Origin of the sequence: Pontiella desulfatans, assembly GCF_900890425.1 — a bacterium.
Lineage (GTDB): Bacteria > Verrucomicrobiota > Kiritimatiellia > Kiritimatiellales > Pontiellaceae > Pontiella > Pontiella desulfatans.
Genome location: NZ_CAAHFG010000003.1, coordinates 1,037,656 through 1,095,326, shown reverse-complemented (window position 1 = coordinate 1,095,326; position 57,671 = coordinate 1,037,656). Strand labels below are relative to the sequence as shown.

44 protein-coding genes and 1 pseudogene (2 of these 45 only partly in view) are annotated in these 57,671 nt (G+C 55.0%); 6 read left to right on the top strand and 39 right to left on the bottom strand.

Features of this window, described 5'->3' with window-relative positions:
* The 15 genes from E9954_RS25005 to E9954_RS24940 all read right to left on the bottom strand — a co-directional run.
* Positions 1 to 1,240 carry the 5' portion of a hypothetical protein gene (locus E9954_RS25005; RefSeq protein WP_136081993.1) on the bottom strand. 179 nt of this gene lie to the left of the window's left edge, so the window shows 1,240 of its 1,419 coding nt (coding positions 1-1,240); it begins with the start codon at positions 1,238 to 1,240; its stop codon lies beyond the left edge, outside the window.
* Positions 1,218 to 2,018 carry a hypothetical protein gene (locus E9954_RS25000; RefSeq protein WP_136081992.1) on the bottom strand — a complete coding sequence of 267 codons (801 nt, stop codon included), beginning with the start codon at positions 2,016 to 2,018 and terminating at the stop codon, positions 1,218 to 1,220. Before E9954_RS25000 ends, E9954_RS25005 begins: the two co-directional genes overlap by 23 nt.
* The gene (locus E9954_RS24995) at positions 2,018 to 2,932 is read right to left on the bottom strand and encodes a hypothetical protein (RefSeq protein WP_136081991.1); all 915 of its coding nucleotides are present in this window, start codon (positions 2,930 to 2,932) and stop codon (positions 2,018 to 2,020) included. Before E9954_RS24995 ends, E9954_RS25000 begins: the two co-directional genes overlap by 1 nt.
* Before the next feature lie 12 nt (positions 2,933 to 2,944).
* On the bottom strand, positions 2,945 to 3,808 hold the full coding sequence (locus tag E9954_RS24990) for a DUF350 domain-containing protein (protein WP_136081990.1): 864 nt from the start codon (positions 3,806 to 3,808) through the stop codon (positions 2,945 to 2,947).
* 151 nt (positions 3,809 to 3,959) lie between these two features.
* Positions 3,960 to 4,643: a PspA/IM30 family protein gene (locus tag E9954_RS24985; RefSeq protein WP_168442588.1), complete on the bottom strand. Its 684-nt coding sequence runs from the start codon at positions 4,641 to 4,643 to the stop codon at positions 3,960 to 3,962.
* 26 nt (positions 4,644 to 4,669) lie between these two features.
* Positions 4,670 to 5,119, bottom strand: a complete 450-nt coding sequence (locus E9954_RS32760; RefSeq protein WP_168442587.1) for a hypothetical protein — start codon at positions 5,117 to 5,119, stop codon at positions 4,670 to 4,672.
* 36 nt (positions 5,120 to 5,155) lie between these two features.
* Entirely contained in the window at positions 5,156 to 5,866 is a 711-nt protein-coding gene (locus E9954_RS24980) for a hypothetical protein (RefSeq protein WP_136081988.1), read from the bottom strand.
* Positions 5,867 to 6,037: 171 nt separating this feature from the next.
* Positions 6,038 to 7,021 (bottom strand): Fic family protein, encoded by a 984-nt coding sequence (locus E9954_RS24975; protein WP_136081987.1) that lies wholly within the window; start codon positions 7,019 to 7,021, stop codon positions 6,038 to 6,040.
* A gap of 52 nt (positions 7,022 to 7,073) precedes the next feature.
* The gene (gene rsmA, locus E9954_RS24970; protein WP_136081986.1) at positions 7,074 to 7,910 is read right to left on the bottom strand and encodes a 16S rRNA (adenine(1518)-N(6)/adenine(1519)-N(6))-dimethyltransferase RsmA; all 837 of its coding nucleotides are present in this window, start codon (positions 7,908 to 7,910) and stop codon (positions 7,074 to 7,076) included.
* Between the two features lie 64 nt (positions 7,911 to 7,974).
* Positions 7,975 to 8,931: a 4-hydroxythreonine-4-phosphate dehydrogenase PdxA gene (gene pdxA / locus E9954_RS24965; protein WP_136081985.1), complete on the bottom strand. Its 957-nt coding sequence runs from the start codon at positions 8,929 to 8,931 to the stop codon at positions 7,975 to 7,977.
* 6 nt (positions 8,932 to 8,937) lie between these two features.
* On the bottom strand, positions 8,938 to 10,134 hold the full coding sequence (locus tag E9954_RS24960; RefSeq protein ID WP_136081984.1) for a DUF362 domain-containing protein: 1,197 nt from the start codon (positions 10,132 to 10,134) through the stop codon (positions 8,938 to 8,940).
* A 124-nt stretch (positions 10,135 to 10,258) separates the two neighbouring features.
* Positions 10,259 to 11,233, bottom strand: coding sequence for a DUF4340 domain-containing protein (locus E9954_RS24955; protein ID WP_136081983.1), 975 nt, complete (start codon positions 11,231 to 11,233; stop codon positions 10,259 to 10,261).
* Positions 11,234 to 11,361: 128 nt separating this feature from the next.
* Entirely contained in the window at positions 11,362 to 13,197 is a 1,836-nt protein-coding gene (locus E9954_RS24950; RefSeq protein ID WP_136081982.1) for a GldG family protein, read from the bottom strand.
* Positions 13,198 to 13,292: 95 nt separating this feature from the next.
* Positions 13,293 to 14,039, bottom strand: a complete 747-nt coding sequence (locus tag E9954_RS24945) for an ABC transporter permease (protein ID WP_136081981.1) — start codon at positions 14,037 to 14,039, stop codon at positions 13,293 to 13,295.
* The gene (locus E9954_RS24940; protein ID WP_136081980.1) at positions 14,039 to 14,977 is read right to left on the bottom strand and encodes an ABC transporter ATP-binding protein; all 939 of its coding nucleotides are present in this window, start codon (positions 14,975 to 14,977) and stop codon (positions 14,039 to 14,041) included. Before E9954_RS24940 ends, E9954_RS24945 begins: the two co-directional genes overlap by 1 nt.
* Before the next feature lie 238 nt (positions 14,978 to 15,215).
* Here E9954_RS24940 and E9954_RS24935 point away from each other — a divergent pair, with 238 nt between their 5' ends.
* Both E9954_RS24935 and E9954_RS24930 read left to right on the top strand, forming a co-directional pair.
* Complete coding sequence (locus tag E9954_RS24935) at positions 15,216 to 15,890, top strand: winged helix-turn-helix domain-containing protein (protein ID WP_136081979.1); 675 nt, start codon at positions 15,216 to 15,218, stop codon at positions 15,888 to 15,890.
* The gene (locus tag E9954_RS24930; protein ID WP_136081978.1) at positions 15,871 to 17,286 is read left to right on the top strand and encodes a sensor histidine kinase; all 1,416 of its coding nucleotides are present in this window, start codon (positions 15,871 to 15,873) and stop codon (positions 17,284 to 17,286) included. Before E9954_RS24935 ends, E9954_RS24930 begins: the two co-directional genes overlap by 20 nt.
* Here E9954_RS24930 and E9954_RS33720 read toward each other — a convergent pair.
* The 5 genes and pseudogenes from E9954_RS33720 to E9954_RS24910 form a co-directional block, all read right to left on the bottom strand.
* A pseudogene (locus E9954_RS33720) lies at positions 17,283 to 17,474 on the bottom strand (DnaJ C-terminal domain-containing protein); the annotation flags it as partial. The gene E9954_RS24930 and the pseudogene E9954_RS33720 overlap by 4 nt on opposite strands.
* Before the next feature lie 27 nt (positions 17,475 to 17,501).
* Entirely contained in the window at positions 17,502 to 17,780 is a 279-nt protein-coding gene (locus tag E9954_RS24925; protein ID WP_136081977.1) for a YggT family protein, read from the bottom strand.
* A 63-nt stretch (positions 17,781 to 17,843) separates the two neighbouring features.
* Positions 17,844 to 18,302 carry an Hsp20/alpha crystallin family protein gene (locus tag E9954_RS24920; protein WP_136081976.1) on the bottom strand — a complete coding sequence of 153 codons (459 nt, stop codon included), beginning with the start codon at positions 18,300 to 18,302 and terminating at the stop codon, positions 17,844 to 17,846.
* Positions 18,303 to 18,321: 19 nt separating this feature from the next.
* A complete protein-coding gene (locus E9954_RS24915) occupies positions 18,322 to 18,723 on the bottom strand; it encodes an Hsp20/alpha crystallin family protein (RefSeq protein ID WP_136081975.1) in 402 nt (133 codons plus the stop codon).
* A 13-nt stretch (positions 18,724 to 18,736) separates the two neighbouring features.
* Complete coding sequence (locus tag E9954_RS24910) at positions 18,737 to 19,171, bottom strand: Hsp20/alpha crystallin family protein (protein WP_136081974.1); 435 nt, start codon at positions 19,169 to 19,171, stop codon at positions 18,737 to 18,739.
* A 296-nt stretch (positions 19,172 to 19,467) separates the two neighbouring features.
* On the opposite strand from E9954_RS24910, the gene E9954_RS24905 reads away from it, so the two are divergent.
* Entirely contained in the window at positions 19,468 to 19,671 is a 204-nt protein-coding gene (locus tag E9954_RS24905; protein ID WP_136081973.1) for a type II toxin-antitoxin system HipA family toxin, read from the top strand.
* Positions 19,672 to 19,762: 91 nt separating this feature from the next.
* Here E9954_RS24905 and E9954_RS24900 read toward each other — a convergent pair whose 3' ends face one another.
* Entirely contained in the window at positions 19,763 to 20,878 is a 1,116-nt protein-coding gene (locus E9954_RS24900; protein ID WP_136081972.1) for a Fic family protein, read from the bottom strand.
* A 569-nt stretch (positions 20,879 to 21,447) separates the two neighbouring features.
* On the opposite strand from E9954_RS24900, the gene E9954_RS24895 reads away from it, so the two are divergent.
* Positions 21,448 to 22,758 carry a tyrosine-type recombinase/integrase gene (locus E9954_RS24895; protein WP_136081971.1) on the top strand — a complete coding sequence of 437 codons (1,311 nt, stop codon included), beginning with the start codon at positions 21,448 to 21,450 and terminating at the stop codon, positions 22,756 to 22,758.
* A 1,881-nt stretch (positions 22,759 to 24,639) separates the two neighbouring features.
* Here E9954_RS24895 and E9954_RS24890 read toward each other — a convergent pair.
* From E9954_RS24890 to E9954_RS24805, 18 genes are all read right to left on the bottom strand, one after another.
* Positions 24,640 to 24,951 (bottom strand): RNA polymerase sigma factor, encoded by a 312-nt coding sequence (locus tag E9954_RS24890; protein WP_136081970.1) that lies wholly within the window; start codon positions 24,949 to 24,951, stop codon positions 24,640 to 24,642.
* A gap of 355 nt (positions 24,952 to 25,306) precedes the next feature.
* Entirely contained in the window at positions 25,307 to 27,520 is a 2,214-nt protein-coding gene (locus tag E9954_RS24885; protein ID WP_136081969.1) for a primase-helicase family protein, read from the bottom strand.
* Positions 27,521 to 28,003: 483 nt separating this feature from the next.
* Entirely contained in the window at positions 28,004 to 29,596 is a 1,593-nt protein-coding gene (locus E9954_RS24880; RefSeq protein ID WP_136081968.1) for a sulfatase family protein, read from the bottom strand.
* 8 nt (positions 29,597 to 29,604) lie between these two features.
* Entirely contained in the window at positions 29,605 to 31,017 is a 1,413-nt protein-coding gene (locus E9954_RS24875) for a sulfatase family protein (protein WP_136081967.1), read from the bottom strand.
* 11 nt (positions 31,018 to 31,028) lie between these two features.
* The gene (locus tag E9954_RS24870) at positions 31,029 to 33,209 is read right to left on the bottom strand and encodes a beta-glucosidase family protein (RefSeq protein ID WP_136081966.1); all 2,181 of its coding nucleotides are present in this window, start codon (positions 33,207 to 33,209) and stop codon (positions 31,029 to 31,031) included.
* A gap of 20 nt (positions 33,210 to 33,229) precedes the next feature.
* Entirely contained in the window at positions 33,230 to 34,669 is a 1,440-nt protein-coding gene (locus E9954_RS24865; protein ID WP_136081965.1) for a sulfatase-like hydrolase/transferase, read from the bottom strand.
* Positions 34,670 to 34,771: 102 nt separating this feature from the next.
* On the bottom strand, positions 34,772 to 35,605 hold the full coding sequence (locus E9954_RS24860; protein WP_222847309.1) for a glycoside hydrolase family 16 protein: 834 nt from the start codon (positions 35,603 to 35,605) through the stop codon (positions 34,772 to 34,774).
* Positions 35,606 to 37,204, bottom strand: a complete 1,599-nt coding sequence (locus E9954_RS24855) for a sulfatase (RefSeq protein WP_136081964.1) — start codon at positions 37,202 to 37,204, stop codon at positions 35,606 to 35,608. It lies immediately after the preceding gene.
* A 364-nt stretch (positions 37,205 to 37,568) separates the two neighbouring features.
* Positions 37,569 to 38,966, bottom strand: coding sequence for a sulfatase (locus tag E9954_RS24850; protein ID WP_136081963.1), 1,398 nt, complete (start codon positions 38,964 to 38,966; stop codon positions 37,569 to 37,571).
* 28 nt (positions 38,967 to 38,994) lie between these two features.
* Positions 38,995 to 40,383, bottom strand: a complete 1,389-nt coding sequence (locus E9954_RS24845) for a sulfatase (protein ID WP_136081962.1) — start codon at positions 40,381 to 40,383, stop codon at positions 38,995 to 38,997.
* 17 nt (positions 40,384 to 40,400) lie between these two features.
* On the bottom strand, positions 40,401 to 43,646 hold the full coding sequence (locus E9954_RS24840; protein WP_136081961.1) for a glycoside hydrolase family 2 TIM barrel-domain containing protein: 3,246 nt from the start codon (positions 43,644 to 43,646) through the stop codon (positions 40,401 to 40,403).
* A gap of 23 nt (positions 43,647 to 43,669) precedes the next feature.
* Entirely contained in the window at positions 43,670 to 45,526 is a 1,857-nt protein-coding gene (locus E9954_RS24835) for a sulfatase-like hydrolase/transferase (protein ID WP_136081960.1), read from the bottom strand.
* A gap of 7 nt (positions 45,527 to 45,533) precedes the next feature.
* Positions 45,534 to 48,836: a right-handed parallel beta-helix repeat-containing protein gene (locus tag E9954_RS24830; RefSeq protein ID WP_136081959.1), complete on the bottom strand. Its 3,303-nt coding sequence runs from the start codon at positions 48,834 to 48,836 to the stop codon at positions 45,534 to 45,536.
* A 26-nt stretch (positions 48,837 to 48,862) separates the two neighbouring features.
* Positions 48,863 to 50,179, bottom strand: coding sequence for a sulfatase (locus tag E9954_RS24825; protein WP_136081958.1), 1,317 nt, complete (start codon positions 50,177 to 50,179; stop codon positions 48,863 to 48,865).
* A gap of 113 nt (positions 50,180 to 50,292) precedes the next feature.
* On the bottom strand, positions 50,293 to 50,982 hold the full coding sequence (locus E9954_RS24820; protein ID WP_168442586.1) for a PEP-CTERM sorting domain-containing protein: 690 nt from the start codon (positions 50,980 to 50,982) through the stop codon (positions 50,293 to 50,295).
* 65 nt (positions 50,983 to 51,047) lie between these two features.
* Complete coding sequence (locus tag E9954_RS24815) at positions 51,048 to 53,237, bottom strand: Ig-like domain-containing protein (RefSeq protein ID WP_136081956.1); 2,190 nt, start codon at positions 53,235 to 53,237, stop codon at positions 51,048 to 51,050.
* Positions 53,238 to 53,561: 324 nt separating this feature from the next.
* Positions 53,562 to 54,344 (bottom strand): response regulator, encoded by a 783-nt coding sequence (locus tag E9954_RS24810; RefSeq protein ID WP_136081955.1) that lies wholly within the window; start codon positions 54,342 to 54,344, stop codon positions 53,562 to 53,564.
* Positions 54,331 to 56,529: a sensor histidine kinase gene (locus tag E9954_RS24805; RefSeq protein ID WP_168442585.1), complete on the bottom strand. Its 2,199-nt coding sequence runs from the start codon at positions 56,527 to 56,529 to the stop codon at positions 54,331 to 54,333. Before E9954_RS24805 ends, E9954_RS24810 begins: the two co-directional genes overlap by 14 nt.
* 319 nt (positions 56,530 to 56,848) lie before the next feature.
* Here E9954_RS24805 and E9954_RS32755 point away from each other — a divergent pair, with 319 nt between their 5' ends.
* Positions 56,849 to 56,995 carry a hypothetical protein gene (locus E9954_RS32755; protein WP_168442574.1) on the top strand — a complete coding sequence of 49 codons (147 nt, stop codon included), beginning with the start codon at positions 56,849 to 56,851 and terminating at the stop codon, positions 56,993 to 56,995.
* A gap of 585 nt (positions 56,996 to 57,580) precedes the next feature.
* Positions 57,581 to 57,671, top strand: partial view of a type IV toxin-antitoxin system AbiEi family antitoxin domain-containing protein gene (locus tag E9954_RS24800; RefSeq protein ID WP_136081953.1) — the 5' portion only. The gene runs 503 nt beyond the window's last position; the window shows 91 of its 594 coding nt (coding positions 1-91); its start codon is at positions 57,581 to 57,583; its stop codon lies off the right edge, out of view.

Genomic DNA, 57,671 nt, shown 5'->3' with positions numbered 1-57,671 from the left:
CCTCATCGGGCACGCTTTGCAAGTTGCCCTCGCGAATGAAGCGCGGGCACGGCAGCCGGAGTGCATCGGCGAGCGCCGTGTAGTGGCCTTGGTAGCGCGCGGTGCGGATTCCGCCATAGTCGAAGAAGGCCCCGACATAGGCCTTCGGTGAAATATGCAAGCCCAGTGCCTGGTCGAAAATATATTGGAAATGCAGGTCGGGCACATGGAACTCGCAGAGGGTCAACAACGCGTCGCCCGCCCAGTTGGAGACGCGGCGCAGGTTCATGTGCTCCACGTGGTAGACCATGCGCGCCCGGTAGCCGGCGGCCAGATAGCGGTGCATGTCGGCCCCCGCCAGGAACAGCAATGGCAGGTTCCCGTTCGAGACATCCGCCAGATATTCCCTGCCACCGATCTTGAAACCCAGCAGCAGATGCTGGATCCAAACGGGCTGCGGAGCATCGCCTTCCGATGCAATGTAGCGCTTCAGTTGCAGCTCGTAATCGTCCGGGATCGTGTATTGCGAACCGGCGGCATAGAAGGTTGGAACCCCAAGCACATCGCAGATGAATTTTAGGGCACCGGTTTTTTCGGCACAGATGCCGCCCCCGCCCTGCTGCATCCGCCCCCACATTTCCCAGCCCGAACAAAACGGAACCCCCTCGACCATTTTCGAAATATTTTCGAATGGATGCGAATGCACCACCTCGGCCACTCGAAAGAGAAAGCGGAGCTGGTTGGCTTCGTCGAGCAAGCCGGCAAAGCCTTCGTAGAGTTCCGACAAGGAGCCCATTCGCCTCCCCCCGCGATCCTCGATCCGGTGGGTTTCGAAATCAAACAGCGCATCGACGCACCGAACCACTTCCGCCGCGGCCCCTTTGAATGCACGCCGGTTGCATTCGGCCAACGAAACCGACCGGGGGTTGCCCGGCGAAGCCGTTTCGTCGCGCTCCAGCAGCAGTTCGGTCTCGGCATCCCGCAGATCAATTATGCCGAAGTCGTCGAGCAGGACGCCATCCTGCACAAATTGTACCGGGCGGTGGAATGCGGAAGAAGGATGCGCAACCAATCGCCGCAGGGTTTCGTGCCGCAAACGGCCCGGAGGCTCCGCCATGAACCCCCGCTCGCGGGCGACGGATGGAGCGAGGGCTAGATAGTCGCGCAACGACTGCACCTGCCAACACGCCATGCCATCGGGCAGGCACAGCTCGTAGGAGGAACGGTTGCCATGCAAGTCAACTAATCGAAGCGTCTTCAAGCGACTTGAGCCCCTCCAAGATTTCTGTGGTGAAGTTGGTCTTGAAGGCGAGGGCCTGGCAGACGGGCCCGAAGGCTTCGGCAAGTTCCACCCCGCCCTCGGCCATCAGCATGGCCAACACGCACCGTTCGGGATCGAGCCCATCGAACTCCATCATTTGCAGGCGGACGTCGAAGCCATCGGGCACACCGAGCGCGCAGGGGGCCACCGATACCGAAGCGAACTTTTCATAGGTGGCCGCCAAGGCTTCCGCCTCGCCTTGAAGCGCCTCGCGGCTCCCGTTGTTTTGATGCCGGCCAACAAAGGCTTCAACCGCCGTGGAATCGGCCGATGCGGTTTCGGCCTCGAACACCAGATCGAGGACGAGATAGTCCCACGCGCGGTTGCGGAAGGTGCAGCTCGCCAGCACCTCGCGGGCGGAAGATTCCAGATCCAACTCACCCTCCCCATGGTTCACGAACACCTTGAGGTTGAATTGGCCTTTCCGGGCCGCCTCGTAGAATTGAACCAGCTCCTGCTGAAGGAACGGGAGGTCGGGATAGTGGTCGATATCCAGCTCGGCCTCGCGATCCGGATTCAGGGCAAACTGCTCCAGCAGTTCGCGCACCGACCGGTCGGAGTCGGCCAACGATTCGACCGGGAAAAAGAAGGCTTCATCCAACGGGGCATCGCCAACGGAGATACGGATGTCCCAGGCCTCGCCTTCATAGTCGGCCAGGTTGCCGGGACGAAGCACCTGCTCCGCCCCCGGCATCTCCTTTGCGTAGCGCGGCGCCATTAGAAGCCGCTCGAACCGCGGAACCCGCCATAGCCCTTCGACGAACTGCTTTTATTGCTCGTACCGGAGAAGCTGCCGCTCTTTGTGCCCGATGTACGGGTTTGCGACTTGGCGCTGGTGCCGGTCTTGCGGGCCGATGCAGCCATCTTTTGCTTATAGCCCGAGGTGCTGGGCATCTTGCTCACATAGCTCTTGCGTTGCGACGACATCGTGCTGGATGTGTTGCGGAACGAGGAGCTCTTGCTGCGGGCATAGCTGGTATTGCGCGAAACCTGGTCGCGGTAGGCCCCCGAATTGCGATAGCCGCCCCGATAGGCATACATGGAATCGTAGCGCGCCATCGGGGTGTAGTAGCCGCCCCACCCCGGCGACAGCAGCCACCACCAGAAAAACGGCGAGCTGGCGAACGAAGAGTGGTGGTGCACCTCGCGCACGCGCTCCGCGGCATCGGCCGGCGGTTCGTAGAGCCAGGTTTCCTTGTAGTAGTCGTTCGCGCCATGCCCCTTGAGCGTGGCTTCGCGTCCCATGACGCTGAGCGTGAAGAGCAGATCGTCGGACGCGGTGGTGCTTTTGCTTCCATCCAGATCCTCGCGGGCGAGGAGCTGGAAGCCATTGCCCACCTCTTTCGCTTCGAAGACGACCATCTGTTCGCCTTCGTAGATTTCGTTGACGCGCTGTTCGAAGACGGCCATCTCGTGCGTCGCACGGAACGAGTCGCGCACTTCGTTCAAGTTGATGATGCCTTCGGCGGCGCGAACATCCACCGAATCCACCGCCGGCGGAACCGGAACGGGCTGGGGAGAATAGCGGATGTACTCTTCCTGGGTGGAACGGTTTCGGGAACACGTCCCCAGCATGCTCACCCCCACTACGGTGACAAATGCCCCGGCAATTACTTTTTCAGTCGTTTCCATGCTCCACCTCCCTTACAGGCAAAAACCCAAAACCGCGGCCGTGGCCAAGGCCAACCCCGCTTCAATAAATCCGGCGCCCAGGTTCCGGTCTTCAACGATCTCGTCGTGCAGCCGCGCCTTCGGCAGGAACACACGGTCGGCAACCATGCGAACCACCGACAGCAGGATGCTGCCTGCCACGGCGTAGTAGAGGAAATGCCAAAGCCGGTCGATGCGCATCTCGATGCCCTCGCCGCCCATCGACACCCCCTTCATCAGGATGATGCTGTAGGCCAGGATGTTGCCGGCATAGGCCACGCCCGCCGCAACGTTCTTATTTTCGCCGATCTCCTTCAAATCATCATGCTTCGTCAGGATTTGGTAGAGGTGGGCGAAGAGCACCAACGCAATCTGGCCGGCAATGAAGGGCAGGATTGCCGTCGTCAGGCTGAAGCTCCCCGAAATGCCTCCGCCCACAATCAACCCGGAACCGAGATAGGTCGCCGCAACGATGGCCGCGACGCCCATGTTGCGTTCCTCCACCACCTCATGCTGGTTCTGGAAGCGATGCAAGACCAGCTTATCGTTCACGATGCCGGCGAAGAACAGCAGCACCATCCCGATCACCACATAGATCGCCACCCAACCAATGTCGGCGGCAAACCCGGCAACCGACACTTCGCCCGACTCCCCGGCAAAGGTTCCGCAGACAACCGCCGCAACCCCCAGCAGAAAACCGCCCAGCACCAGGCCAACCGCCGGATTGTCCTTTTCGGTCAGCTGCACTTCGAGCGAATATGGCGTCAGCAGATCGAACAGCTTTTTCGCAACGAACAAAAACACCAAAGCGACAGCCAACCAGACCGCCGCATACAGGCTCCACGATAGATAGATCATTTCCTGCCCCCTTGCTTGGAGAAATGAAGATTTAAGAATTCAGCCGAAGCGCAGTGCAAATAATCTGCACATGCAAATAACGAGCTTGCGAGTGGTTCATGAAGAATGGCGACAGACCAACCATTCTTCATTCTTAAATCTTCATTCTTAATTATCCCTTTTTGTTGGCTGCCATGAGCTTGGCGACTTCATCGTCCAGCGCGCTTGCAGGAGTATCGTATTTGGATGCCAGGTCGGCGGCACTGCCTTGGTTTTCCATGCCGACCATTTCTTCCCAGGCCTCCGCTTCGCTCTCCTTTTCCTGCACGGATTTTTCCAGGTCGTCCAGCGCACCCAGCGGACTGTTTCCGGCGTTGAATTCGGACGAAGCCTTTGCCAGTTCCGTCCGGATCTTGGCGCCTTCGACGCGGGCCGACATGCGGGTCATGTTGCTCTTGGCCTGCGCCACCTTGGCACGCGCCTTGCCCAGCTGGTCGCGCAGCATCGACGTGAGCTGCTCGCTCTTGGCCACCTCGGCGGTCAACGAAGCCACGCGCTCGTCCGCGCGGGTTTTCATTTCCAGCGCCGAGCGGACGTCCGCCTCGTTGCCGGCCTGCGCCGCCTTCTGGGCAATGCGGGTGAACTTTTCGACCTCCTCGGCCGCTTCGTCGCGCTGCTTGATCAGCCGCTTGTTTTCCGCGACCAACGAAGCGATCTTGGTGGTGAATTCCGCCACCTGCTTTTCGCTGTCGGCGATGGCAATCTTTCCATCCCGCACCGGATCGGCCATCGACTTGGCCAAATCATCCTTCGCGCCGCGCACTACATTCGAAATTGCCTTGAATAAACTTGCCATGATTCTACTCCTTCTATTCCAAACGGTTATTTTGTGATTCCAAGCTTCAGCACCGGGGCGGCGGCGGTCAGCGCGCTCCACAGCCCGTCCATCGCCACGCAGAGTTCCCCTTCGGAGAGATCGCCGACGGGAATGCTGGAGGTCAGCACCACGGGCCATTGCTCGGGCTCGGCCAGGGCCGGATCGTCCGTATCGCTGATGACCGCGAAGGCGAACGGCCGGATCGCCGTATTGGCATCCAACGCCGCCAGCATGAACTGGGCGGAGAGGTCTTCTTCGATATCGCCCAGCGTGGCCAACTGGCAGGTCAGCACAAACTCGGCGCCATTGTCGTTCTTGGTAACGACCGCCGCGAACGGATGCTCCGAACCGCCGACATCCACCATGACCGCTTCGCCGGAAACCAACCGGGCATCATAGCCCTGCGATTCCAACACCCCTGCCACCTGTTCCAATGTTTCGATCTTATCTACCATTCCGAACCTCGCTTTCGTTGTTAATTTCCTGCTGCATCAGCAGCTCCTCAAAACCTCAATATCGTTGAACACCGTGATCCCGCCCACATAGAGACTGACCAACCCGCCCGCCGGATCATCCTCGCCGCCCTTTTCCATCACCAGCAGCTCCGGGTTCTCGAACGACTCGTCGGCTTCGTATTCGCTAAAGGCCATGAAGACATCGCTCAGCCCGGCATCGGCGGGAACGCGCGAATAGCGGCCATAGACGGTGCCCTGCGGCTTTTGGCGATAATGGACTTCGTATTCGTCGCCATCCGCGTCCTCCAGCGTCTGGAAAATGTCCGAGGCAAAAACCGGCGCATGCGGCGCACCGCCCACCTCGCCCTTTTCAAACATCCAGACCAGCCCGTCGGCCACCAGGCGGCTGCGTAGCGTTGGCGGAAAATCCTCCACCTCGAAATAGACGATCGGAACAATGTCCGCACCAACGATCTTGACCATCAGCCACAGGTTTTCGGTCTTGTGGCCCTCGATATAGTAGAACCACCACTCGGCATTTTTTCCCAGGTCGCGAACAACTTCGGCCACCGTGACTTCATAGTCGAGCCCCGAAACCCCGACGCCAATGCGCATCGCCTCTTCGATGGCCGCTTCGTCGGTTAACGAAACCGCACTGCCCACCGGGATCGAGCGCCAGAAATCCGGATCGTCCTTCGCGAACACCGGCACCGGTTCTTCCTTGCCCTTTTTCTTTCCGAAAATCATATGCGCAGCTTCCCTGTTGTTAATACGGACGCCACCCTAGACGTTCCGCGACACGTGAAACCATTATAAAACGAAATCCGGATTGTAACCCAGAAGAAATAGCGACTAACCCGGAACGCCCAGCGCTCGACTGGGTTGGGTTTCCGGGGAATGGCGCCTGCCATGCCCCGATCAACCATTGATTGGCCTAAACCGATATACCGCGGTGCGTTTGTCGCCTTCCCGCTCCAGCGCACCGGAGGAAACACCGGCGGACAAATCGCGGCTCGCCGTGGCCGGCGAAACGGTCTTGAACAGACGCATGTAATCCTTTCTTGAAAAAAAGTCTTCCCCGAAGGTCTGCTGTGCAATGGAAATCCGATCCGCAAAGGTGTTCCGCCCAGGTGCACTGCTTTCCCATAGGCTTTCCAGCGAACGCCGGATCTGCTCGAGCATGAACAACACAAAGCCGTCCACATTTCCGCACTCCTGCGCCCGCCGAATCTGCCTGTAGTATTCTTCGCGCCGGTCAAACACCATCGACTCCACATCAAGGAATTCAAAGACAGGATGCTCCTCCATCAATAACCGCGTCTGCCACAGACGGGCCATCCGGCCATTTCCATCCGAGAACGGATGGATGCCCACAAATTCGAAATGGAAACGGATCGATGAAATCAGCATTAGCTCCGCGCCGTTTTCGAGGTCGTCAAAGAGAGCCTGCACGGAAGGCTCCACGGTTTTCCACGACGGCAGGCGAAGGGTTTCCGTTTCGGTTACATAAACCTCGACCGGCCCCTGCCGGAACCTTCCGGGCACCAGCAACAGCCCGTTCCCCATCAGCATCCGTTGCGCATCCAAAAGAGAAGCAATCGAAACCGGATCGAAGGACGGCAACGCATCGTAGGTCTCAAGAGCATTGCGGATCTCCAACTGCTCCTTTTTTGATAGAGCGACCGGCTGGCCATCGGCGATCGCCTCAACCTGCTCAACGGAACAGCTGTTCCCCTCTATCCCGGTGGATCCCCGAATGGATTTTGCGCGGTTCTTTTGGCGTAGCTTCGGAACCGGGCGGGAAAGCTGCATCCCCTCCACTTTCCCGATCAACTGCTCCACTTCGGCCAATTTCTTGATACTTTCCGGAGAAAGCACCAGCTCTGTCGGACTCCACGTCATGGCGGTGATAGTATCAAACGATACTATCGCGTCAACATAGAATCATATGACGCTATCGGGATAGCACCCGGGCCAATTGCGCCCAGCGCTCGATCTCAATCTTTTCGGGGCGTTCGGCGTGCTCGATTCCCGCGTCGGCAAGAATGGGATCGACCGGCTCAACGCCGAGTTTTTTGAGAATGGTGCCGATCTGCTTGCGGCGCTGGGAAAAACAGCCCTTCACCAGCTTCTTGAACAGCGGATATAGCTCCTCTTCAATGAGCGGTTCAGAACGCCGCTCCATCTTCACCACGGCCGACCACACCTTTGGTGGAGGCAGAAAACAGGTCGGGCTGATTTTTTTGACCAGCTTGTTTTCATAGTAGACACCGGTCAGGATCCCGAGCACGCCATAATGCCCATCGCCGGGCGGGGCGCACAGCCGATCCGCCACCTCCTTCTGGATGGTGAGCGACATCAGTTCCGGGCGGTGCGCGCACTCGGCAATATCCACCATCAAGCGGCTCGCCACGGAATACGGCAGATTGGCCGCCACCTTGGTGATGCCCTTTTCGAACAGCGCATCCATATCGACGTCCAGCGCATCGGACTCAACGAGGGTGAAGCTGGAGAAGCGCGACTTCAGGTATTTCACCATCGTCGGATCCTTCTCGATGCAGGTCACCGACTTGGCCTGGGGAATAATCCGTTCCGTCAGCGCGCCGAGGCCTGGTCCGATTTCGAGCACGGATTCGTCCGGCTGGATCTGGGCGGTGGCGGCGATGATGTCGAGGATGTTGGCATCGATCAGATAGTTTTGCCCCAGCCCCTTGTTCGGGCGGTGCCCCAGTTGCGCCAGCAGTCCGCGCACTTCCTTCGGGCTCGTCAATTTCGGTTCTTCAGACATCATTGCTTCCGTTATTTCTGCAACGAATAACGGCTGAGAGGATTCGTTGCTTCACATTCATTCGTTGCTACTTGTTTTTCCAAGGGTTGGGCTTGCCGGCCATTTCGATGGCGAGGGCGATTGCGTTTTGCATGCTTTTCGGCGAGGCCTCGTTTTTCCCGGCAATGCCGAAGGCGGTGCCGTGGTCGGGCGAGGTGCGGATGATCGGCAGGCCGAGCGTTACGTTGATCCCCTCGTCGAAACCAATCATTTTCAGCGGAGCCAAGCCTTGGTCGTGGTACATCGCCACCACCGCATCATAGTCCCCTCTCAAGGCTTCATAAAAAATCGTATCGGCCGGAACCGCATCGGAAACATGGAACCCCTTTTTACGCGCTTCCTGGATGGCCGGGTTGATCAGCGTCTTTTCCTCGCAACCCAGCACCCCGCCATCGCCGGCATGGGGGTTGAGGCCACACACGCCGATTTTTCCATTTTCGATCCCAAACAACTTTAGGGCTTGGCCGGTCAATTCGATGTGTTCACGAACCAGCTCCTTCGTCAGCGCTTTCGGCACGTCGGAAATCGGCAGGTGGCGCGTCACGAGCATCACGCGCAGCCCACCGCCCATCAGCATCATGCCGAAGGTTGAAGTGCCGGTCAGGGAAGCCAGCAATTCGGTATGCCCCGGCACGTGAATTCCAGCTTCATGAAAGCCCTCCTTGCAGATCGGCGCCGTAACCATGGCATCCAAATCCCCGCTCAGGCAGCCCTCGACCACCCGCCGGATCGCTAGCTCCGCCGCCTGAGAAGCATCAACGGCCACCGAGCCCACATTCCACGCCACGTCAATTCCGACATCGCGCAAATGGACATGTTCAGGCAACTCCAGCTTCAACTCACGCGCCTGCATCTTGATTGCGGTGACCGGGCCATAGAGCATAAACTCCACATCGCGCGGCCAATCATGCAAACCAACCGCCTTAAGCGTGACCTCGGGGCCAATGCCATTGATATCGCCAATACTGATTCCGATCCGTTTCATATAACCTTATGGGTTGGAGGATTCGTCCTCAGCATGTTGCTGAAGCGTTTTAAAGATTTGGCTGCCGACGGGCGGGCATCCGGGAACAAAGATGCCGCCCTCTTTTTGCCGAATGGTGCATTGGCCAATGCACAAGGTTCCATCGGGCAGCTCGTCGTGCCCCTTCCCGATCGCCACCCGCAACGGTTCGTCTTCCGGGATATAGTCAGCCAGCGACTCGCCGAAACGTTGGAGAAACAGCAGCAACGTGGACTGGCAAGCACTGCAGGAATTTTTATCGAGCACCTCGATGTTCGGAAATTCGAACGACAGGTTTTTCGGCGCGGCCTTGAATTCGGACGCATAGTCCTGCCAGCTGTCCGGTGATACCCGGATCCGATCCAGATCGATGATGCCAAACCCATTCGCGGCACCGATCCGCAAATGGGGAATTTCCTCCGCCTTGCGCCCCATCAACCGGCAGGCCACGGCATCGGCCGCAAAACCATCGCCCCCGGCCAACACCACATTCAGTTCCTTGGGCGTCCCGGCACCCGGCCCCAGGCCTTCCAGACCGATGGAACCATCAATGAGCGCAAAGTGAGGCCGGAGCACCCCAGCCATATCACCAATGGCAATATCCAGCGATTTGTCGGTTGTGCCTTCCAGCTGAGGGAGCATGTGGAGATCGACCTTGCTACGCCGCCAAAGGCAGCCCTTCATGTTCTTGATCGAGAGTGTTGCGCCGGTGTGCATATGGATCTTCATCACCGGGATGGAGACCACGAAATCAAAATCAAAGACATCGGCGCAGATTTTAAGTGAGTCGATCACCTTGCCCTCCGGAACGGGCGTGATGACCGGCTTGCGCTCATCCATATCGATCAACGGGCAATCCTTCTCCCTCGCCACGTCGGCGATGCCGGAAAGCTCGAACGCCTCCATGGTCTTGACACCGGTGATCGGGCTTTCCCCAATGGACACGATTGCTCCGGCAGCACGGAAGGCATCGATCGCGGCGGCGACCACCTTGGGATTGGTATTGACCCCGGAGCCGACCTCCGACATCCGCCCGACATTGGGCTTCAACAACACGGTCTTTCCATTTACCGCCGTAAGGTCGAACGCGTCGAGCACCGTCAGCGTGTTGGCGTAGGCATCGGCTCCATGCACCACATGGACTTCAGGGCGTTCGGGATTCGGATTGAGGGGGTTGTCGGTCATGGGGCAAAAAGGTATCCCGCTTTGCCCCGCCGGACAAACAAAAAGGCCTTGGAGTGCGGGGGCAACCGAAAGTCGACACCGCTCCTACAGCGGCGGGGCACTTCGTTTCCCGCCGCACCAAAAACTAGTTCGCCTCCTCCTCTTCCGGCTCCTTGGCTTTGACGAGCTTGTCGCGGGTGAGGAGGAAATCGTTGGCCTCGTAGGTGCTCACTACGTATGTCCAGCCGTTGACCTTTTCGGGCACATCGCCGGAGAGACGGAGGTAGCGGCCGTTGTCGGCTTCGCCGCCCAACGTGACCGTATAGGACTTGTTGGTCGTCGAGGCGGTATAGGCGACGGCGTTGGTGAATCCGAGATCGGCGTCCGTCATTGCCGGATCGGCGACGGTCGTGCAGTTGAGGTATTGCAGCGCCATGCGCAGCTTGTTGGCCTCGGAGGATTGGAATTCCTCGGTCTCCTCGTCGAGGTCGGCGAGCGTCCACGTGTTGCTCACCGAATTCAGCTCCATATCGCCCGCCTTGACGGAAACGATGTCGGACGAGGAAACGTTGATCAGCTCGGTATCGATCCAGTCGTCGGATTCCTCTGTGAATGGACGGAAGTCGTAGTCGACCAGATAAATATCGTCCGCCCCGCCCTTCTGGACAAAGTGCTGGTTCGCCCAGCCTGCCGTATTGGAGGCCTCCCGACGCGCGCCGACTGCCAGCTTGACCGCGTCGTTGCCGCCGGTCTTCAGCACAATCGACTTGGCCTTATCCAGCCCGAACTCTGCGGCATCCACATTCGCCGAGCGAACCGGGCTGCCCATCGTCACTTCCGAGGCCGCACGCAGGGCATCGGCCAGCTTCTTGAAGTCGGCGGGATAGTTGAACAACGAGCCAACCACCCACTTCCCGTCCTGCTTCACCAACTCCACCGAGTCCGATCCCTCCGCGATGGCAACGCCGTCAACGGTGTTGAGATCCAGACCCTGCAATAGGGTTGCCGCGGTTTTATCCATGTCCGCCCGGTGCTTGTTTCCGCCCTTGTTCTGCATGAGGGCAATCCCCGCCAGCACCGCCAGCGCAATCACCATTCCGATTAGTTTCTTTGAAGTCATGATCAAACTCTCCTAATTAAGATTTCAGAATGAAGAATGAAGAATGGTTGGTCTGCGACAGCTTCTGTTGGAAAGGCCAACGCCGCCTGAGTTCCATCATTCTACATTCTGAAATCTACATTCTTCATTTACCTCGTTTTCTTGAGCCAGAGTCCGCGTGCAATGCCAAAGATGGCGACGAGGATCGGGATGCCGACAATGTTCATGGCCTTCAGGCGCACACCCAGCATTTCGATATCGCGCCGCAGGTTCTTGCGCACCTCCTTAAGCGACTGCTGGGTCTGGAAAACCTGTTCGCGGAACTTCTTGAGCTCGGCCTCCTGCTCCGGGCTGAGGAACATTTGCTGGCCGTCGTCGCGCGTCTGCTGGAGCTGCGACAGCTTGGCCTGCGTGGCTTGCAGCTCGGCATTCAGCCGCTGCTCCTCGGCCTGCCATTTGAAGGCGGCCTCCTTTTCCATTTGGATCACCCGGTCGAACGGCCGGTCGAACGAATTACGGCTGCGCAGGCCGATGAGCGCCTCGCTGCCGCACAGCTGTTCAACCATGTTGACGGCGAACGTCAGGTTGTCGTTGCGCGGTTGCACAATGGTCTGCCCCATGAAGTTCATGCTGTCGGTCGCAATGCGGTCGGCCAGCATATCGACATCCGAAACGAGAATCACAACACCGGGCTTTTCGGCCTGCTTGAGACCGCCGTCCCGATCCGGGAACGCCGTCTTGAACGAGCCGGTTACCCGCAACGCCAGCGGCACGCGCTTTTTGGCCGACGGAATATCAACGCGTCCCGAGCGGGCGGCCATGGTGCCGGCGGTGAAGCCGTCGTCTGCGGTAAAGACGAGTTCGGCCACGTCAACCCCATTGCTGGCGGACACCGCGAACGCCCCGGCGAACGGCATCATCATTTCGTTGAGGGAACCGGTGGCAATATCGTCGCGGTTGATGTGCGCAGTGCGCAACGACAGCCAGGTGGCGTTGCGCTGGGCACGTCCGCCGCCGGCATTGAGCAGGCTCGCCGCCGACTCGTCGGCCGCCAGTTGACCGGGCGTCATTTCGATGCCCCAGGCGGAGGTCAAGCGGTTGAGATCGGATGCCCCTTGCGGGGGCGGCATACCCATCTGCATCTGCTGCGGATTGGCGCTCTCCTGGGCGGTGATGCTCATCGGGTCGGTGAAGGCCAGCAGACGGCCGCCACGCAGCACGAACTGGTCGATGGCATAGAGCGCGTCGTCGGAGATGTCCGCCGGGTGGATGACTATTAGCGTATCGATGTCCGAAGCAATGTTGGTGGCCGTCATATCGATTCCCTCCACCTCGTACTGCCGCTCGATTTCGGAAACAACCGCCCACTTTCGCGAACCGCCGGCCTGCTGCATCATGTAGGGATTCGACGGCATGGAACCGTTCACCGGAAGCGCACTCATGATTCCGACCTTGGCGGACTTTTCCGTAGACACTTCGGAAACCATGCGGGTCAGCAAATATTCCAACCGCGGCTCGGCGCTCTGCGCGAGCATCGGGATGGCCGCCTCGCGGTTGCCGGAAACGGCGACGATGCCGAAATAGAGCCCGCCCCCCATACCGAACATATCGAGCGCCTGCGATTGCAGGCCGTAGCGTTGCGCCCACTCTTCCTCGTCGGAGTCGGGCTTCGGGTCGTATTCCTCGAGCACGAGGTAGCCGCCGGAGCGCGACTCGTATTCCTTGAGCAGGTCGCGCACGCGCGCCGCAAAATTTTTCATCGGCACCGGCAGGCGGTCGTTGCTCTTGGAAAAGTAAAACTTCAGCGTCACATCGCGCTCCAGCTCGCCCAGCAGCAGCTTGGTTCCCTCGGAGAGCGTGTAGAGCTTGTCCTCCGTCACGTCGGCGCGCATCCGTATCGGGCGCAGCACCGCGTTGAAGGCGATCAATATGCCCAGCAAAAGCAGCACGCCCGCCAGGCCGGTCATTTTTTTCATCTGGTTCATGTCTAAAATCCTTTCTGGAATTATTTGCCACAAGAGAGCGCAGAGACCGCAAAAGAAGGGTCTTTGTTTTCTTTGCGTTCCTTCGTGGCCACCCCCTACCTGCCGACTTTGTTTTTCAGAACAACCTGCGTGGCGAAGAGCATGAAGACCATCACCGATGCAAAGTAGACGAGGTCGCGCAGGTCGATGACCCCGCGTTGCAAGGCTTCGTAGTGCGGCATGAAGCTGAACGAGGCGACGCCGTCGACCAGCCACATGGGTGCCCAACGCGCCAGGAGATCAGTCACCGGCGGGTAGCCTGCCAGGATCAGGAACAGGCCAATCACCACGGCCAGGATGAAGCTGATCACCTGGTTGCGCGTTAGGGCGGAAGTGAACATGCCGGCGGCGACATAGGCACCGGCCAACAGGCCGCTGCCGATGTAGCCGGAAACAATGGAACCCATGTCGGGCGAGCCGAGGTAGGCGGCGGTCATCGGAACCGGCAAGGTGAGTGTCAGCGCCAACAGCATGAAGAGCCACGCGGCGGCAAACTTGCCGAGCAGCGCCTGCAGCGGCGTGACGGATACCGTGAAGAGCAGCTCGATGGTGCCCGACCGCCGCTCCTCCGCCCAGAGGCGCATGGCCACGGCGGGCACGAGGATCATGTAGAGCCACGGATGCCACGTGAAGAAGCCGTTCAGGCTCGCCTGCCCCGCCTCGAAGAATTGCGCAAGCGAGAAGGTGAAGAACCCGGCCAGCATCAGGAAAATGATGATGAAGACATAGGCCACCGGCGAGTCGAAATAGGCGCGCCATTCACGCTTGGCGATGGCGAGAACATGGGAGGTTGATTCGTTCATCAGGCCACCTCCTTTTTCTTGGAATCTTCGGTGCTGGTGATCTGGCGGAAGACATCGTCCAACCGGCCTTCATCGACCTTGATATCGGAAACCTTCCATTGGTTTTGCTGGGCGGTTCCGAGCACGTCGGCGGCAATGGACTTGCCGGCCTTGGGGAACGCGACAATCTTGCCATCCTCCAGCGCATGGACTTCCTTGACGCCCGGCAGCTTGCCGAGCTTGTCGGCAATGCCCTCGCCTTCGGCGGTGAGGGTGACGGCGTTGTATTTGGGACTGCGCGCCTTGAGCGCGGCGGGGGTATCGTCGGCCACGACCTTTCCGGCGCTGATGATAATGGCGCGGGTGCAAATGGCTTCGACCTCCTCGAGCACGTGGGTCGAAAGCATCACGACGCGCTCGGAAGCCATCTCCTTGATCATGTCGCGCACCACCTGTTTCTGGTTGGGGTCGAGCCCCTCGGTCGGCTCATCGAGCAGCAGGATGTCGGGATCGTGCAGCAGCGTCTGCGCAAGGCAGGTGCGCTGCCGGTAGCCCTTCGACAGGGTGTCGATCGTTTGGTTGCGCACCGGATGCAGGAAGCAGCGTTCGATGGCGCGCTCGACCCGGCTGTTGCGCTCGGTTCCGCTGAATCCGCGCACCTCGGCGAGGAAGCGTAGGAAACCGGATACGGTCATGTCCTCGTAGAGCGGCGTGGTTTCGGGCATGTAGCCGATGCTTTTCTGGGCGGCGACGGGATCGCTGGCCACATTGATGCCCTTGACGAACACATTGCCTTCGGTGGGCGGAAGGAATCCAGCCACCATGCGGATCGTGGTGGTCTTCCCGGCGCCGTTCGGCCCCAGGAAACCCAGCACGGTTCCCTTCTCGACTTCGAACGACACGCCATCGACTGCGCGCCGTTTCCCGAAGTCCTTGACCAAATCAACAGCTTTGATCATATGCTCTTCTCCTTGTTGGTTAATACATTTTGGCTAGGCGGCATCGTGCTGCCGTCCGGGAGCCCGCACAGGAACTGAACGACCCATGGTTCCACGATCCATTTAAGCGACTTGCCTGGTTTCTCCATTTGCTGCGGACATGCAACCCCGTGAACATTGCGGCAACCTTTCGGAAACATTACAACGCGGTAATGTTTTCCCGGTTGACAAGGCTCGGCCATCCCGATTAGCTCAAGCCATGCGAATGTTGATTATCGAAGACGATCCGAAGATTTCGTCCTTTCTGGAAAAGGGATTCCGGGAGGTGGGCTATGCCGCCGATGTGGCGGAGGATGGCGAGGCGGGACTTTCGATGACCCGGCAGGATGTATACGACGCCATCGTGGCCGACCTGATGCTGCCAAAGCTCGATGGGCTCGGCATGATCGAGCGCATGCGTGCGGAAGGCACCGACACCCCGGTCATCATTCTCAGCGCCAAGCGCTCGGTGGACGACCGCATCCGCGGCCTGCAGGCCGGGGGCGACGACTATATGGTGAAACCCTTTTCCTTTTCCGAGCTGCTGGTACGCATCCAAACCCTGTTGCGCCGGGCGCAGCGAACTCCGCAGGCCACGATCCTGCGGGTCGGCGATCTCCGGCTCAACCTGACCGACCGCACGGCCGAGCGCGACGGGGAACCGATTGAACTCCAGCCGCGCGAGTTCGCCCTGCTCGAATACCTCATGCGCAACCCCGGGCGGGTCGTCACCAAAACCGCCATCCTGGAACATGTCTACGACTATAGCTTCGACCCGCAGACCAATGTGGTGGATGTGCTGGTCTGCCGCCTGCGCAACCGGATCGACAAGCAGTTCGATCAAAAGATGATCCAGACCGTACGGGGGGTTGGCTATGTCCTCAAGGCCGACTAAACCGCGCCGTTCGCCCCTCGCCTTCCGGCTCGCACTGCTCTACACCGTCTTTCTCGCCGTATCGTTCACCGTGCTTTTCACCGTGATCTACCAACGGGTCGACCGCATTATGCAACAACGTGATCGCGATGTGATCCAGGCGCAGGTTGAAAAATTCAGCACGCTCTACCGGCACGGCGGAGAACCGGCGCTGGCTAACTATTTCAGCCAACCGGTCACCCAGACTGAACCGGTATTTGTCCGCATCGTCGACCGCTACAACCAGGTTCGCTTCATCACCGTCTCGCACCCCCTTTGGAACCTGCTCGACCAGAAGATGCGGAAGGCCGGCGACATCCACGGCAAATCGCGCTGGGACATGCTCGCCCAGGAAGAAGCCGAGGGCAGTTGGATGGTCGGGACGCAGCCGCTCAGCGGAGGATTCTATTTGCAGGTCGGCCATAGCAATGCGACCGGCCGGGTCGTCATGGCGCACCTGCGGCGCACCGGACTTCGCATTCTGCTTCCCGCCCTGCTGGTCAGTCTGCTGGGCGGTTGGCTGATTTCGCGCAGCGCGCTCTCCCCCTTGCGCGCATTGGTGGATACCGCCGAGCATATCGTGGACACCGGCGACCAGAAGCGGCGCGTCCCGGAACAAAGGCAACGCGGCGAATTGGCGGTTTTGGGAGCCCTCTTCAACAAGGTGCTCGACCAGAATGAAAAACTGGTGGAAGGCTCGCGCGAAGCCCTCGACCATGTCGCCCACGATCTGCGCACCCCGATGACCCACCTGCGCAACTCGGCCGAACACGCCCTGCAGGCCGAACCCGACCTGCGGGTGCAACGCGAGGCGCTGGCCGACTGCATGGAGGAATCCGAACGCATCCTGCAGCTGCTCAACGCCCTGATGGATCTGGCCGAAGCCCGGTCGGGCGGCATGGCGCTCGCGCCGGAATCCTGCGCCCTGCGCGAGCTGGCGGACGAAGTGACCGAACTCTACGCCATCGTGGCGGAGGAACGGAACATTGCATTGCGCAACGAGGTGCCGACCTACCTGACCGTCGAAGCCGACCGGATGCGGTTGCGCCAATGCCTGGCCAACCTCGTCGACAACGCCCTGAAATACAGCGGCCCCAACACCACGGTGACCCTTGGCGGAAGCTCGTCCGAACAGGACGTGGTGCTTCGGGTTTCAGACCAGGGGTGCGGCATCGGCGAAGAGGATATGGAAAAGATCTGGAACCGGCTCTACCGCGCCGAACCCAGCCGCGGCACGCCGGGGCTCGGGCTGGGACTGAGCATGGTGCGCGCCATCGCCGAGGCGCACGGCGGCACCGTGCAGGTGGAAAGCAATCCCGGCGAAGGAGCCACCTTCAGCCTGCTTCTGCCGCGCAAGGTGGCTTTGAAGAAAAACTAATTCCGCTTTTCATTGGCGAGATCGGCAAGCTTTTTGTAGAGCTTCTTTTCCTCGGCGGATGGATTGCGGGGCACGACGATCTTCACCACCGCGTAGACATCGCCCCGTCCGCCGCCGGGCTTGCTGAGTCCCTTTCCGCAAAGCCGGAACTTGCGGCCGGGCTGCGTGCCGGGAGGAATATTAAGCGAGGCACGGCCATCGTTCCAACCTTGTTTCTAGAATGGCGGCACCAACAGCGACAGGATGGCGGACTTGAGCAAGCCCAACCCGATATAGAGCACAAGTGGGCTCAAGTCCACGGCCGTGCATCCGAACTGCGGGGAGGGGATCCACCGCCGGATCGGTGCAAGGAGCGGTTCGTACCAGCGGGAAAGCCACGACCGCAGGCCATCGGCCGCGGGATGCGCGAACCACGTGCAGAGCACATAGGCCAGCAACCCCAGATTGTAGAGGCCGAATCCATAGTGAACCAATCTTGCCAACAGCATTGTCATTGTCCTTCATCTCCAATGGTTTGATCCGAGGGCGGGGCGTGCGAGCCCCGCCCGTCCCATGTGTTAATCGGTACTGATGGGAATACGCTTGCTCGCGGTCTTGGCCTGTTCCGTCTTCGGCAACGTCAGTGTGAGCACGCCGCGCTTGAACTTGGCCTTGACCTTGTTGCGGTCGATCGCCACCCGTAGCGGAAAGGAGCGGAAGAAACTGCCGTGGCTCATTTCAGAGACCCGGTAGTTCCGCTTTTTTTCCTCGTGCTGTTCCTGGCGTTCACCGCGGATGGTCAGGACTTCTTCATCGATCGTGACTTCAATATCCTTCTCTTCCATCCCCGGAAGCTCGGCCTTGACGCGGATTTCATCATCGGTTTCCGAGACTTCGTAGCCGGTATCCCCCGCGAACCGACGGGCACGGCCTCCAAATCCGTGGTAGTAGACATCGAACAGGTCATTGATCTCCCGGTGGAGCAAGTCGAACGGATGTTCGTCGCGCTTTTTCCAAGGAACCAACTTGTCTTTCATATCAACACACCTCCTTGCATTATCCTCCGGTTGAGATTTCTATCTTGCGCGGCTTGGCCTGTTCGGCCTTGGGCAGCTCGATATCGAGCACCCCGTTGTGCAACCGGGCGCGGATTTTGTCGCGGTCGATCAGTTGCGGCACGTTGAACTTGCGGCGGAAGACGCCGGTTTGGTATTCCCCCGTCAGCAGGTCCACCCCATCGGGCTTGGCGGCAGCCTGGGTTCCGGTGATTTCCAGCTCGGTGTTGTCGAGCCGGATATCGACCTGATCCTGCGCTACGCCGGGCATGTCGCAGCGGACAAGGATGGCATCATCCTTTTCGTAGATGTCCGTTGCGGGGACAAACACCTTGGCGTCTCGCGTGGGTTCAAGTTCGTTGCGATCCATCTTTTCGAGGGCTTTTTCCTTGTTGTCTTTCATGATGCATACCTCCTTAGGATGTTTTGATTTCAATGCGCTTGGGTTTGGTGGCCTCGTGCCGAGGCATCACCACCGTCAGCACCCCGTTTTCATAGTTGGCGGTCACCTTGTCGTTCTCGACCGCGAAGGGGAGGCGCACGGTGCGCACGAACTTACCGGTGTCGCGCTCGCTACGGTGGCAGACCGCATCCTCCGCCGGCTTGTCGCCCTTGCGCTCGCCCTTGATCGTGAGCTGGTTGTTGACCACGCTCAGGTCGAGGTCTTTCGTTTCCAGTCCAGGCAGCTCGGCCGTGACGACGGCGCTGTCGGCATTGCCCCACACGTTGAGTGCCGGGAAGCGGGACATGGCAGTCCCGCCATCGTATCCGTCGAACAGACGGTTCATTTCCCGTTGAAGGCCGCGAAGCTCTTCGAACGGGCTCCATGATCTTGAATCGTTCCAGTACATGATCTGTATTCCTTTCGTTTCCACTCCCGCGCCCATCGCGGAAGTGCGCCCAATGGCTTCAACCGCCCATTATCAAAAAATGTGCCAACGGAGGATTGGTTGTTTTTCCAAATGAAATCGCCATTTCTTGAAAAAACGAACGAGATAGCGCGTGAAAAAATGTCACACCTGAACGGATACACTGTGTCATTTATTTGCGCTCGCTCTGCCGTCAAGCCACAAAAAAAGGTTGTTCACGGAAGTGCGGCTCAGAGATCCCGTCGCGTTGCCAGATGAGGTAGGTCGTAGATATTCAGATGGAGGAGGTATTCTTCGTCGCGGCAGCCGTCGTCCTGTCACGTCAGTCAAAGGAACTTGAAACCATTCTCGGCACCCTGCCTAATAAATTCCTTCTTGCCGGGGAGGTGGAAGCCCGCCTCTCCTTGGCCGGAGCCCAGAATAAACTGGCAAAATCGATAACCTCCGGCTCAGGGAACTACCTCCGGCGCTTTTTCCTTTAACATGCCAACATTACTTGACCACTCATGATTCCAGCCGGGTTGACATGCTTGCCAACAGGTGTGATGCCGAACTTGGGCGTCATACCCATAGTTAAGATTGGAAACTCTGCATGTTCAGATGATATCGGGTGTGTTTGAGTTCGCCGGTGCGGGATAGCGCGCCCTTCTCCACCAAATCCTTAAGATCACGTGTCGCGGTCGATGCGGAGGTCTTGGCAATGCTGATGTAGTTTTCGGCACTTAAGCCGCCTTTAAACCCTTCCAACCCCTCGGCAAACATACGAACGAGAACCTTATGCTGACGGGCGTTCAATTGATCACCCAAGCGATCAAAGAAACGAGCCTTCTCGATGAGAAAATCAACGCACCGGATCGTGTAAGCCTGCGCCTCCAAAATGGTCTCAGCGAAATAATGAAGCCACTCAGTAACTTCCAGCTTCCGATTCGCACGCTCCAACGCCGCATAGTAATCTTTTCGTTTGGCTTCGATAGTTCGTGCCAATGCGATCAACGTTGGCTGCCCTAGGTTCTGCGAAAGGGCTTTCTCGGATATGGCGCGGCCAACCCGGCCATTGCCGTCTTCAAACGGATGAATGCTCACAAAATAGAGATGAGCGATACCCGACCGAATCAAGGCAGACAACGGCTGCTCACCGTTTGGTGCAGTTTGGTTGAACCACTGTATGAAACCATTCATCTCCGGCTGCATCCGATCCGATGGCGGAGCCTCAAAATGCACCTTACGTTTACCAACGTGACCGGACACCACCTGCATTGGATCGCCGGATGTCCGATAACAGCCTGCATCAACAATATCACGTCGGCCGCTCATAAGCAGGGAATGCCATTTAAACAGAACTTTGTTAGACAGCGCCTTCTTCCAGGTTTCGTAAAGATTGACCGTCATTTCCGCGACGCCCTGCTCCGCCGGAGGAATCCGGCCATGCTCCGTCGGCAGCCCAAACTGATGCCGAATCGAGGATTGCAGACTCTCCCTATTCAGGTATTCCCCTTCTATCTCCGACGTCTTCAGTGCTTCCTCGCTCATCAGCTCAATTTTGAGTGCAGTTTTCTCACTCTCATCAAGGTGTTTGTAAGAGCCCAACAAAATACCCGATGAAGTCAGAAACCTGGACTCCATCGCCGCAAACGCAGATTTATCATATTCAAAATTTGGCCAGTCCGGCAGTTCCCAATTCCATTTCATGAGCTATAGCCCCTTTTAATATAGCTCATATATAATCATTATATGGGCTATATAAAAGCTATATATAGCCCAAAAAGTTCGCTTTTCCATCTAGAAAGCCTACCAGTCGAAAAAACAGGGGTCGAACTCGCAGAGAAACGGAGAGCGAGCGGAGAAATGTTGCTAAAAAGGCAGCAACAGACATTAGGTACTGGGGTTTTGAAAAGGAGGAGAACGTGGCGAATACCGCATTTACTGGGGAAAACTCGCGTAAAAATGAAAAAGGCGAACTCGCATTGAGTTCGCCGTTAGAAAAAATGGTCGGCCCGGTTGGATAGCGATGCGAACCTTCTAAAAATGACTCTCCATTCGGATCGGTACGATCAGGATGGCAATTCAAACGGATGACGGGGTGAATCCGACCAAGACATCTACTGTAAAGCACTTACCTAAAGTATGTTGCGAATAGGAAACATTTCTTTATCTACCTGCACCGGACCAGACTTCGGGGGAAACTTCGGGTCTGCCGGTTTGAAACGCCCTCTTTGTATGAGGGCATTGCAAATCGAAACATTAAGCAGGAGATCGTCATGGGTGTAGAAGTCACCAGAAAGAAAAACGGTTCATTGAGTTCGAAGTGGTGGTATGGCCGCTTCACCGTCGAAGGGAAATCAAAGTGCGTAAACCTTGGGGTCAAAGTGGCGGGAACCGTTCCGTCTTCATTGAAGCAACCGGGAGATACGGCGTTTGAACGCTCGCGGATGCGTGCACAGCTCAAACTGGATGAGCTGAGGAAAGAAGCCGTCAGCCAAAAGGCGGCGGAACATCACCTAAAGGAATTGTATGAAATAAAATCCGGCGGAGGTATCCAACAGATCGAGTTAACCGAGATGGAGGAGCGCTGGGAACTATTACCCGCAAAACGGAAACGTTCAGCACAGCAGACCGCTGTTCAAAAAGCCAACATCCGAAGGTTCAGGGAATATATCCAGGAAAACCACCCGCAAGTGAAATACCTTTCACAGGTTACCCGCAAAATGGCCCTCGCATGGGTAAAGCATCTCAAGGAGATTCCCTACTCAGGCGCCAGCCATAACATCAAACTTTCGGTTGTCAGGAGCCTGTTCGAGCAGGTTGCGACCGAAGCGGGAATACTCTCCAACCCATTCGCCGGCATTCCCTACCAGCCACTGAACACGGTCCATCGCAAACCGTTCTCTGAAGCAGAATTGGCCGCCATCCTGAAGCATGCCAACAAAGTCATACGCCCTGTAATCATAACGGGCATGTGCACTGCCATGCGCCGGGGTGATTGCTGCCTATTGAAATGGGAAGCCGTGGATCTCGCGAACGGTTTTATCAATGTCAAAACATCAAAGACCGGAGAGTATGCCGAAATCCCCCTGTTCCAGTTGTTGCGAAAGGAACTGGAACGGCGCCCCAAAAATGGAGAATACGTCTTTCCCGAAGCAGCGGCTATCTACATACAAGATGCCGACAAAATAACCGCAGTATTCAAACAGGCGTTGAAAGATGCGGAAATCACGGATACGCATGTTATGCGACAGAACACGAAGCGCATGGCCAGCGTCAAGGATTTCCACTCGTTACGAACAACGTGGATTACCATGGCTCTGACAGCCGGAGTTCCGATGGAGCTCGTACGACGTGTAACCGGCCACTCCACCGTCAACATCGTGTTGAAGCACTACTTCCACCCCGGTCGCGAGGATTTCCGCGAAGCCCTGGAAACCGCCCTGCCCGAAATGATGACCGGCAGGACAACGAAGAAGAAATCCCACACAACACGATTACAGGAACTGATCGCTCAGGCCGGTTCAATGAAAAAGAAGGAACTGGTCAGAAAGATTGAAAAGATTCTCGACGAAATGGCTGCTTAACCGCCGCATGTTGCAGACGGTTTCATTCGACTGTTAATAACAGGGATTAACAGGGGCAAAGGGGTGTAGAATCCCTGCAAAGTGCAGGGAAATGCAGGGGCGCGGAGCGCACGCGCAGCGCTGGAAGGGGGGTCCCTCCGGGGGGAAACCATCCGGTTTGGCTTCGCCGCCGGCTCGCTTCGCTCTGCTCGGCCTCGCGCCGCTCGGGCGAAATTTTCCAGGCATTGGAAACTTTTTTTTTGGAAGGGGGTCCGGGGGAAACCTTTTGTGCCACTCCCGCTGGTCGTTGCTTCGCCTTCGGGAAGCCTCACTGCGCAAGCTTGTGTCCAATGGTTGGAAACCTCCGGGGCAAAAGTTCCAATGATTGGAAGTTTTGAAACGGATTGAAACGTCGCTTGGGGCCCCACTCCGTTCTTCGCGTCTTAGCGCGAGATCATCCCTCTCCCTGGGAAAAGTTCCAATGGTTGGAAAACCAAAGTTTCCAATGTCTGGAAGTCCCACTTGCCCCGCAGGGTAGCCGCAGGGCGGCCGTTCCGGAGCGCGATAATTAAAAAACCCGAGCGCGAGGTGCCCCGGTTCCCGGGCGGGGGCCTTGGGCGTGGCCAGCGAGCTTGCGAGATGGGCGCGCCATGGCCGGGCGGGAGGGGGATGCGGTGGGTGCAGGCGATAGCCGAAACCACGCGACCACGACCGCCCCGCCCGACCGCCATAGCGCTACGTAAAGGACCTGGAGGAAGGGGCCGGGGCTGGCGCGGGTTAGGCGTAAGCCGAAGCTGTGACCGCTATGGGGCAAAGGGGTGAGGCCGAAGGCCGAGGGGGAAGCGGGCGCCCGCCGGGGGCTGCCCCTTTTTCCAGAGATTGGAAGTTATCCGATGAAGGCTTTGGCAAGTGGGAGTGCGCGAGCCTTGCCACAGCCGGAACCCCCGAATGAAATGAGCAGCAAGGCGGACTTAACAGAATGGGTTCTGTTTAAGCGAGCCGGGTGCAAGAAAGCGAAATGTGCACCGCGAACGCATAACCGCGGTTATGCGACTTTGAGTGGTCCGAAGGATTCTGCGCCCGAAAGCGAGCGGGTCCGCCGCCGCAGGACAATGAGAGGGAGCAACGTGACCGACTGGAGCAGCCCGGCAAATTTTGCTTAAGCGTAGCGGCGAAACTGCCGACGGGGTGCGGCCGAAGGCGCCAAGCCCCGCAGGGTAGGCCGTAGGCCCCCGGAGGAAGAACGGCCCGGGCGGCTGAAGGCGAGAAGGGAGCGTGCGACCGGAACGCCTTGAGCCGTTCGGATCAGCCGGGCTTCCGGAGTGCAGCTGAAGCGCTTGAGCCGAATTTGCGTGGAACTCCCCGGAGGGCGAAGGCTGGGCAGGCTGGCGATAGCCTTGGCTGCCCGGTGAGTGGAACGCAAAGGCGGCTGAAGTGCGCCGTGGCGGTAATAGCCGACACCGATACAGCGCTGACAAAGGAGAATTTGTGAAGGAGGCTGATTGAGGAGACCGGAAACGGACAGCGCCTTCGCGGGAACATAGATCCCCCACTATAACGACCGAACCAAGGACGGGATGGAACCCGTCCCTCCACTTGGCGGCGCTGGGAGTGGACGGGTCGACGAGTGAAGCTGGATGAACAATTTCTTCTTTGGCTCTAAGCGCGGAGCACATCCCCCCCGTTGCGGGGGGCTTGGGGGGTAACGCGAAGCAGCGCGAGGTGAACTTTGTGGATGACGGGCCGCAAGGGGTGCGGGGCGGCAAACCGTAGGTGCGTGCTCCGCAGCCCTGGAGGACCGGAAGGAGCAAAGGGCGCCTGGCGCTGCGGCATAGGTAAGCTGGAAACGTGACAGCGTTCTGCGCAGTAGGTTCTGAGCGCGTTTGCTGCATAGCTGCTATTTTATTGGGATTTACGTCGAGCACGCTTAACTATCTTCTCGGGGAAAAGGGGTCGCAGTGCTGGCCAATCGCGTAGTGCGCGTTTATGTCGCATCTCGGCGAGCTGGGTGGATATGCCGAGTTGCTCTCCGATCTCACGGTAGGTGGCGCCGAGAAAACGTAGTCCGACCACATCCCGCAACTCCGGATCGAGCATGAATATTCCCTTGATCAATTCAGTTAGCAGATCAGCGGGCAAGAGAGCCCCCGCCGGGATGGGGGAACAGGCGCTGGATAATAACCCAACAGTGGTTTGGGTATCGGTGTATTTCATGATGATCTCCTGTGTTGAATGTTATGTCAGCTGGAACTGACGTAATGCGGGAGCGGTGCGGCTCACGGCCTGACGTAAAACCATGAAAACCGAAACGTCAGGAATGATGTCAGGCAGGAAACCCCTGCAAACAGGGCGTTCTGACATTCCTGACATTATCACTATTAATATAAAAAGATATATAGAGGGGGGCTGAAAGCCGCGCTGACGTCGTGAACCTGCTGATCTGGGAGTTCCAGAGACTTTTTTCAGCATGATGTCAGACGTCAGGACGTCAGTAGAACGGTGTAATGCTTCGCCCGGTCGGGAACCAAACCTACAGCGTCTGCCGTGGCTATACTGCCCTACCTCATGATTAGAATGGAACAACATTGGATTCACCTCCGTTCATAAGGTTCTTGATATCGATGCACCACACTCGCTTGAACTCATGCCGCCGCTGTGTGATCGGATACCCCTGAGAAAAGAGTTTAGAGAGTTCCCGCCCTACCTGGCGGGTGGTGTATTTGGAAGCGATGCCGGCAAGGCCGTCGGTGTCGTTAAGCATCGCTGTCAAAAGATCTGTGGCGGAACCTTCCCAGATGTCCTCCACCTGCCCCTCGAAAAACTTGAGCAGGACCTCAAGAAATGAATAGGCGCTGGATGAATGACGTGCCGCTTCGAACAGGGAATCCTCGCAGTACGTTCGCACTCCGTACCGCGTATCGCCGATGACTTCGTCCGGTGGTTGCCAGTCGAGCAGCCAACGAAGAAAGAACGGCAACTCTGTAGCGATGATCGATTCTACATCGCGCGGGAAGGTAAAGGTGTCGCGTTCAGAAACCCGGAAGAGATTGATTTTATCCCGATTGGACAAGTCGACGTCGGGCAGAATACGGATCGACTCGGGATCGGTATTGCACGTCACCACCACTCGGCCGTTCCATTCGATCAACTTGTCGACGCGGTATTTCTCGCGCACGGAAAAGGTGCGATTGGCGGCCATCTTCTTGATGAGGGCAGAGAACTTCAGATGGGACTTGTTATCCGTAAGCGGTACGACATCGTCGACCGCCCAAACGGCACTGGTGAAGAGATGGCTATTGAAGTTATCGTCTCCGGACAGGAATGAGCTGGCATCAATATGGCCGCCGAAGATGCGGGACAGGATCACATTGGAGAGCAGGGTTTTTCCAGTGTTTGGAACTCCGGCAAAGAAGGATGCCTGCCCGGGGAGCATACGGCCGTCGAGCGCTGATTGATACCAGCGCTGCAGCCAGGCGTAGAAATAGTCGAGCTGTTCGGGTGGGTCGAAGAAGCCGGTGAAGAAGTTGTGCAGCCAGGGATAAGGGCAGGCACTGGGCGTTAGGGCCGGGGCATTAGGGGGCGATCCGAGGTCACGGCCCTCGGCTACAGTAGCCGGCGGGCCGCCGGCGGTACATTGCGGTGCGGATGATCCGGGGACACCGCCCCCGGCTACAACCTCTGCGGGTTGGAGGACATTGATGGTGGAGGTGTTGAGAACTCGGTCTGAACCGATCATAACGATGCCTTTGGGGCGGTGAACTAATGGAGCGGCGCAGGCGATGCGCTGGTGCTGCATAATACGCGTAAGTGCCTGCTCCACCTCGCTGTAATTTTCCCCGCGAGCGGGACTGCCGCGCAGGCCACGGTCGACCTTGAGGATCATGGCCATATCGGATTTGCAATAGGATTCCCAGTTGCCATCGGGAAGCTGCATCCAGCACTCGCGTCCATCAAAATAAATGTACGCAATGCTACCCCCGATCCGGTCAGCCACGAACTGTTTGACAAATTTTCTCCCCAGAATCGATGCCCACGGAACAAAGGCCTGCCCGCCGGTGAAACACTGCATCCCCGACTCGCGCACGATGGCCGCGGTCTCGTTGTCTGCATCGGGATCCCAAAAACGTGTACTACGTGCGCCAAAATCAAACAGCCCCTTCCAGCGACCGGGATACTGACGATGCACCTCTTCCTCAAGCACATCCATCGGAATGACCGGCCCCAGTTTGGGCCAGGCATAATTATGGGTAGATTCAATGGCCCACTGCATCATGAATGCGGAAGGGATTTCGTCATCTGACAACTTTTCCCAGTCGGTACCAGCCTCATAATACTTACAGGGATCTTCCAGGGCCTCGGCATCGAGTCCAACCAGCAGCTTTGAAAGCCGGAGTTTCTTTCTGATGTACCGCATGAGCTTTTTGGACAGCTCGTTGTTATGCAACGGCAACGGAAATTCGAGTTTCCAGAGCAGACGGGCTCCACCGGAGAACGTGCGACAGATGTATTGCGGCCTGAAATCGACGCAGCGCTCAAGGACGCTATCGCGCATATGCTCGTCAATGTTACCGTCATAATCCGCAACGATCCAATGGAGCATAACCGCCGGGTTGTTTTTGGAATCGATCCGGGCCCCGGCAACAAGACCTTCATAGCCGGAGTAGAACGTGTGCTCCACACTCGGGTTATTCCAACGGGCCTTGGGTGGTGCTGTGGTCGTTGTCTCCCAAGGCGTGCATTCTACGGTGCGGGACGAGGAGAGGTTCGGTATTGCATAAAACATGACAGGATCCTTCGGGCTAAGTTGACCGGGAAAACCATTTCCCCTTACTTAGAGATGATTTTTCAAACGGGCTAAAAGGCCCGATTGCCGAAGGATATAACCATCTGAAACATGAAGGATTCAGGTGCAACCGAATGGCTGAGAAAACTATGTTGAAATTTTCAACGAACGTGCTTCTTTGTGAACCTGCCGCATCACAATCCGAAGCTGCATTTTGGATACACCACCTTGCTCCAGATCCGTTGCTGCTGCAAAAAATACACCCCGTGTTTTAAAATATGCAAGTTGTCCTGTTGCTCCCCTAGTAATAGAGGCAAACGCCAATCACCTTGTAAAAATTTTGAAATGTTTCGAAGGGATTGTTTATCAAAAAAAAGTGAATAAGTAAAAACACGGAGGCATCGAGCCCTGAGGAAAAGAGGAGGAGAAACCCCAAGTCCCGAGCCTCCGTGAAATGGTTTTGTTGCCGAACGCCTCTAAAACTTATTGGTTTATCTGTGGTGGCGGCACACCGATCTGATACGAAGTCTTCAACCTGTTCAGTTCCTGCTTCAACAGTACAACCCGTTCCTGACATTCCGGATTTCCGTACATGTTCAGAAGTTCATCGGGATCGTTCTTCAGGTCATAGAATTCCCACTCCTCACCGCCCGGAACATCCTTCCCGTAGAACCGGATCAGCTTAAATCGCTTATCGAAAATGCCTTCATGTCGGCGGACGTTGTGTGGCCCGGGGTATTCATAATAATGATAGTAGAGTGAAGAGCGCCAATCATTCGGTGTTTCTCCAGAGAACAAAGGGAGCAGGCTTCGCCCCTGCATATCTTCAGGAATCTGCGCTCCGGCGAGGTCGAGGAAGGTTTCTGAAAAATCAATGTTCTGGCAAAGGTCTGTATTTACCGTCCCGGCCCGAATCTTAGACGGCCAGCGAGCCAGCATCGGAGTGCTGAACGATTCCTGATACATAAAACGCTTGTCAAACCATCCATGTTCACCGAGATAAAAGCCTTGGTCCGAGGAATACATGACCACTGTGTTTTCATCCAGACCATTGGCCTTCAGATAATCGAGTACCTGCCCGACACTTTCATCAATACTCAGGGCTGTTCGCAGGTAATCTTTCAGGTAACGCCGATACTTCCATTCGGCCAAGGCTTCGCCATTCGGTTTGTTGGCTAGGAACGCCTGATTTTCCGGTTCATAGGCCGCATCCCAGGCCTTCTGCTGCTCCGGTGTCATCCGGAAATAGGAACCGCTGTCACCACTCGGGAGATTTTTCCGTTTGGAATATTTTTTCTGACGCTGCCTGCGAATCGTATCGGTGAGCACTTTCAAGTCATTATCCAACTTCATGTTGTCACGAATCGACAGTGTCTGATCATGCGCCGCCGTTGTGCGCGTGCAATAATCATCATTAAAGCTTTGTGGCAGTGGCACATCAGCATCCTTAAATACATTCAGATGACGCAAGGCCGGACACCAGTTCCGGTGCGTCCCCTTATGATGAATCATCAGCATGAACGGTTTATCTGCATCTCGTTGCTTCAGCCAATCCAGCGACTTGCGGGTAATAACATCAGCCACATACCCCTGTTCCACGATACGACCACTCGAGGTTATGAACTCGGGCTGATAATAATTTCCCTGGCCGGGCAGCACCTCCCAATGATCAAAACCTTCGATGTCACCATCAAGATGAGTTTTGCCGAAAATGGCCGTCTGGTAGCCCCCTTGCTGCAGCAATTTCGGGAACGTCTGCTGCCGGTGGTTGAACGGTCCGGAATTATCGATCTTTCCATGCTTATGGCTCATTTTCCCGGTCAGCAATGTGGCCCGGCTTGGAGCACAGATCGAATTTTCCACATAAAAATGATCAAACCGCATACCTTCATGAAACAGCCGATCAATGTTCGGGGTCGGGTTGAGCTTGGCCAACGGCCCGCCATAGGCCCCAATCGCCTGCCGCGTATGGTCATCACTGAAAATAAAGATTATATTCGGGCGTTGAGAGGCCTGCACCGCACTCGCGACCAAGCTACCGGCAATCAACCATCCTTTTATAAACGTTCTCTTCATACCAATCCTCACTTCCTGCGCACGTCACGATCTTCCTGACGAGCCCGGGCCAACATAGCTTCGACACGTTCCGGGTGAGCTGCCGCTAGGTTGTTTTGCTCACCGATATCTTCCCGCAGGTTGTAGAGTTCCGGCTTCATTCCTTTCCCGGCCTTCTTACGCGACGCCTTCCACCCTGAGTCCCCGGAGGCCGGATTGTCGAAAATGAGCTTCCAATCGCCCATCCGAACAGCGGAAATCTGACCGGACTTATTATAATAGAGAAATGCTTCCCGTTCCCTATCATCCTGCTCATCCGCGCACATCAGCGGCAGGATATCAACCCCGTCCACCGTATGCTCTACGTTGATACCGGCCATAGCCGCAAAGGTAGGCAGCAGGTCCAGTGTAGAGACCGGTGCCGAACAGGTCCGGCCGACCGGGAGTGTTCCGGTCATTTTCATGATGCAGGGAACGCGCATCCCTCCCTCATAGGTCGTGCTCTTACCGTTACGCAAGGGCAATGCACAGCCGCCAAACTCATTCATCTTCAGCCATGGGCCGTTGTCTGAGGTAAACACCACAAACGTATTTTCATCCAGCCCGTTTCGCTTGAGACAGTTCAGCACCTCACCGACGGCCCAATCAATCTCTTCAATCGTATCCCCGTAAAGCCCGGCCTTGCTGCGTCCCTTAAAGGTCTCAGAGGCAAAGAGCGGAACATGCGGCATCGCCGGCGTCATATAGAGGAAAAAGGGCTTATTTCGGTTTGCCTCGATAAAGCGTACAGCCTCCTCAGTGTATCGACGGGTCAACGTGGTCTGCTCAGCCGGAAATTCTACGACACGGTTATCGCGCATCAGGGGCACCATCTGTTTGCCGCCCTTGCGGTCACCCCGCAGTTGCTCCATCTTTTCCCGGGTCATCCCGTGCGTCAGCGTCAACGAATCAGCCACCTTCAGCTCGGGTGCCAACCACATGTCATTGCTGTAGGGAATGCCGTAATATTCATCAAACCCCTGCGCGGTCGGCAAAAAACGATCCAGATGGCCGAGATGCCATTTTCCGATACAGGCTGTTGCGTAGTCCTTCTGATTCAACACCTCAGCAATGGTCTTTTCCGCCGGGGGCAGGCCCTTTTTATCTTTCGGGAATAAAACCCCTTTTTCCATGCCGTAGCGAGCAGGATAACGACCGGTTAAGAGTGCCGCACGCGAGGGTGTGCATACGGATGCTCCGACATAAAAATCGGTAAAGCGAATCCCTTCGGATGCCATCTGATCCAGATTTGGTGTCTGAATATCAGGTGATCCAAAGCAACCCACATCCTGATACCCCTGGTCGTCGGTAAAAATCACCACAAAGTTCGGTAACGGCTCCGCTACGGAAGCGGCACAGCAAAGGCCCGCAATCCATCCAGCAAACACGCTCTTTTCAATCATAGAGCCCCCCTTTAGCGAATATACTCAAATGCGGCTGTGCCGGTTATATGACGCGACGAGCTGCCGACCCGAATTTCAAAACGTCCTGGTTCCGTTTTCCAACCCTTGGATTCCGGATCCCAAAAGGCCAGGTCACGCTCGTTCACTTTCAGCGTCACAACCCGGCTCTCTCCCGGTTTAAGCGACACCTTCCGGAATCCCTTCAGCTCTTTTTCCGGACGCGGCACTCCGGCCTCCAGATCACTCACATAAAGTTGCACGACTTCCGCCCCTTCCTGGTCGCCACAGTTGGACACCTCCACCTGAACAGTCAGAGTTTCCCCGGATTTTAGCGTACTGGAAGAAAGCTTCGGTTCAGCGATTTCAAAGCGGGTATAGCTGAGTCCAAAACCAAACGGAAACAACGGCTCTATCGCCTTGCTGTCATACCAGCGATAGCCCGTGAAGATGCCCTCGGCATAGTTCACATCATGAATCGGTGCCTTCCAGCCAAAGCCCGGGAACATGCGCGGAAGCACGGTTCCTTCGGCCAGATAATTGCCATGGTAATGGGTGTCCTCCACTCGCTTTTCAATAGTGATCGGCAGCTTGCCGGATGGATTGACGTCGCCAAAGAGCATCTCCCCCAGCCCCGTGGCTCCATAGGTTCCCGGATACCATGCATAAATCAGACTCTCAACATCATCGACCCAGGAGGCCATCTCCACCCCTCCGCCCAGAGAGACCACGGCAATTACATTTCGATTAGCCTCTGTAATCCGCGCCAACGCATAGCGGGAGTCTTCATCCAGCACGAAATTACGATCCATGGCCTCATGTTCAACCATAGTCAAGAAGACCACGACAGCATCTGCGCCCTGCAGTTTTTTCCTGTTCAGTTTCGGCAGGTAACTCACCGTAACGTTTTCTCCAGCCGCCTTTTTGATTGCCTGTTCATAGGTCACAAAATTTTTACCCGGATCAAAACCAGCCGCCCCTCCACCAGTCGCCACGGTTTCAACGGCATTTCCACCGTAGAGCACAATATTTTTCACTTTTGATCGATCGAGTGGCAGCAGGTTGTTTTCGTTTTTCAGCAACACCAGGCTTTCCCGGCCAATCGTTTCAGCCACCTGCTGATGTTCCGGCCATTTTTGGCGCATCTCCGGCTGTCTATGTTCCACCTCCAGCAGCTCCATTTCGATGCAGGGACGCAGGCTGCACTGAATACGTTCATCCAGATAGGCTTTGGTAATTACGCCATTGCTCAGCATCGCACGAACCTGGTCAGCAGCCAGGACCTTGGCCGCCGGCATCTCAATATCCACACCGGAAGTAATCAGCTTTTCCGTATTATAGACAGACCACCAATCGGTCATCACCATCCCGTCAAAGCCCCAGGAATTACGCAACATGTCCGTCACCAACCAGCGGCTCTCTGCCGCCCACTCCCCGTTCAGCAAATTGTAGGCGGTCATCACCGCCTTTACATCAGCCTTCTCAATGGCAGCAACAAAGGGCGGGAAGTAAATTTCATGTAATGTCCGTTCATCAATCACCGAGTTGCTGGACTTACGCATATAATCCGAATTATTAGCGGAGAGATGCTTTACGGTGGCCAGCACACCGGCATCCTGACAGCCTTTGATGTACGGGACCGTCAGCTCCGAAGTCAGGAAAGGGTCTTCACCCAGATATTCAAAGTTGCGACCGCAGTTAGGAACCCGATAGAGGTTCACCCCCGGCCCCAGCAGAATGCGGTAACCGCCAGCCTTGCACTGCTCTGCCACCGCCTTGCCGTACGCATAGGACAGCTCCGAATTAAATGAAGCGGCAAGGCCGATAAAGGCAGGAAAAAGGATCGCATCCTTCGTCAGTTTACTGCCGAGGGTGGCATCCGTCATTTTAAACTTCGGAATCCCTAAGCGAGCTAAGGGTTGCGTTTGCCCAATCACCTTGTCGGTCACAAAGCCGGTACCGCCCAGATAAGCAATTTTCTCATCCAGCGTCATACGTTCCACCAGGTCGCGTGCACGTTCACCGGCAGTCTTGGAAGGATCAAGGTATACGGCACCCTTAAAGCTCTCACGGGCTGCTGTGATTTCAGCCGGTGTCAAATCCGGTACGGTTTTTTCTGCGCGCTTAGCGGAAGCAGCGCAGCTCAGCATCAACGCTGACAAAAGCATTATGTATGTTTTATTCTTAAGCCTCATATTTCATCTCTTTCTATAGGTTATTCAAAGTCCGGGATACGGTCCCATCCGGGATAAACCGCCCGATTACTGATTTTCCTGAACGGCACCGGTTTTTCCCCGACCCGGAATCCAGGAACATCCGGCGTATGTTCGAGAACGATTTTAAGATGTTCATTCACGATCGCCACTTCACCGTCAGGGATACTGCCGGCCAGATTGTGCATTTCGTATAAATCCTGTGGCACATGGTAGAAACGCCCGTCGCCGTATAGCTTGTACTCGGCCGTCCGGATAAATTTACCTACATCAAACTTGCCCCAATAGGGCTGATAATGACAAAGCACCCAATCTCGCGGCCTTCCCGCCTCCCCCATTGCCTGCGGCAGGAAACTTCGGCCATCAATGGGATCGTCCTCTGCAAGCGTGATATCCGCAGCGTCGGCAATCGTCGGATAGAAATCGCTAAAGTCAACCAGATCATCAATAACAGCACCCGTCTCGGTCCGGCCCTTCCAGTACACAAGCAGGGGCACATGGGTTCCCATATCGGTCATCGTTCCCTTGCCGCCGTCGATCCGCACCCCATTCCAGGTAGAACTGATTTGTTTGTGGGTTCCGTTATCAGCCGTGAACAGAATCAGGGTATTCTCAAGCTGGCCGACCTCTTCCAGCTTCCGGACCACCTTGCCTACGATGTAGTCCAGGTATTCAACCATCGCCACAAAGTTCCGTTTGACCTGCTTCGTATCATCCGGCTGCTCGTTGGCACTCTGATCCCGCGCGCCATCACCAATCGTATCCGGCGTCGGCACAAAGGGATCGTGCACCAGCACGGTTGGGTAATAGACAAAAAAAGGTTCATTTCGATGCTTTTCAATAAAGTCGCAAACAAAGTCGCTCATGATATCCGGTGTGTACCGACCCGCATTTTCTCTGGCTTGCACAAAACGTCCATTGGTCTCCAGTGGCGAACTCCAGAACCGCTCTCCCCCTCCATCCTTATCGCTCTTCCCCTTTGTCAACTGCCACAGGCAATATTCATCAAACCCAGCCTTGAAGGGCCGCGCATTGTCATTCCAGTCACGATGTTTATTCTTATTGTACAAGCCGTTCAACTGCCACTTACCGGCAATGGCCGTTTTGTAGCCTTCCTCTTGAAGCAAATGTCCAAAGGTTTTACTCGCAGGGTCCAAAAAGCCGAAGTCGGTATAGTTCCGGAAGTTATACTGCCCCGTCATAATCATCACCCGCGACGGTGTACACAACGGCGTGGAATAGCAGTGATTGAACCGAACCCCATTCGCCGCCAGTTGATCAATGTTCGGTGTCTTATAATCCTCCGCGCCATAGCAGCTGAAAGCTTCCCAGCTGACATCATCGGCCATAATCAATACGATGTTGGGACTGCGGACCGCTCCGGCCGAAACAAGCCCGATCATCCCTGCCAGAGCGCCTATACAGAATCGTATCCTATGCATAGGACCATCTCCCCTTTTCGGTACAATGCTCGTTACCGAACCATGACTGGGCGGCAGGTAGCACGGTATTGGAAAGTAAGCTTAGGGCGACCAACAGTTTCTTCATTTTTGGTATACCCTCACATAATCGATTTCGTAGCGTGCCGGAAAATCGGTTTCAGCAGGATCACCTCCTGCACTTCCGCCAATGGCAAGGTTGACGAGCAGATAGTGCGGTTGGCGGAATGGATTTTCAATGGGGTGTCCCGGAGGGTTGTAGGTCAATTCCAGATCGATTTCGTTAAGTAAAAGGTCATCGACATACAACTTGATGGAGTCCTTATTCCAGTCCATACGCCATATGTGGAAATGATCCGCCCAATCGGGATCATCGAGTTCCGTCAAAGGTTTTTTGGCGGCATTCTTTCTGGGCTGGAAACGTTTACCCGATCCCCAAAAGGCGTTTGCCAGCAGGGAGCCTCTGTAATATTCCATGATATCGACTTCACCGTTGTCCGGCCATTCACCTTCGACACCCAACGTCCAGAATGCCGGCCATAATCCTGCACGAACATCGATTTTTGCACGCATCTCAAAGCGCCCGTATTTCCAACTATGAAGCCCTTTGGTGATGAGACAGGACGAGGTGTATTTGGCAAACTTCCACTTCGTTGCCCAGTGCTTGGAGTTGGGCAGGAAGTTTGTATTGGGGACGCGCTCGCGCCGTCCTTCGATCACCAGCAGTCCGTTGGTGCAGAAGGCGTTCTCGGGCTGATACCACTGCGCCTCATGATTGCGCACATGGCCGTGCTCAAACGTCCAGTTTTCCGGATCGGGAGCGCCGTTCCGGCTGAACTCATCTGCCCAAACAAGTTTATAGTCGGACGTCGCAGCAAAGAGGCTTCCGGTGAAAAACAGGATACAGGCGAAACACCCGTTTTTTTTCATCTTTATCATTTATTGATCCAATTCAGCCTGTTTACGCAGCTTGCGGTATAACTCGGCCTTGATTGTTGAATATTCCGGGCTTTCGGCGAGGTTATTCCATTCATGCGGATCCCTGTCGTGGTCATAGAGCTCCTCTTCGCCGTTTGAATAGCGGATATAGCGCCAGCATTTTGTACGCAGCGTCCAGTGCTCGCCTTTCAAGGTACTCAATGCCCCATCGGGACCATCCCAGTTTTGTGCCTGCGGGTCTTCCAGAAAGGGCCGCACGCTGAAGCCATCGAGGTCATGCCCGTCTTCATTCTTTTTGGTGTCGCCTTCCAGACCGCATAGATCCACGAGCGTCGGATAGAGATCGATCAATGAAACAGGATGCTCAGCCACACCGCCGGCCTTCGAGACTCCGGGCGCACGTACAATGAACGGTATGCGTGTGGCTTCCTCCCAGGGTGCGCCTTTAAACAGAAAATCTTTCTGGCCCATCTGCCAGCCGTGGTCGCTTACCAGCACAATGATTGTATTTTCACAAAGGGGCCCATCATCAATGGCATCCACCACCTGCCCGATGCATTCGTCCACAGCGGTCACACAGGCCAGATAGGCTCGGGTAAAGGTCTTAATGGCAAGCTCCATATCGCCACCATAGGACTCAACAAGCGTTTTAAAGTAGCGATGGCCCTTTTCCTTGGTGGGATCCGTGATGTAATCCTTCAGATAGGTGTCAGCATTATCGTTTTCTTTGATCAGCGGAAGTTGAATTTCATCGAGCGGGAAACGATCGAAATATTTCTGAGGCACATGCAGCGGCGTGTGCGGACGGATGAACCCGACGCCGAGAAAAAACGGCTTTCTGTGCTCATCCGCAGCGTATTCGCGGAGTTTTGTGGCAGCCCACGCGGCATTGCGTTCGTCGGGCGTGGGATCGCGATCTGTATCACTAGAGTATCTCATAGGTTTACGCACCCAGTTTTCGGAACGGACCCAGCCCGTCTTCGGGTCATCGTCGTTGAGATAGCCCAGGCTTTCCAGGGAACCGTAGGATCCGTCCACCGAGCCGATTTCGGAAAAAGGTTTCGGAACATCCGTGTGGGCGACATTGTTTTTGCCATCGAAGGCGAAAGGACCATAGTCCGCTTGATGTTCAAAATGAGACCACTCGTCTTTTTTGAGGTAGTGCATCAACTTTCCCGAACCAACAACTTCGTATCCGTTTTCCCTAAAATAGTGCATCAGGGATTTGGAGTTTTTAAGCACCGGTAATTTATACCATTTAGGCCACACATTCCCTTCGGAGTGGTGCCCATAGATACCGGTTAAAAAGCTGGCCCTTGACGGCGCACAAACAGGGTTGTTGGAATAGGCGCGCCGAAAGGCGACGCCCGAGGAAGCCAACTTCTCGACATTCGGTGTTATGCTTTGTGAATGGCCGGTCTGCCCAGGAATTCCGGTGATATAGTCATTCAGATCATCACATACAATCAACACCACATTCGGTTTCTGCGGAGCGCCTTGCACCACAACCGCTAGAGCGATTAATGCCAGTAGAGATTTAAATTTCATTACGTGCCTTATTCTTTCCATGCCGACTAAAAGTCGGCTCACATCCGTCATCTTTCATTCTCCGCGGAATTCGTTTTCCAACTCCTGCAAGAGTATTCCTAACCTGAGGTAGTAGACTTGCGCTTCTTCATCCCCTGAAATCAGCGCATCCAACCGCTCGTTAGATTCGTCACCGGGCAATTTCATAAGATGGCACATGAATTCAATACAGCGTTAACCCGGACCCGACAAAAAACTGACCATTAGGCGACATCCATGTCGCTATCTGCGGCAACTCAGATGCTCGCCTTTATGCTCATATAAAGTCAGGAATTGGAACATCGGGATTCCTGTCGGGTGGTTGAGCGGGAATAATCTCGCCTTCGTCAACGTTTTCAACGGATACAGGCCAAGAATCAAAGCGCTGATTTCCAGTTCATCTGTTGCCCTTCTTCTTACCCGGCTTAGTTGACCCCACTTTGTAATCGGGATTTTTAGCCATCATCTGAGCCCCGGCCTCCATGCGCCACTGTTTCAGCATGCCGTGCAGCTCCGTGGCCCTTTCCGGCTGTTCAGTGGCTAGGTCATACCGTTCGCCCGGATCATTTTTCAGGTTATATAGTTCCAGCCTCCCGTTCTCAAAGAATTCGATCAGCTTGTAGTCGCCCTTGCGGATGGAGCTTCCCGGTTTCCCTTTATGATAATGGGGGTAATGCCAATACAGCGCATCACGATCGACCGGTGCATTCTTCAGAAAATGATCCAGCACATTGATACCGTCCACCTGCTGTTTCAACTGGTTCACCCCGGCAGCAGCGGCAAAGGTGGGATAAAAATCTATGGAACAGATCATCGCATCCGACGTTTTTCCCTGGGGCACCTTTCCGGGCCAGCGCACAATCAATGGAACGCGCGTCCCACCTTCGTAGAGCGTCCCTTTACCTGCCCGCAACGGCGCATTACTGGTCGGCCCCTCCAGCCCGCCGTTATCCGAGAAAAAGACCAACAGCGTATTTTTATTAAGTCCACGTTCTTTCAAGCCGGCCATCAGTTGACCGATGCTCTCATCCAGCGCGTCCACCATGGCCGCATAACCCGCTTGCGCAGCATTCGCTTCGGCCCCTAAAGCATCAATATATTTCTGGCGAACGGTCTCGTTAAACCGTTTCGGTGAATGCACGGAATAATGCGACAGACCGATAAACCAAGGACGTTTTTCCGCCGCATCCATAAAGTCCAGCGCTTCCCGGGTTAACTGAAAGACCCCTTTCGGATCAGATGAATTCTTGTTGCTGTTGAGCAGCCAGTTTTGCGTCCCGACATCAAATCCGTGGTCCTGCTGCGGAGTCGAAATACGATCTTCATGGCCCTCTTTGGCACCGGACCGTTTTCCTTCAGGCACCTCATTCAAATGCCATTTACCCAGCCAGGCGGTTCGATAACCGGCCTGTTGCAGCATCTCGCCCAGCGTGAATTCCCCGGCAGGTAAAAACATTTGCCAGTCCGGAGGAGTCAGCTTGCCCGGTTCCTTCCAGCCTGGGATCCAATCCGTGATGTGCGTCCTCGCAGGAAACTTGCCGGTCATGATGCTGCCCCGGGTCGGTGAACATATATGTGCCGCCGCATAGGCCTGCGTAAAGCGCACCCCTTCCTCGGCCAACCGATCAATATGCGGTGTTTGATGAAGCCTGTTCCCATAACATCCCAGATCCATCCACCCCATATCATCAATCAGGATAAAAAGAATATTGGGTTGTTCCGCTTCCTCCCGGGCTTCCGCACCCAGGCTCATGACACAGACAATCACCGATAGAATAAACCATTTCTTAAACATCACTCATCCTTTTCGTAAAGAGGCCACATCATTTCCGCGACTTCTTTTTCTGCTCACCACTCTTTTCCATAGGTGTATTTATAGCCGGGAGCAGCGCGGCGAGTTCTTTTTTAACCGCTAGATACTCCGGATTGGATGCAAGATTCTGAAACTCGTACTCATCTTTCGAATGGTCATAGAGCTCTTCGTTGCCGTCGCTGTACCGGATATATCGCCAGCGATCCGTCCTCACCGCATGGTTCATATAGCCATGCGTCGTAATCGCAGGTTCATTCCATTCCGCGTTCACATCGGCGAGCAACGGTCGCAGGCTTTTCCCTTCAACGTGTGCCGGAAACGGAAGCCCGGCGAGATCACACAGTGTTGGATAAATCGTCAGAAAGTCCACGGTTCTGCGACAGACCGTTCCGGGCCTGGTGACGCCGGGAGCAACCCAGATCAGCGGGGCGCGAGTGCCCTCTTCCCAAAGCGTAAATTTGCGCCATTTCTGTTTTTCGCCCAGATGCCAGCCATGATCACCCCAGAGCACAATAATGGTATTGTCTGCATGACCACTCTTTTCCAGCGCATCCAGCAGGCGTCCGATGTTCATATCGGTGTAGGCGCATGCTGCAAGGTAAGACTGAATGGCCGATTTCCAGCGATCATCTGCGAGCATTCGCTTATGGTCCTCGTTGTTTGACGGCAACGTGTGCGCAATCGGCGGCACATCATTCAGGTCATCCTTCCGATGCGGAGGAAGCTCGATCTCTTCAAGCGGAAAGAGATCGTAATATTTTCGGGGAACAACAAACGGCATATGCGGTTTATATAAACCACACGCGATGAAGAACGGTTTATCGTGTTTTTTCTGCAACTGTTCGACTGCAAAATTCACGGTGTGCCAGTCACCCAGATCCTCATCCGTTAAATCGTGCTTTAGCGGATCGAAATAGGCCTCATACTTCGACACTTTATCCCGTTTTTTTGATCCGTTCACATCCACAGGAACCGACGGATATGTGTCCCAACCGGACGGATAATCAATGGGCTTCGTATTTTCATGGTAGATCTTGCCCATGGCCGCTGTGTAATAGCCGTTATTCCTGAAGTGGTGGTTCAGCCCCTGCCCTTCCTTAATGAAATCCTTCCACTTCTGGCTGTTCACATAAAGTCCGGTCGTGCTCGGCCGCATGCCCGACATCAGCGATCCGCGCGAAGGGTTGCACGCCGGAACGGTACAGTAGGCGTGTGTAAACGCCGTGCCCATAGCGGCCAGCCGATCAATATTCGGCGTCTTCGCCTGCGGATTACGCCCCGTGAACCCGGCATAGTGGTTCAGGTCGTCTACGGCAATAAACAAGACATTAGGTTGTTTTTCGGAAGCGAAGGCACAGCAGGCACCCAGAACGCTTAAAGCAATGATCAATCTCTTCATCTTTCATTTCCTGCAAATTAACGTACATCTCTGACTTGTTCACCTGAAAAGGGTACCAACACAAAACGGTATTCAGCAGGTGCTGAGAGCGCCTGGTATTCGGGCAGGGTCGGTGGACCGCATGACCCATTCCCCACCCCGGAAACCCGGGTAGCAATCCGAAGCTCTGTAACAGACGACTCTGGAAGATCAACGGTATGCCGTGCGGCCTGCAGTTCCTTCTGCGTGTAGGGCAGCACGCTCATCGACAGCGGCGAGGGCGCAATGATTTTTAAGCCGCGCCCTTGCTGGTCAGCAAGCTTCATCCAACGGACTCCCTCGCGGTTTCCATGGTCCTGCGGCTTTCCATAAGGAATATAAAAATCGGAAACAGAACCTTGGTGGAGATCCATCCATGCACTGTATGAACGATCGGAATAGTTTCCATGCGGCCCCTTGCCATAATACATCACCTGATCCAGATCCCGGGTAAACTGAAAGCAAAGTCCCATCCGTGGAATCCAGACATCCGCTCCCAGCCCCCCAACCGGAAGGACAGTTTCAACCACTTCAATTTGTCCATTCCCATCAATGCTCCAGGTTTGCGTTTCATCGAAGCCTGCTCCTGCAAGGCTGCGAAATGAGGTGGTGATACGCACCACAGCCTTGTTCTCAATCGTTCTGACCTCCACCCTGGATGGCTCGGTTTTCTTGAGATTTCCCAGCTTAAGTTCTGCAAACTCTTCCAGGCGCATTTGTCCTTTGCGCATATAATTATCGATCAGGGCCTGATTATGATCAAAGGTGCGGTCATTCAGCTTGTCCGTCGGAGCCAACAGCTCGCGTCCATCAATGGAGAGTGATACAGGAATGCCCTTTTGATGATCGAAGGCACAAAGCACTCCGTTATCCGTCGATATGATGGTTTTTCCACCTTCTGTAATGATCTGTGGCGCAAGATCGGAAGCCTTGAGCGTCACTTCGTACTCCCCACCCAACTTGAATTCGGCAAATGCCGTTTCATGCCCGGCCTTGAGCAATCCGTTATCCTTCATGGTTTCAAAACGGATTCGAAGAAACACCTCTTCCTTGTTCGCCTGATAATTACGGACTGCCGGAATGGTCAGAAGGCCCTGTTCTCCGGGAGAAACCTTCAGGGAACCGAGTTGTCCCGACTGAACAACTGCTCCATTACTCCTCAGCTCCCAACCAACATGGAAGGCATCCAGGCTGGTTTGGTTGAACTGATTGAGCACCTGGAATGTTCCATCCGCAAGGGAAACAGCCCGAACCTGGATCGGTTCATAGCACTTCTTCACCTCGGCCAGCTTAGGTGTAGGTTCGCGATTGGAAAGTATCAGTCCGTTCATGCTGAAGTTGCCCCGATTGACCGCCCAATCTCCCCAGTCGCCTCCGTATTGATAATAGACTGTTCCACTTTCATCGACGGCCTCGACACCTTGGTCAACCCAGTCCCAAATGCAGCCGCCATTTACCCGGGCATCCTGATGGGTATAGATATAATCCCATACCTCTTTGAGCGCACCGACGGCATTACCCATGGCATGGCGGTATTCACACAGGAAAAACGGACGGGAATCTTTTTTATTCGCCACATGCTTTTCCATATGCCGGATGGAACCGTACATCGGGGTGACCATGTCCGGTCGGTCTAAGCGTATTGGGTTTTCGGTGGGTTTATTTTCATTATTGTTTCCTCGGTCGCACATCACCATACGGGAGGGATCAATCCGTTTCGCCGCATCATACTGCGCATCAAATGCTTTGCACCATCCATGCCCCTGTTCGTTACCGAGCGACCAGATAAAGACCGACGGATGATTCTTGTCGCGCTCGACCATATTGACCATCCGGTCCACGGACTGCGGAATCCATTGAGGATGATTGCCCGGAACGACAGCAACCGCATGAGACTCCACGTTGGCTTCATCAACCAATACCATGCCATACCGGTTGCAGAGGTAGTACCAGCGCTCGTCATTCGGATAGTGCGAGGTTCGAACGGTATTGATGTTGCTTTGCTTCATCAGCTCCAGGTCACGGACCATGGAATCAACCGAGACCTGACGCCCCAGCTTCGGATCATGCTCATGCCGATTAACACCCTTAATGAAAAAACGCTGCCCATTCAGATAAAGATTGCCATCGCGGCTTTCAAACCTCCGGAATCCGGTATCGATCCGGGAGACCTGCAGTACGTTTCCATCAGCATCCTTCAACGTCGTCAGCAACGTGTATAGACTGGGTTGATCCGGGCTCCACAGCTTGAGCCCTTCAAACGACCGCGTACCCTTGACCATGGATGAAGCAGAAACCGAGTCCGTCCAGTGTGCAACCGTTTCGGAGGCATCAAGCAGCTCAAACTCAACCGTTGCGGCATTGTGACCATTGGACGATTCCGATTCGATTTCGACACGGTATTCTGCATGGATCGTTTTCAGGGATTCCTCCGGCGTCCCCATAAAATAGACATCACGAATCCGGGTTTTCGGCTCAAAGCGCAGGAAAACATCGCGATAGATTCCGGCATAACGAACCATATCCTGGATTTCAAGATAGCTGCCGTCCGTCCAGCGGTAGACTTTGAGGGCCAGCAGGTTCCTGCCCGGTTTCAGGTAGGAGGAAATGTCGAATTCTGCCGGCGTCAGGCTGTCCTGACTATAGCCGACCTCTTTTCCGTTCACAAAGACCGCCAGTCCGGCCTCGGCCGCTCCGACACGCAGAACTACGCGCTGGTTAAACCGTTCTTCAGATAGATCAATCCATTTACGGTAGCACCCCACGGATACGGCATCCTCCGGAACAAATCCGGCAATGGCACTCGCATCCGTCTCTTCCTTTCCGGAAAACTCGGGTCGTCCTGTCCCGTTTTTCTGATCATACCGGTAAAAAAACGGAAGCGTTGTATTTACATAATACAAGCGGTCATACCCATAGGTCTGCCAACTTCCAGGAACCGGTATACTCCCCCAATCCCCTTCAAATTCGGGAGAGAACCAATCGGTCGGAACCACACCCGGATTCGAATACCAGCTAAAATCCCAGTCCCCATTCAGGCTCTGATAACAATCTCCACTCCAGGGGTTGGAGATATCGAGCGGGGCCACCGCTGACTCGCGGTCGGAGAAGATGACAAACTCGGCATGTGCAGCCTCTTTGTTGACCCTGAACACCTCAGGATTTCGCCACTGTTCCGTATGCACCGCTATGGTAGATACAGTGAATAGAATAAATAGTAGGCACGTGGTTGATTTCAGTTTCATAAGTACTCCAAAAAGTGATGCGTTCAGAATTGGTTTTCACCAGCCAGATAATCCAACCGGTTGCGGGCCAGGCTTGTTTTATTTTTTGCCCATGCCGCAGAATGGAACTCTCCCAAATCAAATCGACAGCCGGGATTGGTTTCCTGTAGCAAAGCCGCGGTATTAAGAATCAAATTAGCTTCAACCGGATCGGTGGTCTGGCGCAGTACATCCATCACGACCGGGCGCGGGTCAGCCGTCCCGGTCAGCCCCAGAAACTCGGCTGCGCGGACGCGCACCAGGCGCTCTTCATCGGCTGCAGCCATCGACTTCGCCTTATCGAAGAACGGCGCCGCCTGCTGACCAAAGGCACTACAGGTAATCAGTGCCCAATAACGCTCCCATGGATTCTCCGACGACAGCGCCTTTGCGATCTGTCCTTTTGCTTCAAGAAACGGCTTCATCTGCAGGTCGGCAATATCAACCAGTCCTGCAATTTCTTCTTTGTGTTCCTTTGCATACGAGGTTGGGTTTTTACGTCCTCCGGCTAAAAAAACCGATTCCGGAATAAAGCTGAGATCCGGCATAGACGTAATTCGGGCCTGCATCAGGCGGCGCAGCTCGATCAGCTTGCCTGCATAAACGGGGTCGTCTGCGAGATTGTTTATTTCGTGCGGATCCTTCTCCAAATCATAAAGACACTCGGGAGGCCGGGGCTCAAAAAAGCGCCGCTGGTCCGCATGGAGACCTCCCGCTTCATACCGTTCACGCCATTCCCGGTAGGCCGGCATTTTATAACGGTAGACATTGTGCAGCCCGTCGAAATTGAAGGGTTGATAATTGCGCATGTATTTAAAGCGCCCTTTGCGCAGGGTGCGCACCAGATCATATTTTTCATCAAAACGGTCGGCATAGCCGAAGGCCGTATCGCGCCGGTTCAGTTCGTCGAGATCGACCCCTCTTCCGAGAAAGGGTTTTCCGTCAATCCCCGCGGGGATTTCAATGCCTGCCAGATTGAGCACCGTTGCGGAAAGATCAACAAACTCCACGAATCCATCGATGCAGCTGCCAGGTGCGGCCGGGACAAGATGTTTCCATTTTTTGGGCACATAAACCACCATCGGCACCCGCAAGCCGCTCTCATAAATGTAACCCTTCCCGCGCGGAAGCACGCCGCCATGGTCACCGTAATAAAATATAAAGGTGTCCTCCATCAGCCCCTCTGCTTCCAGCTTCTGGATAAACTGCCCCATCTCAGCATCCAGCATCGTGTGGAGGTCGAGATAGCGGGCATAGGCCTCACGGAAGGTTTTTGTGTCCGGATGATACGGAAAGAGTCCAACGGAAGCTGCGTCTGTTTCAGGCTTCCGGATGTATTCCTTATTGGTCGGATGCATCCGGCTTTCGTGCGTGGTGTGATAATTCTGCACATGGAAGAACGGCTGTCCCGGCTTACGGTTGCGATACGTTGCCTTCTTGGACGAATCATCCCAGACGCCCTTCTTTTCAGCTGGATCAAAATTATAATCCTCCTTGTAGCAATTGGAGGTGTAGTATCCAGCCTGCCGCAGATACCACGGAAACATTTTAAGACCATCGGGCATACCGACGGTTTTCTGTTTCCGATGATACTGGGTACCGGTGCGCGGTGCATAACAACCGGAAATAATCGTGCTGCGAGCCACCGAACAAACTGCTCCGCAGGAAAAGGCATGATTAAAAACCAGTCCCTGTTTTGACAGCTTTTCGATGTTCGGCATCGGTGCACCGGTTTCACTATAGAGCCTCAACCAACCGGCCGAATTGTCTTCACTCACCAGCCATACGATATTCGGCCGTTCACGCGCGCTGCTAACCAAAGCGAAACCCAAAATTCCAATCAGTACCCCTAACACCCGCATACTGGACTCAATTCCTCTCAATTTTCAGGCGAATGAATCTTTTGCTTTCGGCGGAATCGATCAGGTTCGTCACATAGCCGAACGTACCGCCGGCCTGATTGGTTCCCGTCACGTTATATCCGGTATTGGTCCAGACATTCGAAATCAGGTTGGTTGTTGTTTCGAGCGTGTAATCCAACGTTGCATCATCGGCACGATAGGCATAGATGTATTCAAGTCCGGCCGAGCCGCTTCCAAAGGTTGGAAGGTTGCCGTCCACAAATCCATTGGTTGGATTCCCGCCGATCCCGTATTCGGCCAGGTTGTTCAGCCCGTCAACATCATCGTCGCCCTCCGGCCCATAAACCAGACTGTAGCTGTTCGACCATGTGCTGTATGCCGAATTATCGCTGACCTTTCTGATTTGCAGGCTGTCGAAATAGCTGGACTTTCCATTGCTTACATTTGCTCCTGCAATAAAAGCCAAGACGAGGTCACCGTTTCCATCATACGAGAACGGGATCGTATGCATGCCGACCACCGATGGCACATCGTTGTCGGCCAGTCCGCCGATACGAAGCGTTGTACCCAATTGGTTTGTCTTGGCAGTCGGGGCGCCGGATACAGGGCTCGGCCCCATCGTTGCTCCGAATGTGGCGCCCTGTCCACCAAGGAAATCATACTCCACGCAGTCCCCGGACGTGCCGGTACCGTTGTACACATCGAAAACAGCAACATCCAGCCAACCGTTATTTCCGATATTGTCAACTTCCAACGTCAGTTCGTAATCACCAGCACCGATCGAATCACCCGAAAGAATATAATACATATCCCGGGATTGTCCGCTTCCGCCGGTCGAAAGAATAGCCCTCGCACCATCACCGCCGTTTGTTACCCCGCCATTTGATTCTATCCACAAATCGTTGTACTGCTTTGCAATGTTTTTTGCAGGATTATCCGCCGGATCCGTCATCGTCTGTCCGGCAAAGGTCTCTTCCCAAATCAACGTTGGAGCGGAAATGCCGACCGGTTGGTGGGCACCGATAGAGGGGGCATTGGTAGCGGACACCGGGGTACCCCAATAATCGAGGCCTCCGTTGTTCGAGATAATTATACCTGACTCGATGTAGGGCGAAGTTTCCAAGAGTTGGAAACCGTCAACACTTCCCGAGCCAATAGGCCCCTCGAACTGCGGATCGGCATACAGCGGATGCCCATCTTCCACCGGCAACTCGGTAAAGGTTCCATAATAGACATTGTTGCTGATGAATATCCCTGACGAACCCGGAATGCTGTTGATTAAATCGCCCGTGATGGTTCCGCCGGCGCTGTAGAAAATATTGTTATGGCACCACACATTCGTTGCGGGGTCCTCCGCGGCATTGATGGTGTGGCCGTTATAGATAAAATTTACATCCTGGCCCGGCTTCAGGTAAACGGTGTTGTTGTAGATATGCGTATCGAGCGCCCCGAGGTTCCGCATCCACTGGGTTTCACCGATCCCTTCAGAGACATTGTACCGGAACACATTGTTTGATGCCTGGTGGTTCAGTACGAAGCTGCCCGCTTCGCTGTCCTTCATATAGTTGTACTGAATCGTATAGTTGTCGGTGCCATCAAAATTCATGGACTGCCCCGAAGCGGTATTATGCGTGGTATCGATCAGGTTGTGCTCAATCACCACATCGCTGCCACCGTAGAAACCGATGTGCGCATTATCGTCGCAGGTTTCATAATAGCCGCCATCGTAAAAGCGATTATGGGAAATCACCGCATTAAAGAGGCGGCGGGTCAGGATTGCACAAAAACCGGAGCGTTCGGCCACATTGTTGGAAACCACCAGCCCATCAATGTCGTGTAGGTGCATCGAAAACATTTCAACATCTTCAAAACGGCAATCGGTTATGCTCACATCATAGATCATTTCCTTCGTATCCTCGCTCCGGATATTACCGACCACCCGCAAGCCGGCACCGCCGCGCCCGTCCGAAGCCGACCCCCCATCGCCACGGTTAGCCACACAGCGGACGCCATTGACGAACAGATTATTGAAATGCAGATTGGTCACACCAACCGCCTGCCAGGATCCCGCTTCCAACGCATAACGCCGCACCTTCCGATGGAAAGGATGAAAGTTGGCAATCTCAAGATCGGAAATCCGGACGTGTGAGACATCGATCATGCGGATGGCTGCGTGCGCCCGCGACTCCACGTTGATGATCGGCTTATTGGTTGAGGATCCATACGAAGAAACCACAACTTCGCTGCCCGCCGCACCGCCGCCGTGCAGGTTCATCGGCTCATTCCAGCTTTCGCCTCTTTTCAGAAAGACGGAATCGCCCGCCGCCAGATTCAGGCGATCAAGCGGAATAAAACTTTGCCAGGCCGTGCCCTCCGAGGTCCCCGCATTAGAATCGCTGCCGCCCGTCGCATCGATATAGTAGGTTGTACCGCCAGGCGAGTCCGTACGCGTATCCAGCGTCACAGACACCACACTCGAAGCGGCCGAATTCCCGTAGTCGCCGAATGCGGATATGCGGTAGTCATATTTTACGCCGGGCTCGAGAACTTTGGATGTCGAAGTATCCACAGCATCCAGGAAGTTGGTCTGCCCGCCACCTTCAAAGGTTCTGACAACCGTTCTCCATTTGGTGCTGTTATCTGAATCATGCTTTCGCTCAATCAGGTATCCGTTCGCCCCGGCCACGGCGTTCCACTGCAAACGCACCATAGAGGAGCTTTTGTCGTCAATCGCCAACCCGGTCGGCACTGCGGGTGTGTCATCGGGGTCAGCTGATTTCAGCGAAACAGAATCCACCAGCATGGCGGCATCCTGCGGATCGTTCTGCAGAATCCACACATGGCACCAGACCGCATCGGACGGAACCGTAAAGGTCTGCGAAAAATCGGTATAGTTCGCAGCACTTACTATGAACTCGACTGCATTGGTTTTGACACCGGCATCATTGATGAACTCCACGAAAACCCTGCCGTTGTTTCCCGCCCCGCTCAACCGTGCCCGGGCTGAAAAAACATACTGCGATCCCGGTTCCGGGCATGGAATGATCGACTGCGCCGTGCCGCTGTCCAGCCGGTCATAACCATACACTTCCTTGCCGAAAAAATCCTTGCCGCGTATACACTTGAAAGCATTGCCATCGTTGGCAAGCGCATCATCCACCCGCTCTACCACCTCAAAGCGAAATTCGTTCCAGCTTCCTCCGTTTGCATAATCGGAAAGACTGTTACAGTCCGGCGTATCCACCCGCTCCTGCTGCGCCACGGCCCCGAGGCACCCAAAAACCACCCATGCCAATATGCTCGCCCTCATTTTTTCCTCTCCTTCTTTTTGTTCTTCTATTCAGACGATGATTCAACCGGGGGAGGGTCAGGAATGGTAGATTCCCACTTCACGTATTCCGACCTCATCCTTTCCGCCACCTCGGGAAATTCTGTAACGAGGTTATTCTTTTCCGAAATATCGTCCTTCAGGTTGTACAGGTATTGCTCGCCTTTATTGCGGTTTTCAATCCACTTATAATCACCCGAACGCAAAGCGCAGTTTTTCATCCCGGCCCGCCGCCAGAAAAACCCACGGTCAGCAAGCGCATTTTGTGGATTGGTCAGATACGGCATCAGGTTGAGTCCCGACATCTTTTCCGGCGGTTCAACCCCGGCCACCGAAGAAAACGTAGGCAGCAGGTCGAGGCTGATAACCATATCATCGCGAATTTGCCCCGCCGGGATTTTTTCCGGCCACTGAAGCAAGAACGGCACACGCAGTCCCCCCTCATCGGTTGATCCCTTTTTGCCCTTCAGCGGCCAATTACTTGAACCGTTCTTGTAGGTCGGGCCACCGTTGTCGCTCAGAAATACAACCAATGTGTTCTCTTTTAACCCTTTGTCTTCCAATGTCTGAAGCACACGCCCGATCCCTTCATCGAGCGAAACCACCATGGCGGCATAAACAGGGCGCTTTTCGCTTTTAGTTGACAGGTTCTGGATTTCGGTGCCGGGCTTGCATTGCATCGGTCCATGGGGAGCGGTGTAGGAGAGATACATAAAAAACGGTTTATCCGGCATGGATGCGGTATGGCGGTCGATCACCCCGATCGCCTGGTCGGTCAGGAAATCGGTCAGATAGCCCTCAAATTTGATCTGCTTTCCGTTGAGTTCGATGCCGTGCGGATTACCGGGCGAATCGCTGTTGCTTTCGTCATAAAAATAGGTTCGGGAACCCTCGCGCAGACCACAGAAATAATCAAATCCGCGCTGGGTTGGATAGTGCGTATCCTGCGCTCCCAGATGCCACTTGCCGATGCAGGAGGTGCCGTAACCCGCACGTTTCAGTGTATCGGCCATGGTCTCCAGACTCAGGTCAAGACCATTCACGGCATCCGCGTTGCCTTCGAATCCGATCCCGGTGCGGCCCGTTAACAGCCCGGCTCGCGAAGGAGCACAGACCGAATTGCTGACATAGCCCTGCTTAAAACGCACCCCACCCTGCCCGATGGAATCAATATTCGGCGTCTTAAATTGCGTGCAACCATGGATACTCAAATCCGCATAGCCCAGATCATCCGCCAGAATCAGGAGGATATTGGGCTGCGACGGCTTCGCGACAACCGAAAGGCATAACATTCCAACTAAAAGTGTACTCGTGATTCTCTTCATAGTGCATCCCTGCTTGTTCTCTTTAATTATGTTTTGCCCATTACTGCTCTTGGCATGGCTGAAAAAAACCTCCCCGCAAGGAGGAGGTTCTTCATTTCAACTGCACCCGGAACCTACATCATGAGACGGCGGCGGATGAACAGAATACCGGTTCCGGTCGCAACAACCAGACCCAGCGTCGCCGGTTCAGGAATGACTTCCAGGCGGACATCTTCAAGATAGAGTACACCTTTAGTAGCTGAAGTTGACATATGAGCAAATACCATCGCAACATCATGCGTCCCATCTGTACTGAATTCGATCACCTGTTCCTGATTATTAACGATCCCGGCCACCGAAACCGTATTGGTAATCTGATTCTTGAAGGCATCCCCTGTTGTGCTCATGCTGGGTCCGGTGCCTGAACCCGCATAGGAATCGATCAAATAATAGTTACCCACACCGCCGGAACCGATATCCGCTTCGAAAATCTGGGTCTTTAGATAACTGTCAGCACTCAGCGTCATCGACCAATGAAGTGTCAATCGATAATCAGCCACCTCATCGGCAAATTCAGACTCATTCAACGAGATAAAAACACCGCGCGTCTTACCATCGGTACCGACCACCTTCAAGCTTCCAACATTCTCTACAGCATCGGCGGTGCCGACCCACTGCCCCCAGGCAACCTCATTGGTAAACTGGGCATTGTTATCAATGACCAGTCCGACCGATGTATCAAATGTTTCATCCAGAATCGGTGTAGCCGAAGCGATTCCGGCCATCAGCGACAGGCCAACCATCATTCTTATCATTTTCATCATGTGCTTTCTCCTTTTGTTAATCCCCGCCGACAAAGCGGCGGAAAACATTCCGTTAATCTAGATTCCTACTGCTGCTCAACAACCAGTCTAATGAACTTCTGGGCGTCAGTCGTCGGGATGGCATTCGTAACATAATCAAATGTGCCCCCCGTTATGTTGGTGCCTGTTACGGTGTAGCCGACATTGGTCCAACCCGGCGCATTGACAAGATCACCGTCGAGCTCCAGGTAGTATGTCAGGGAACTGTCATCCGTGCGCTGTGCATGGATGTATTCCATACCTCCGGAACCATTTCCAAAAGTCGGCAACGCACCATCCGCAACGGCATTGGGGTCGACCGTATTGGTCGGATCAAGACCCAGACCATATTCATAGAGATTGCTCAGACCATCTTCATCATCGTCGCCCTCCGGCCCGTAAACCAATTCATAAGAGGAGGCCCATACTGCATATGGATTGGCCAGATCTTCAGCGAAGAACACGCCCAGGTTATCGACGCGCTGCGTTCGGGATTTACCGGTGGAATAGATCTGGATGACCACATCGCCAATTCCTCCATAAGAGAAATCGATGGTGTGGTTCTTACCGTCGTCACCCGCTCCATAGGTCTGGGTCACGAGCAGATTCGTGACCGCATCGCCGGTCGGCACGACCACGAAATTCGACCCGTCCGCCGGAGCAGTAGTAGTGTCTTCCACCTGCATGCCGTAACTTCCACTATTCGCGGATGTTTCCCAAATCTTAATGACCAAGCTTCCCTGATTCCGGAATGTATAGTCGAAATTCAGTAAATAATCGCCTGCTCCATCCGAGAACTCGTCTGCTCCAAGCGCAATTGCGGCGCCCCGGTTCCGGTCATCGGCCTGGTTACGGGAATACACCTTCAGTTCCATTGAGGTTCCTGAATCAATGATATCGGCACCATTGCCGTCGGCACCGATCCATTCATTCGTCGTAACATCGGTAGGTACATAGGCAATACCATCGGCCCCCGCATCGGTCAGAGACGCCGTCTCGAAATTCTCCGACCATATTGCAGGCGGATTCACGGTAATGGACAGTGTGCCGGTGCTCGCCAGCAAGCCGTCGCTGATCTCCACCTGCCACTCGGCCGCCCCCAAATTTTCACCTGTGGGCGTACCGGTCAGCGTGCCATTTGTACTGATCTGCAGCCAGTCCGCCCCGAAACCCGTATAACCCACCTTGGCGAAGGTGATCGGGTCACCCTGGTTGTCGAAGACGTCCACACTCATCGATTCGCTGTAGGCCAGGTCGACGAAGGCAAACTTCTTTAAAATCGGATCTGAAGTGAATACCGGGGGATTGTTCAGGGTATCAGTCACGGTGATTTCGAGATCGACGCCGTCGTAGCCGCCATTTCCATCGGTCACCCAGATTTCGAACCGGTTAAGTCCATCTGCTCCGTTAGGCGGAGTTCCCGAAAGGGAGCCGTCGGAGGCAACAACCAGCCAGTCTGGGCCGAAAACCTTGTAATAGGAAATTGTATCCGGATCGACATCCGTCGCCGTGCCGGCAATGGTGTCGCTGTAGGCCGCCCCCTCCGCTCCCGCCGCCAGATTGGTGATAGAATCGGCGGAAAAGACCGGTGCATTGTTGGCGGCTGCCACATCCACGCTGATATCATCAATTTTAAGAAGACTCTGGACGTCAACCCAGCGTTGCATGGCCCCCAGCATCAGAACCACATCGCCACTGCCGTCATAGGAAAAGACAACCTGATTGGTGGTGCCGGCAACGAGCTTGGCCTGAGTCAGCAGCGTGGCCGAGGCATCACCGACAGCATTCACATCGAGCCAGACATTCTTCAAATTCATTTTCGTATCCAGCCGGTAGCTATTGGTTCCGCCGGAACCGATATCGGCATCATAAATACTTACGCCCAATGCCCCGACACTGTTCGAATCCGAAAGAACCGCGACTTCAACGGCGTAGGTGCCGGCGGAAGAGAACAGGCTGCCATCCAATGAAATGCCGGCCCCCTCGGTATCACCCACATTGGATCCACCATCGCTTCTTAACTGGAGAACCAGGTTGGTCACACCTTCCACAACATTTGAGACATTCGAAGCCTTGGTATGAATCCATTGCCCGGTCGACCACTCATTGGTGATCTCACCGAATCCATCTTCATTCAGCACCGGAGCCGGATCAAAATCTTCCGACCAGATCTGCGCCGAAGCCAGCCCAGCCATTAAAACCGAAGCAATCAAAATATAACCTGTTTTCCTCATCATGTACCTCCTTGTTGTCGGACTATTATGCGTGTTTTGTACTCATTTCTGCCTGCAATGATCCCCACCAGAAGTGCATGGATCTCATTACCAGCAAACAACCCTTTGATTTACTACAGGGTCAACAAACTAGCACCGTGGGTCAAAAATGCGTTAACCCGTACCCGACAAAAGACAGACCATTACGCGACAAAAACCGCCGGAAGGCTTTTCATATTATCTCATACGAAATGGCGGGGGACGCAGCAGGGTATCCATTTAGCAGCCGCCGAGGCCCAGCGGAGAATGATTCTATGATTCCAGAGCGATCCGGAACTGTGGATATGATTATTCCTGCCCGCGATCACGCAGCTGCGAGGGGGAGATACCGAACACCTGTTTAAAGCTGCGGCTGAAATGAGTCGGCTCCCGATAGCCTACCTGAAAGGCAACCTCCGAAATACTGAGCTCCCCCGTACGTAACAGTAGATGTGCCTCTCGCATGCGGATAGAACGGATAAATTCCCGAGGAGTCTGATCCGTCAAGACCTTCAGCTTGCGTTGCAGGGTACGACTGTTCAGATTCATCGTCTGCGCCAGCTCTTCGACCCCAAAAGCGGAATCGTCTATATGCTGAAGGATCAGTTCGACGGCACGGTTCACGAGCGGATCCTCAAAAGGAGCTGGAGAGGTCTCCCTCAACCCGCCGTCCCTCCATTGGCGCATCATGCGTTCGCGAAAATTCCGGCGGGATTCCAGCAGATTGTTAACTCGCATCTTCAAAATCGGTATGGAGAACGGTTTGGTTATATAGTCGTTAGCACCGACCTCCAGTCCTTCGACCTGCTCGCTTTCCTTGTCACGGGCCGTCAGCATCACAACCGGGATGTGGTTGGTAAGTTCATTGCCCTTGAGTGCGCTGCACAGCTCGATCCCGGACATAACGGGCATCATAATGTCGGCGATGACCAGATCCGGCAGGTGCAGCAGCGCCAGTTCCAGCCCTTCGCGGCCATTCGAGGCCGTCAGAATCTCATAGTCGTCTTCGAGTTCAGTCTCGAGGACCATTCGCAGGTCCGGATTATCCTCGACCACTAAAACCTGCTCCGAATGTTCCTTATGCTTTTTCATTATTCACCTGCCCTGCTAACGCAAAACTCACCACAAACCTCGTTCCCCGCCCATCGGCCACGGGGCTTTCCACCCGTACAGTACCGGACATGAGCTCAACCAGTTCCTGAACCAGTGCCAGCCCGATCCCGGAACCGGGCACATGCGCCGAAACCGCCGATTCCGCGCGGAAGTGCTGCTCAAAAATATGAGAAAGATCCTCCTCCGAAATACCCGGCCCGGTATCTTCGACGGAACAAACCAGATTTTGTTTGTCCATGGAAAGTCCGATCAGAACACGCCCGCCTGCCGGGGTATACTTGAGTGCATTGCCGGTCAGGTTACCCAACACCCGTTTAAGTGCATGCGGATCCGTACAAACAGAGGCGTGTTCCATTTTCGGCTCAAATACAAGTTCTATATCCTGACCGGAAGCCAGCGGCATCAATGAGTCCACGATCCCGCCAACCAGTTTCACCACATCCACCTGCCGGGTTTCGATGCGCATCTTCCCGTCGTGAATCCGACGCAGCTCAAGAATCTGCTCCACCAATTGCTGCAGCTCACCGACATTTCTGAGTGCCATACTCAGGTAGTCTTTCAGTTTTTGATCCGAAACCGCCTTGATCGCGCGCTCGATCGGCGCCTGGATCACCGATAGCGGTGTTCGAAGTTCATGCGAAATATGGGTAAAAAAGCGAAGTTTCAACTGCTCCAATTCGGTCTGATGATGCTCCTCTGCAAGACGAAGCCGGAGCTTCTGGAGACTGATTCGCCGCGAGACGATAGCAACCGCCAACGCCATTAAAATCGCCGCCGCCAGCACGATCCACAAACGGCGCAAAAACATCTCCCATTGCGCCCCAAGCTCAGCTTCCTTCGCAACAGCACGTTGCAATTCAGCATTTAGTCGGTATTGCCGGTCGATTATCCCAAACCAGTCCCGCATTGACAGGACGGAGCGTCCCCCGACCAGCCCATCCACCAGCCGTGAAGCGATCTCCTGCGCCCCCGCGGGGAAGCCGAGCAGATGTATGTCTTTTATGGCCAGGAGTTCGTTTCTCTGGTGTACAACGATCTCACCCAGCCCCAAAAAATTCCGTCCATCTTGTTCTGCAAGATCGTTGAATTTAAGCAGCAGCCAACGACCCTTCTGAGAGTAGAGGGGAATGCGGACCATATTGTCGCCGGGATTGCCTTTGTCCCATAAATAGGGAGTCCGCCGGCCAATCATTTCTCTGGACTCCGGCAATGAATCGACCATGAAAAATTCCACTTCCCCGGGGAAACCGAAGCCGGGAACCACGCCCCCATCCGGTGCCTTTGGAGGGAACAGCGAAACCCATCCCACCCACCGGGCTCTTCCCAAATGAAGCGCAATGATAAGCGGTGACTCAGGTTCATTATTCAACTCCGTGATAAAATCATGATCTGCATCAAAAGCCGGGTTCTGCACAGCAGCACCCAGCGGCATACCGAGACCGGTCTTTTGATCAATCAGGTAATCCCTGCTCCAATACGGCTTTGACTCAAAAGATCGGCTGACCTCCACCTGCTCGGCACTCCAAATGTTATCATTTGAAACACCAATAACTTCACCCATGGCAAAATATTCTTTTTCGCCCTCCACCGCCCCCTGATAAACCTCGATACGGATTATTGCTCCGCCCGGTTCATCCAGCTTTATCCGGCGCGGTACATAGTCGTTATCCGGCGCATCTCTTTCCAGAAACTCCGACACCGGGGAAACAGTGCCATCTGACAGAACGACCGATACACGGAAACGTCGGGGAAAGCCGTAGGATCGTATTCCGCTAAAGCGCGGGTCTATCGCCGGAACCAGAAAAATATGCTCCAGCTCGGCTTTCTCCCCAAACTGCACGTCCACGGTCCATCGAGGCTCTTCCGGAAGCTCTTCCAGCACGGGGAGATATCCCCCATGGAAACCGTAGCTGTCGATCTGGCGTGATTCCGAGAAAGCAGGCAGCCCGGCAAGCTCCTCACGCAGCCGGTCCGATTCTTCCATCAGCTCGCGGCGTTCCCGCGGGATCCTCCAGATAATCGGCTGCTTATCGGGCGCAGCAAGCACCTCGTTCTCAGAATCCAAAGAAGCCGCGTACAGCGAAACGGGCCAGGCCAACAAAGCGGCCATAGCCAAAACGATGCGTCTTAGCATCACGTCCAATCTGGAAGATACGCTGTTCATTTGCATACATGTGTTACAGAAACGAATTCCATCCAACACTCTTTCCCATTTTCTCTTGTGAAACGCTCTTCATGGCAGTTGTGACGTGCCCCCACATACGAATCCCATTTTCTATGTTAGGATTTGTGCTAAGTCAATCCTGGCGGGGAGAGCCGATCTGCGGCTACCGCGCATATGAAGATCTCTATGTCTCTGTCCGGGAGGGGCGTTCCCTTGACTTTATCCTGCCGTCGGACCCGCGTTGCTGCGCCCACCGCAATCTGCATGACAGCGTTACCTTTCGCCCTACTGCTTCGGCAACGAGGCGGAAACCTCCCGCTTGCCGGCCGAGGATCTGATGCTGCAGCATCGGGGCGTATTGGAAACGCTGGAACTGAAGCAGGCCCGTCCAGAGGACATCTTCCTGCTGAACCGACTGGCCAAGCTACTGATGGAAACAATCGAAGGCTTCCTCTCGAGGAACTGACTTTTTTGCCCGCCATTACGGGATCTACGGATCGGCATCGTGCTTGCCGTTGATTCCCCCGCGTTGGGTGCGGCCAAAATCTTTGCCACTTCTTTGCCACTTCTTTGGTCAAAGATCGGGTTTTTGCGTAAAATATCAGGGGCTATCAAGGAGAGGGACGAAGCGCAAAATATGTACCAAACCCCTGTAAACATTGGACAAGATGAAACAAAAGAGTGGTGGGTCCGGAGGGGCTTGAACACCCCGACCAAGAGATTAACAAGCTCAAATCCGAGAGTCACTGAAAACCATTATTGATCCGACACCCCTTCCAAAAGCTTCAATGCTTTTCTATTGTCGCTTTCCAGTTTTTTGAAATGGCAGTTCGCAATACGGCGGCGGCTTCTGCGGGCGGGGCTACCCCGAACGTAAGCATGCTGGGCATGTTGCGTTGGAGGGCTTGTTTTAACTGGGCGCGCTGGGGTTTGAAATAGTACTCCATAACGATCTCAACCGCGGCCGTCATCATCACTTAAATTTAAGCAAAACCAATGTTTGCTAATCCAAGTTACTTGTGATTATATACCTTGGAAACGGAAAATCATAATGAAGCGAACAGAACAGATACTGAAACTGGCAGACCAGAGGGGAATTATCCGTCCGCGTGATGTAGAGGCCGTCGGAATCCCGCGTGCTT

Excerpts from the sequence above, each read along its gene's own strand:
- E9954_RS25000 (WP_136081992.1), bottom strand. The coding sequence starts at position 2,018 with ATGGCGCCGCGCTACGCAAAGGAGATGCCGGGGGCGGAGCAGGTGCTT.
- E9954_RS24995 (WP_136081991.1), bottom strand. The coding sequence starts at position 2,932 with ATGGAAACGACTGAAAAAGTAATTGCCGGGGCATTTGTCACCGTAGTG.
- E9954_RS24990 (WP_136081990.1), bottom strand. The coding sequence starts at position 3,808 with ATGATCTATCTATCGTGGAGCCTGTATGCGGCGGTCTGGTTGGCTGTC.
- E9954_RS24985 (WP_168442588.1), bottom strand. The coding sequence starts at position 4,643 with ATGGCAAGTTTATTCAAGGCAATTTCGAATGTAGTGCGCGGCGCGAAG.
- E9954_RS32760 (WP_168442587.1), bottom strand. The coding sequence starts at position 5,119 with ATGGTAGATAAGATCGAAACATTGGAACAGGTGGCAGGGGTGTTGGAA.
- E9954_RS24980 (WP_136081988.1), bottom strand. The coding sequence starts at position 5,866 with ATGATTTTCGGAAAGAAAAAGGGCAAGGAAGAACCGGTGCCGGTGTTC.
- E9954_RS24975 (WP_136081987.1), bottom strand. The coding sequence starts at position 7,021 with ATGACGTGGAGTCCGACAGAGCTGGTGCTTTCTCCGGAAAGTATCAAG.
- rsmA (WP_136081986.1), bottom strand. The coding sequence starts at position 7,910 with ATGATGTCTGAAGAACCGAAATTGACGAGCCCGAAGGAAGTGCGCGGA.
- pdxA (WP_136081985.1), bottom strand. The coding sequence starts at position 8,931 with ATGAAACGGATCGGAATCAGTATTGGCGATATCAATGGCATTGGCCCC.
- E9954_RS24960 (WP_136081984.1), bottom strand. The coding sequence starts at position 10,134 with ATGACCGACAACCCCCTCAATCCGAATCCCGAACGCCCTGAAGTCCAT.
- E9954_RS24955 (WP_136081983.1), bottom strand. The coding sequence starts at position 11,233 with ATGACTTCAAAGAAACTAATCGGAATGGTGATTGCGCTGGCGGTGCTG.
- E9954_RS24950 (WP_136081982.1), bottom strand. The coding sequence starts at position 13,197 with ATGAACCAGATGAAAAAAATGACCGGCCTGGCGGGCGTGCTGCTTTTG.
- E9954_RS24945 (WP_136081981.1), bottom strand. The coding sequence starts at position 14,039 with ATGAACGAATCAACCTCCCATGTTCTCGCCATCGCCAAGCGTGAATGG.
- E9954_RS24940 (WP_136081980.1), bottom strand. The coding sequence starts at position 14,977 with ATGATCAAAGCTGTTGATTTGGTCAAGGACTTCGGGAAACGGCGCGCA.
- E9954_RS24935 (WP_136081979.1), top strand. The coding sequence starts at position 15,216 with ATGCGAATGTTGATTATCGAAGACGATCCGAAGATTTCGTCCTTTCTG.
- E9954_RS24930 (WP_136081978.1), top strand. The coding sequence starts at position 15,871 with ATGTCCTCAAGGCCGACTAAACCGCGCCGTTCGCCCCTCGCCTTCCGG.
- E9954_RS24925 (WP_136081977.1), bottom strand. The coding sequence starts at position 17,780 with ATGACAATGCTGTTGGCAAGATTGGTTCACTATGGATTCGGCCTCTAC.
- E9954_RS24920 (WP_136081976.1), bottom strand. The coding sequence starts at position 18,302 with ATGAAAGACAAGTTGGTTCCTTGGAAAAAGCGCGACGAACATCCGTTC.
- E9954_RS24915 (WP_136081975.1), bottom strand. The coding sequence starts at position 18,723 with ATGAAAGACAACAAGGAAAAAGCCCTCGAAAAGATGGATCGCAACGAA.
- E9954_RS24910 (WP_136081974.1), bottom strand. The coding sequence starts at position 19,171 with ATGTACTGGAACGATTCAAGATCATGGAGCCCGTTCGAAGAGCTTCGC.
- E9954_RS24905 (WP_136081973.1), top strand. The coding sequence starts at position 19,468 with ATGGAGGAGGTATTCTTCGTCGCGGCAGCCGTCGTCCTGTCACGTCAG.
- E9954_RS24900 (WP_136081972.1), bottom strand. The coding sequence starts at position 20,878 with ATGAAATGGAATTGGGAACTGCCGGACTGGCCAAATTTTGAATATGAT.
- E9954_RS24895 (WP_136081971.1), top strand. The coding sequence starts at position 21,448 with ATGGGTGTAGAAGTCACCAGAAAGAAAAACGGTTCATTGAGTTCGAAG.
- E9954_RS24890 (WP_136081970.1), bottom strand. The coding sequence starts at position 24,951 with ATGAAATACACCGATACCCAAACCACTGTTGGGTTATTATCCAGCGCC.
- E9954_RS24885 (WP_136081969.1), bottom strand. The coding sequence starts at position 27,520 with ATGTTTTATGCAATACCGAACCTCTCCTCGTCCCGCACCGTAGAATGC.
- E9954_RS24880 (WP_136081968.1), bottom strand. The coding sequence starts at position 29,596 with ATGAAGAGAACGTTTATAAAAGGATGGTTGATTGCCGGTAGCTTGGTC.
- E9954_RS24875 (WP_136081967.1), bottom strand. The coding sequence starts at position 31,017 with ATGATTGAAAAGAGCGTGTTTGCTGGATGGATTGCGGGCCTTTGCTGT.
- E9954_RS24870 (WP_136081966.1), bottom strand. The coding sequence starts at position 33,209 with ATGAGGCTTAAGAATAAAACATACATAATGCTTTTGTCAGCGTTGATG.
- E9954_RS24865 (WP_136081965.1), bottom strand. The coding sequence starts at position 34,669 with ATGCATAGGATACGATTCTGTATAGGCGCTCTGGCAGGGATGATCGGG.
- E9954_RS24860 (WP_222847309.1), bottom strand. The coding sequence starts at position 35,605 with ATGATAAAGATGAAAAAAAACGGGTGTTTCGCCTGTATCCTGTTTTTC.
- E9954_RS24855 (WP_136081964.1), bottom strand. The coding sequence starts at position 37,204 with ATGACGGATGTGAGCCGACTTTTAGTCGGCATGGAAAGAATAAGGCAC.
- E9954_RS24850 (WP_136081963.1), bottom strand. The coding sequence starts at position 38,966 with ATGTTTAAGAAATGGTTTATTCTATCGGTGATTGTCTGTGTCATGAGC.
- E9954_RS24845 (WP_136081962.1), bottom strand. The coding sequence starts at position 40,383 with ATGAAGAGATTGATCATTGCTTTAAGCGTTCTGGGTGCCTGCTGTGCC.
- E9954_RS24840 (WP_136081961.1), bottom strand. The coding sequence starts at position 43,646 with ATGAAACTGAAATCAACCACGTGCCTACTATTTATTCTATTCACTGTA.
- E9954_RS24835 (WP_136081960.1), bottom strand. The coding sequence starts at position 45,526 with ATGCGGGTGTTAGGGGTACTGATTGGAATTTTGGGTTTCGCTTTGGTT.
- E9954_RS24830 (WP_136081959.1), bottom strand. The coding sequence starts at position 48,836 with ATGAGGGCGAGCATATTGGCATGGGTGGTTTTTGGGTGCCTCGGGGCC.
- E9954_RS24825 (WP_136081958.1), bottom strand. The coding sequence starts at position 50,179 with ATGAAGAGAATCACGAGTACACTTTTAGTTGGAATGTTATGCCTTTCG.
- E9954_RS24820 (WP_168442586.1), bottom strand. The coding sequence starts at position 50,982 with ATGATGAAAATGATAAGAATGATGGTTGGCCTGTCGCTGATGGCCGGA.
- E9954_RS24815 (WP_136081956.1), bottom strand. The coding sequence starts at position 53,237 with ATGATGAGGAAAACAGGTTATATTTTGATTGCTTCGGTTTTAATGGCT.
- E9954_RS24810 (WP_136081955.1), bottom strand. The coding sequence starts at position 54,344 with ATGAAAAAGCATAAGGAACATTCGGAGCAGGTTTTAGTGGTCGAGGAT.
- E9954_RS24805 (WP_168442585.1), bottom strand. The coding sequence starts at position 56,529 with ATGAACAGCGTATCTTCCAGATTGGACGTGATGCTAAGACGCATCGTT.